Source organism: Bradyrhizobium sp. 153 (genome assembly GCF_023073835.1).
Classification (GTDB): Bacteria; Pseudomonadota; Alphaproteobacteria; order Rhizobiales; family Xanthobacteraceae; genus Bradyrhizobium.
Genome location: NZ_JADPKH010000009.1, coordinates 57,064 through 113,182 on the forward strand (window position 1 = coordinate 57,064; position 56,119 = coordinate 113,182).

Here is a 56,119-nt window from a genome sequence, read left to right on the forward strand (position 1 = left end):
GTTCGACAAGAGCAAGACCGTCATTCTCTACTGCGCGTCTGGCGGCAGATCGGCCCTGGCCGGGAAGCTGTTGAAGGATATGGGGTACGAGAAGGTCTACAACGTCGGCGGCTTCAAGGACTGGTCGGGGGCTGTCGAGAAGTAGCAATCACCGGCCGGCGCGCCGCGTGAGCGATCGGCCGTACAGACAATCAATGTCCGAATAGACTAACGCTGCCGCCCTGCGGGGCTCGCCGTTCACAGGTTCGGCGGGCTCCGAAATCGACGTCGTCCCGGCGGCAGGCGCTCAGGATGAGGTCTCGGTTGCGGCCAAATCTTGGGACCCGCATGGCAAGGAGCCGGCCCTCAGCGGGCGTCGCCAACCATGCAGGCCGAGCACGTTCCGTGCCTCGCAGCTGTCATATGCGATCGCGCTGTTCCCGGTGGGGAGAGATATTCCGAGGTCCCGGCTCGCATGGTTTCAGCCAATTGGCACTTCCTGCGGCAAGGCGCGTTGCAGTCCTTTCGAGGAGGTGCAGATGACCAAGGCGAAGGCTTTCGACGTGCAAAGCGCAAAGACGGAGACGCAGCCAACGCTCAATCCCGGTGACGAAGCCCCGCGGGGAACGACCGGGACCGGCGAAGATGTTTGTCCGGATTGTCACGGCAAGGGGCGCATTGACGGCGCTTCCTGCGCCACCTGCGGCGGGAGCGGGACCGTCATCCGGGCAGTTGGCGGCGCCTGACTTTGCTCCGTCAAAAGAGCCTTCTCTTCTTCATAGCAACGATCAGCCTTCACGCGTGTTTTCCGGACTCTGGACACAGCGAGGCGCGCCATGAGCAAGGAAGCCGGACTGACCCCTGACGACTTCCCGATCGAAGCCGACAAGGACAAATTGAAGACACACAAGGGCGACCCCGTCGCCTCGGCCGAGTCGGAGCAGATTGCGGACCAAATCGCCGACCGCCTGAACGAGCATGCTCACCAGGAAGAGCAGGATCGCTGGTCGGCCTAGCGGCATTGCTTCGCAGCCGACCGGGAATAGGAACGCCCGGCGTTCCCACGCATTGGCCTGCCGCCGGGGTTCCACAATTCCGGCAAATGGCGGCCTCGGCTCGACCCCCGCCCCCGGACCGCCGGGCCGGGGCTGCCTGGCTTTGCGCAAAGGAGCGGACATGAAAGCACTCGTCATCGCAGGGCTCATTGCGGCGCTCGCGTCTCAATCCATCGCGCTTGCGCAAGGCGGCGCGGGTGCGTCCAGGACCGGGTCGAGCATCGATTCGACCGGCACAGGCGGCACGACCGGAGCAGGCGCCTCGGGCCTCAATACGTCATCGGATAACAACAGCGGCGGCGCGAGCGCGCCGGCCAAGTCGTCAACGACCCGGCCAGGGGACAACGACCCCAGGCAAACCCAGGGCGGTCAGCAGGCCATGCCGAACTCCGGCTCGAACCGCAAATAGGCGCCGCTGGGTCGAATTCAGCCGGCGCCGTGCGCCGCTCACCCCTGATACGCAAACAGCTCGATCGGGTCGCTGAAGCCGCGCACCTCGTGCTGGCCGACATGCTCCAGCGCGAACTCCTTCTCCACCAGTTCGGCGAAGGCGCGCGACAGCAGCACCGTTCGTCCGAGCTGCTTCGTGAGCGCCTCCAAGCGCGAGGCCATGTTGACGGCGGGGCCGATCACGGTGAAATCGAGCCGGCTGGTTGAACCGATATTGCCGTACATGACGTCCCCGACATGGACGCCGATACCGTAATTGAGCGGCGCGCGGCTGGTCGCACTGTTCCGCTCGTTCAAGGCGGCCATGGCCTTGCGGGCTTCGGTCACGACATGGAGCAGGTTGGCGCAAGCGTCGGGCTGGCTGAGCGGGAAGATGGCGAGCAAGCCGTCGCCGATGAATTTGAGGATTTCGCCGCCATACCGTGCGATGGGTTCGGACATCGCGTCGAAATAGTCGTTGAGGAGATCGATGACGTCATCGCGCGGCCAATTGTCCGAGATCTTTGTGAAATCTCTGAGGTCGCAGATCATGATCGCGGCGCGCACCGTCGTGCCGGTACCGCGCCTGGTGGCGCCGGCCAGGATCAACTCGCCGGCATGGTGGCCGACATAGGTCTCGAGGAGCGTGCGCGCCAGGCGGTTCTTGACGCGGATCTCGCTGACCAGCGCCAACACCGGCAGCAGCTTCTTCAGGCCGGCGATATGCGTATCGTCGAACCCCCCGGGACGATCGGTGGCGAAGGTGACGAGGTGGCGCTTGCCGAGCGTGTGGTAGAGCGGCCAGGCCACATAATCGGTCAGGCCTCGCGCCCGCATCTCGTCGTAGAGCGCGTGCTTGCGGCCGAGCGAACGATCCTGCTCCAGCCGCTCGCGCACCTCGGCGGCGCCGTCAAGGATCTCATTGGCGGCGCTGCCGATGTATTCGGAGCGCTCACGAACGTCGTAGTCGACAAGTGCAATCTCCGCCTCGCGCATCCCGTCGGACCACATCATCCGCGCTCCCAGCCATTGCGGGTGATGGATCAGGATGTGAAGCGTCGACCGCTTGAGCGGGATGCCGGCCTGCTGGAGGCGGACGCACATCTGCGCAAAGATGTTATCGACGAAGCGCTCGTCGCGCGTGCCGTTGGTCAGCCAGTCGACGACTTTGTCGGCTTGCGTGGCGGGGGCGTGAATGTCTGGCGCGTCCATATCCTGCCCCTTTGAGCGGCGGTCTGCATCGGGCAGATATCGTGCTGCGGCGCGACGGCGTCAACCTGGCCAGTTGCCCGGTTTGTGCGCAGCCGCCGTTTGGGGAGGCGCCATCTCACCGACGATCCGGATCGACCCCAACACCGCCAGACCCGATGCGAGCGCGAGGCTCGACGGCTCGGTGAGTTCGACCTTCAGCGTGCCGCCATCGGGAATCGCGAAGCCCTCCCCGCCAAGACGGACGCTGCAATCGCCCCGAACCGCGTAAACCAGATGCGTGCCGGCAAACAACGACCGATCGCCGGGCGGCCCGAGCGCTTCGAGCTCGATCTCGACCGCACCACGCCGCGCCATCAGGTTCACGACCTCGACCGGACCGGCCTCAAGCTTCGTCACGATCTCGAGCTCCCCGGCGAACCGCACGGTCGTGAAAGGTTCTCGTTCATCGAATTCCTGCGCAGGCGACTTCAGCACCAGCCCGCGCCCGCCCACAACCATCTGGAGGCGGTCGATGCCGGGCATGTAGGAGAACGGACCGGGCGTAACGATTGGCGTACTGGCAAAGCGCCAGAGCAGGCTGTCCCAATCCTTCACCGGTGCATCACCGCGATGGGCATCCACGATGTCGGTGAAAACGCCGCCGCCGTTTTTCCACGGCGAGCGGGTGTAGTGTTCGGGCTTGAGCAGCGTGGTTTTCATATCCGCATCATGCCCGTGCTGGGCAGACTTTGCCAACCGGTTTGGCGGCGCGCGCTTCTGCGTCGTGCTATTTCGCGGTCAACGCTGCAACCGGACGGCATGAGACATCGGGCGCCGCGGCTGAATATTGCCGACAGCGGTCGCGCGCGGCTTCGCCGGTGAACTTGTTGGGACCAGGGCCGAGACGGCCAGGCGTGCTGACCGTTAGCCTGGCGATCGCCCGAAGCTGCCGTCCTGGATCGACGTTCATGGTGTTTCCCCTTCGGTCGGACACGGTTCCTGTCATTGCTCTTCGCTGGCTTCCGTCGTTCGTTACCTCTAGCCGGTCCAATCCGACGCGGCCAATGCTCTCCCGCTAATGTCTCAATAGCGCCAACGCATTGGATTTGAACGGCCGCCTGCCCGCTAATCCTGACCCAAGCGCGCCTTCGTGTGCCAGATCCAAGCGGTCTCACGGATTCGTGAGCAGCTTCTTAGTAACGCGGGCTGCGCGCGGAGCGAAGGAGATTATGCGCTTTCGCCTGCCAGGCGATGCCATTTCGAACAGGAGAAACTCCGATGTCTGCCAAGCACGTCGTCACGTCGATCGTTCTCGCCGGCGCGGCGTCAACCGCCCTCGCCACCCTCGCGGCCGCCGGTCCGCTGACCAAGGCGGAGGCCGATGCGGCCGTCGCCGCCAAAAAAGAAAAATGCTTCGGCGTCGCGCTCAAGGGCCAGAACGATTGCGCGGCGGGGCCGGGCACGACCTGCCAGGGCACATCCACCGTCGATTTCCAGGGCAACGCCTGGAAGTTCGTGCAGGGCGGCACCTGCACCAGCATCGAGCTGCCGAACGGCAAGAAGGGTTCGCTCAAGCCGGTCTAATGCACCGCGTCGCGCCCACGACAACAGTGAAGAGCGGAGGAGACCATGACGACGGCAATCGTGCCCGAGGCGTCTGCGGTGCCACTCCGCTACTCCGCTCCCATCGGCGGTGTTGCCGGGACGAGCTTCAAGCCCGAGCACCTCCAGGCCATCCTGAGCACGGGCCGGCAATGCGGCTTCTTCGAGGTGCATGCCGAAAACTATATGGGCGCGGGCGGCCCGCCGCATCGCGCGCTGGAGGCGATCCGCCGCGACCATCCGCTGTCGCTGCACGGCGTCTGCATGTCGATCGGCGGACCCCAGCCGCTCGATAAGGCGCATCTGGCCCGCTTCCGAGGTTTGGTAGCTCGCTACCAACCAGCGCTGGTCTCCGAACACCTTGCCTGGTCAACGCATGAGACCAGCTTCTTCAACGATCTTCTGCCGCTGCCCTACACCGAAGCGACGCTGGCTCGCGTCTGCGACCACATCGACCAGGTGCAGGACGCGATCCGCCGTCCGTTGCTATTGGAAAATCCGTCGACCTATGTCGCCTTTCGCGAATCGTCGATGAGCGAGACCGATTTCATCCGCGCCATTGCCGAACGCACCGGCTGCGGGCTGCTGCTCGACATCAACAACGTCTTCGTATCCGCGACCAATCACGGATTCTCCGCGCTTGAGTACCTCGCGGAATTTCCGCTGGCGCACGTCGGGGAGATCCACCTCGCCGGCCACGCAGAGCAGGCCGATGACGAAGGCGACCTGCTGCTGATCGACAGCCATGACGGCCCGGTCGCAGATGCCGTTTGGAAGCTATTCGAGATCGTCATCCGGCGCCGCGGTGGCGTGCCGACGCTGATCGAATGGGATAGCAAGATTCCGGACTGGCCGGTGCTGCAGGCGGAAGCCGCCGCCGCACAGGCAATCCTCGATCGCTGCAATCAGACTGCGACTGCGAGAGACCGTCATGCCACCTGAGCAGGACCTGTCCTTTGCCGCCGCCTTTACGCCGGGACTGCTGGACCCCACGCGGGCGGCGCCCGCGATCGTGGCGGGTCCGAACGGCAAGGCCGCCGGCAAGCGCTACGCCGTCTACCGCAACAATGTCACGGTGAGCCTGATCGATGCCCTCGCCGCGATCTATCCGGCGGTGCAGCGCATCACCGGTCCTGATTTCTTCCGTGCCATGGCGCGCTTCCACATCCGTAGCAGCCCGCCCACTTCCCCGCTGCTGTTCGAATATGGCCGCGAGTTTGCCGACTTCATCACACGTTATGAGTATGCGCAGACAATGCCCTGGCTTGCGGATGTTGCACGCATCGAGCGGGCGTGGCTCGATGCCTACCATGCGCAGGACGCCGCGCCGTTATCGGCCGCTGCGCTGGCGGCCTTCGCCTCGGAACGGTTGGCCGATCTCGTCTTCATCGCGCATCCGGCGCTGCGCATCGTGCGCTCGTCCTTCTCGGCAGTGACGATCTTTGCCGCCAACCGCGACGACGCACCGGTCGGGCGCATTGACGCGTCGACGCCGGAAGACGCGCTGATCACCCGGCCCGAATTCGACGTTATGGTGCGGCGCCTTCCGCCCGGCGGCGCAGTGTTTGCCGAACGTCTTGCGTCGGGCGAGCCACTTCGCGGGGCCGCCGCGTCGGCGCTGGATGCATGCCCCGATTTCGATCTCGCTTCCAACATCACCGGCCTGATCGAGGCTGGCGCATTCACTTCGCTTGCTCTCGGAGACGCATGATGATCACCGATCAACGCATGACTGCGGGAAGCGCCCTGCCATCACTTGGGTTGCTGCTCGACAAGGCCAACTCTCTGATACGGACGATTGCCGCGCCCTCGCTCGTTCAGCTCGTGCTGCGCGCGGCGCTCGCCGTTCCCTTCTGGAGCTCGGGCATTCTCAAGTGGGACGGCTTCCTCAGGCTCAACGACACCGCGGTGACGCTGTTCAGCGACGAGTTCATGCTGCACCTGCCCGGCGGGCCCTATCACTTTCCTGCGCCGGCGGTAATGGCCTTCCTGTCGGGATGTGGCGAGATCATGTTTCCAATCCTGCTGGTGCTGGGTCTCGGCACACGGTTCGCTGCGCTCGGATTATTGTGCATGACCGTCATCGTCGAGCTCACCGTGCCCGACGGCTGGCCGATTCACCTCACCTGGACGGCCATGGCACTCGCCCTCATGGCTTACGGGCCCGGTTACATCTCGCTCGATCATCTAATCTGTCGCGCGCGATCGTACGCACGATAGGACGCTGGGCGCCTTGCATCCCGCTCAACCCGCTATCGACCGCGGGCGTCTGCGCGGTGCGGCCCGCAGCGGCGGCGCGAAATCGTAGAACGGATGGCCGGCTTGGCCGACATCGCCTGGAGCGCGCCCGATGCGGAAACCGGCCTGGCTCGCATCTTTGCTGGCGCGGTGAGCTAGCGGTCCATGGTAGCTTGATCTCGCGTCTGAACCTTCAGCGAGGCAAGCATGACCGACACCGACAAGGTTTTCGCCGGCTCCGTCCCAAAACTCTACGACGAATATCTCGTCCCGATGATCTTCGCCGCCTATGCCGATGACATCGCAAGACGCGTCGCCGCGCTCTCGCCTTCCGTATTGCTCGAGATCGCGGCCGGTACCGGCGCGGTGACGCGCGCCGTGGCGGCGGCGCTGCCACGCAGCGTCCGCTATGTTGCGACCGATCTCAACGAGCCGATGCTCGCGGTTGCAGCGCAGCGTCAGGCAGACGATGCTCGCATTGTCTGGCGCCAGGCGGATGCGTTGGCTCTTGCGTTCGGCGACGCCGAATTCGACGTGGTCTGCTGCCAGTTCGGCGCCATGTTCTTTCCGGATCGCGTCAAGGGCTATTCCGAAGCAAAGCGCGTTTTGAAGCCGAGCGGCACGTTCCTCTTCAACGTCTGGGACCGCATCGAGGACAACGTGTTCGCCCACGATACAACGATCGCCTTGGCCAAGCTGTTTCCCGATGATCCGCCGCGTTTCATGGCCCGGACACCGCACGGCTATTTCGACCATGCGATCATCAGGGCCGATCTCGAACGGGCAGGTTTTGGCAGCGTCTCGATCGAAACGCGATCCGCAATCAGCCGCGCGCCAACGGCGGAATACGTGGCGATCGCCTACTGCCAGGGCACGCCGCTGCGCGGCGAGATCGAGGCAAGAAGCGGTGGCGACCTTCAAGCTGCGACTGACGCGGTCACTGAGGCGATCCGGATGCGCCATGGCTCCGGACCGGTCGAAGCCAAGATTCAGGCTCTGGTGATCACGGCGCGGCTGTAAGCCTGCGCCGCAGGCGATCTCGGCGTCCCTACCAAAAGCCTCGCTGCACCGGCTGCGTCGATTGGTAATACTGATACTGGCCTCTCCGGCGCGGATTGACCGGTTGCACGTACGGATCGCGCTGAAAGAAGAAGCCGAAGCCGTTGCCGCCATTGTCCCAGCCGTCATCGCTCGCGATCATGGCAGGCGCGGTCGGCTTGCGGGTGATGAAGCCGCCCTGCGGCTGATTGCTCAGCACCGCGACGAACTCGGTGCGATAGTTGGTCTCGCTGCTCAGCGGCTCGTCCGAGATGATGATCGAGGAGCGCGGCAACGCGGTCGGCGCGATACGATCGAGCACGTCCTGCGGGATGGTGATCCGGTCGAGCGCGGCCCTCGCCTCGTCGCCGTTTTCGATCGTGACCACGCTCCAGCGCAGGCCCGTATCGGTCCTCGCCATCGCCGTGAAGATATGCGTGCCGAGCGGCTGGTCTGGATTGCGGATCGTGACGGGGACCTCGATCCTGGTGTCGAATACCTCGCCGCCGCCATCGGGTGCCGGCTTGTGGGTGTTTCGCCGCACGTACAGCTTCTGCGTCGCACGACTGATGTAGACCGAGACCGGCTCGAGCGCGAGCTTTGCATCGGTCGCCGCCTTCACGGCGTCGGCTTTCCTGGCCGCCGCGACCTTGGCGGCCTCCTTGGTGGCGGCGACGGCCTCGCGCTTCGGCTGCGCCGCGGCCTTTGCGGCATCGAGCTGCGTCGCTGCATCCGCAGCCTTGGCGGCGGCCTTCTGCTTCAGCTCCTCGGCCTTGGTCCGGGCCTGATCGGTCTTTGCGTTCGCGAGCATCTTGTCGGCGAAAGCGAGCTCGGCGTCGGCGCGAGCCTTCTGCTGTTCCAGCTTGCGCAGCCCCGCCGGCAGCGAAGCGGCTTCTTTTGCGGCTGCCGATGCGGCCTTCTTGGCCTCGTCGGCGGCCCTGGTGGCCTCCTCCGCCTCGGCGGAGAGCTTGTCGGCACGGCTCGGCGCCGCCGCAATGGCCTCCCGCTTCGGCATGAAAAGCGAAGGGTGGGAGAACTGGGTCGGGACCGTATCGTCCGGCGAGATGATCACGCGCATCCCGATATACGTCTTGTCGAACAGATTCTCGGCAAAGCCGAACGGCATGCGCACGCAGCCATGTGAGGCGGCATAGCCGGGCAGCGGCCCGCCGTGCAGCGCGATGCCATTCCAGGTGATGCGCTGCATGTGCGGCATCCAGGCATCGTCATACATGGTCGAGCGGTGGTCCTTGTCCTTCTCGATGATGGCAAAGACGCCCGCCGGCGTCTCGCGTCCCGTGGTGCCGGTCGACACCGGCGCGCGCAGGATCCAGCCGTCGGAATCGTAGAAGGTGACCTGCTGGCTCTTGATCGACACGATCGCCATGATCGGCTCGCCGGCTACGCGCGGCGCCACCGCCTCGACCGGCTGACGGGCTTGCTTGGCAGCCGTCACCGGCGCCACCGCCGCAAACATGGCCAGCGTCGCAAGCGCAATGATCCCGGCAGGCCCCTGACGCCGCACCGCCCTGGTGGATTGCGCCGTCGTCGATCGGTTTTTCATGCCATCCTCGGTCGAACTGCCAGTCCGCTGGTGTCGGTCAAATGTCAAATTGCGATCTCTGGATTAAGAAATCGCATCCGCCTTACGTTCCGTCTGTGGCGAGATTCGGCACGTTCCCGCGACAAATCTCTCATATACGACGGTTCACATCGGCGGAAGGCGGCCTCCGGCCGAAGCTGGCCCGAAGCCGGCCCTCGATCGCTGCGGCAGAATGTCCGGCTAACATGGTTCAGCTGCACGGGACAATGCCGGGAGCGGTCAGGCTCGCCTTGGTCGCTAAACGCCCAGCGCCTTCCGGTTGAACGTTCGCAGGAGGCGCAGCGACAGCGTTCGCACGTTCGCGACGTTCATCAGCCACGCCGCGGCGGCGTAAGCGAAGCCACCGGCGAGGCTCACGACGATGAGCGACCCGAGACCAGTGCCGCCCGCTTGCGATCGCGCGATCAGGATCGCGGCCGCCATCGCCGCAGCGGAAGCTGCAACAGCGGCGAGGCGATTGAGGTCGAACGGGACCGGGTGGGCGCGATGCATCAAGAGGACAGCCACGAGGAAGCCGATCGCTTCGGTCGCGAAGGTCGCCAGCGCCGCACCGTAAAGGCCATAGCCGGCGACCAGCGCGAACATCAGGACCACACTGACGACCAGCGTGAGGAAGGACTGTGCCGCCAGCATGAAGGGGCGTTCGGCGAGTTGGAAGCTGATCTGGACATAGAACTGATTGGCGATCCCGAATAAGCGGGCGAGCACCAGGGTCGGCAGCAGCGCGGACACGCCCGCGCGGAAGTCGACGCCGACCAGCGTGCCGGCGACCTGGTCCGCCGCCAGCGCAAGCCAGACCGCGACGGGCGCAACGACGACGAGCAGCAGTTCGAGGCTTTCGGTCAGCCGCTCCCGCGTCGTGTCATTGTTTTTCTCCGACAACGACCGGAACACCAGCGGCACCGTCGCCGCGGCAACGCTGGAGGCGATCATGACCATGAACTGGCGCGGCAGGTCCGCAGCGACGCCAAAAATGCCGGCGGCATCCTTGCCGAGCAGATAGGCGACGATGAGCCGGTCGCAGGCCGAGTAGACCGCAACGGAAAGCCCGGCCAGCGTCAACGGAAGACCGTAGCGCGCCAGCTGCATGAACTGGCGGCGCTGGAAGCGTGCGATCTTGGTGCGGTCACCGACCAGATTCAGGATGATGCCGGCGAGCGAGCCGAGGCCGAATGCCGCGAGCAGCCCCAATCCACCCCAGCCGAGCCAGATCCCGGCGAGCCCAAAGCCGACGCTCGACACGCTGCGCACGATCGAGATCGCCGCGAAGCGGTAGGGCCGCAGCTTGGCGCGCTCGAACTCCTGGCCGACATCGACCGCATTGGCCATGATCGCGACGAACATGCTGGCGAGCAGCAGCTCGACGCTGACGTCGCTTCGGAACAGGAAGACCAGCGGAGTGGTCGCGCAGAGAACCGCCGCCGTGAGCGCAAAGGCGACCATCGCGGTGCCGCGAAAATCCACCTCCGCCGACATCGCCTGATAGCGGGATACCGACAGCTTGATCCAGGCGAAAAAGATCGCGCCCAGGATTCCCGCAAGGCTGATGCCGACCACATAGACGCCGTACTCCGCCGGCGTCAGCAGCCGTGTGTAGGCCGTAACCGCGAAGAACCCCACCGCCGCAGGCAGGATGTAGGCGACGAGATAAATGGAGAAATGGCGATTCAGCATGCGGACTTTGGACCGGTAGCGGCCGTGAGGATTAACGAAGCGTTAAAACGCTTGGACTTTGGTGGAGCAATCGGACGGCGCGCTGGCGCCGGCAGGATAGCCGCATAAGTCTGCAAATCGGACCGCGAATGGAGCAATCGCGCGGTTATCGCGCGTTAGCGTTAAATTTGCCCTGTCCTTGAAGGGGCCGGCGCGATCACAGAAAAGAAACAATGATATCGCAACGTCGCCCCGAATCCTCCGATGTGCTGATGTGACTGACATGGACGTTGCCGAACAAGCACGGGCGAAGCCGGCCTCTCGGCCGCATCGCGGCACCGACGCGCCGCTTGCGCCGGCAACCTCCGGCAATGCTGGCGGCGACAGGATGGTCCTCAACCTCTTCTTCGAAGAACGGGACGACCGCTGGTTTCCCGGTGACCGCCATCTCCGGCCGCTGCTGCGGCGCTTGCTGGTTGGCAAGTCCTATATCAGCGGCCAGCGGCGCGTGCTCCTCAATCTGTGCGCGGGCCTCGATCGGCTCGGCATCCGCTACCGCGTCAACGACTATCGCTACATCCAGAAGCACCCCGAGGAACTGGCCTGCATCATCGGCCGGCCGTTCGTGCTCGACTGGTTCAAGTGGAAAAACCCGCTACTGCTCGGCGTCGCCATGTACGACCACCCGATCGATGCGCCGGAGACTCTGAAGGATCTCGACGTGAAGCGCGTGCTGGTGCCATGCGCCTGGTACGCGGACATGTTCCGTCCGCACTGGCCCCATGTCGGCGCCTGGCCCGTCGGCATCGAGACCGATTTGTGGACACCAGCGCCAACCGAGCAGAAGAGCGTCGACGTGCTGCTCTACGACAAGATCCGCTGGGATTATGGGCGCTACGAGGCGGAGCTGATCGAGCCGATCCGCAGGCATCTCGAAGCAAGCGGCCGCACTGTCGAAGTGATCCGCTACGGCCATTACAAGGAACACGACTACAAGGCGGCGCTGGCGCGCTGCCGCAGCATGGTCTTCCTGTGCGAGCACGAGAGCCAGGGCATCGCCTGCCAGCAGGCGCTGTCGAGCGGCGTGCCCGTCTTTGCCTGGGATCGCGGCGGGCCGTGGCAGGATCCGAAGTATTTTCCGCACAAGGTGAGGTACGAGGGCGGCGTGTCCTCGGTCCCTTATTTCGACGCGCGCTGCGGCATGACCTTCACGGATGCGGATGGTTTCACATCCGGCTGGGCCGGCTTCTGGTCGCACGTCGCGGCGGGAGACTTCGCACCGCGCGACTATGTGTTGGACAATCTGACGCTCGAGAAAGGCGCGCTTCACTATTACGAGATCGCCGAAGCGGCGATGCAGCCTCACGCGTGACCAGGCTCGACCGACGCGAATTCTTGCTCGGCGGCGCCGCAACGCTCGCGGCGGCCGCATCGGCGTCCGCAGTGCCGGCGTCGAAACGTGCCCAGCGCCGTCGGGGCTTTGGCGCTGCGGCCACGCTCTGGGACCTGCAAGCTGATCCGCGGCTTGGCGACGCCATCAGCACCTATTGCACGCAGGTGGTGCCGGTGCTCGAGCTGAAATGGCCGATGCTGCGGCCGGATGCGCACACATTTGCTTTCGAGCGTGCCGACGCGATCCTGGATTTTGCGCAGGCGAACGATTTGACGATGCGCGGTCACGCGCTTGCCTGGTATCACGACATTCCCGACTGGACCAAGCAGATCAAGGACGGCAAGGGCGTCGAGCGCGCCTTCGTCGATCACATCGGCACCGTCGTGTCCTACTACAAGAACAAGCTGACGTCGTGGGACGTCGTCAACGAGCCGATCCCGGACAATCCGAAGAAGGTCACCGACCGGCGCGACACGTTCTGGACGCAGCATCTTGGTCACGGCTGGATTCCGCTGGCCTTCCGCACCGCCGCCGCGGCCGATCCCTTCGTCAAGCTCGCGATCAACGAATATGACATCGAATCGGCCAAGGACTCCTTCATCGCCAAGCGCGCGGCCTACCGCAACCTGATCATGGACCTGCTCGACCAGGGCGTTCCGCTTCACGCCGTCGGACTGCAATCGCATCTGCATGCCGAGCTCGAAATCGACACACACGGGCTCGCCGAGTTCGTCACCGAGCTGCGTTCCTGGGGGCTCGAGGTGCTCGTCACCGAGCTCGATGTCGACGATCAGAAGCTGGCGGGGAGCCCGGCGGAGCGCGACGCCATCGTCGCCAAGCGCGTCGACGATCTGCTGACGGCCATCTCAAGCAGCGGACCGGTGCGCTCGATCCTGACCTGGGGCATCTCGGATCGCTACAGCTGGATCAACGGCACCTTCGCCCGCAAGGACAAGCAGCCGAACCGTCCTCTGCCGCTCGACGGCGAGTTCAAGCCGAAGCCGTTCATGGACGTCATCAGCAAGTTCACGAAGGATGCTTGAGCGCGCTATCGTTTGAGCATGATCTTTGCGGAAAACCGCTGCACATTTTGCGCGAACGCCGCCCTTCGGGGTCGGATCATGTTCTAGCGCGTTTTCGGCACCTCGAATGCTGCAACCTCGCCCATAAGGTCGGGCGACAGGCTCGGCGCGCGCTGGTCGCGCGAATTCAACCGGAATACCTCGCGGATGTCGACGATCGAGGTCGACGAATAGGACTGGATGCAGAGCGCGACCTGTTCTGGCGAGGCCGCGCGCATCATCGCTTCGATGGCCGGACGGTCGAGACGCGTGTCGTCCCAGTGCGAGACCGCGATACTGTCTTCCGTGACCTGATGCGCAGCCAGGTGCGCGGGCGAGCTCGCGACGAAATGACCATAGAGCAGGTATTCGGAAAACTTCTTCTTGCGGCACAGCGCCAGGACCCAGTTCAGCCCTGTCGCAGCCTTGATGGCGCCGGTCATCGCCTGCGCGGTGTCCTTGTCCCAGACCAGCGCGTTGCCGACATAATCGTCTGCCGGAAACGAGCGCTTCTCGATACCCAGAAGCTGATCGACGGTACGGAGCCACAGGCCATGCAACGGGTGGTCGGCGCCGATCGCCTTTGGAGTAACGAAGAGCGGCGTCTTTTCGCCGCCGGCGTACTGGCCAACGTCGAACTCGCGGAAGAAGAGATTGTCCGAATCCAGGATGCAGACGCGCTGCTCCGGCGCGTTGAGAACGCCGGCGATCTTCAGGATCTGCTGGATGTGCCAGCCGTGCACCGGTGACGAGAGCAGCGAGAGCCAGACGCGCCGGCTGCTGATGAACTGGAGGGCCGGCGGGAGCGCGAGGAGCCATTTCGGCAAGTAACGCGAGGCCGGGACGATGACGCGCTTGTCGGAGGCAAACCGCTCGAACAGCGGCACGTCCTCATCGTTAACGAGAACATAATGCCGCGTGTATCCCGAGAGCCAGGTGTCGATGCTCTCGCTGAGCAGCGAAAAGCGCTCGATATCCTTGGCGTAGCTGGCGGTCAGCAGGGCAACGGAATGCATGGGCGCGCTCAAATGGGCCATCGGGCCGCAGTCATAGCCGCACTGGGAGACGCTGGAAACTCACAAACGGAATCAAGGTAAAATGAAACGAAGCATTCGCCATCCGCCTGGAACCCCGTTCAATGCCCCCGAAAGCGCAGCGGGTGCCAGTGCGGAAGCGCGCCCTGGCCCACCCCAACATTGCGATAGGCGCGAAGGTAACCCGCAGCGCGCTCGGCAAGCCGCTCCAATAGCGCGCACGCTCTGCGGCAAGATCGCTCAAGTCAGGGGGCGACCTGTTCACGAACGGGCGCGTCCGCACCGAGCTCGTTGATCAGCTGCATCGCCTGCTTCAGGTCCGGCGTGTAGATGCCCTCGCTGAACCTGCCGACGATGGGCACGAGCAGGAGACTTGCGTGCTCGCGCCTGCCGGCCTCGTGCCACAGCCGCGCCAGGCTGACGGCGGTGCGAAGCTCCCAGGACAATGCGCCCTGCTTACGCGCGGTTTCCAGCGACAGGCCGAACATATCCTCGGCCTCCCGCACCGATGCCGGGTCGCCGTCCGACAGCGTGATCTCGCCTTGCAGGCGATAGACTTCGGCGAGATAGGAGTGATCGCCGGTCCGTCTTGCGGTCGCGAGCGCGCCGTCCAGTGCCCGCAAGGCGGCGTCGCGCATCCCGACCTTGGCATAGGACTCCGCGAGCAGGCAGCGAAACCAACAGCCGGCGAGCCAGGAATCCATCGCCTCATACTCGTCGAGGCCGACGCGCATCTGGCTCAGGCCTTCGTCGGCTTCGCCGAGCTGAGCCAGCGCCCAGCCGCGCAGGATCGCCGCCTGCTGCTTCCAGTGCAGGAAATTGTGCTCGGTGGCGATGATCATCGCGCGATTGGCGTGGTCACGCGTGCCCTCGACATCGCGCAAATGCTGGCGGAGATAGGCGCCGAACACGAGAGCGAAGGCGAGCGTGAAGGGATGGCGGATCTTCTCGGCGTTCGCGATCGCCTGCTCGCTGTGCTGGCGCGCCGCGTCCGGACGGCCGAGGAACCACAGGAGATACCCGAGATAGGACAGCGAGACGACGCCGGGATCGATGCCGTGGCGCTCCATCAGACCGGAATGCAGATCGGGGCTGTAGAGGCTGATGCAGCGATGCAGATGATGCTGCGCGGCGGCAAAGCGGCCGCGATAGAGCATGGTCATCGCGATCGAGCGGTGCGCCTCGATCAGATAACCGGTCTGCTGCGCCGGCTGCGCCCGCTGGTGCAGCCGCTCGCGCTTGGCGAATCTCAACAGCTCGACGCTGAGATCGTGCGCGCGCGTGAGATCGGCGCGGATGAAATGGCACACCCAGAGCCCGCGCGTAGCGGCGAAGGCCTTTTCGTCGTCGCCGAGCTGCTGGCCGAGCTCGAGCGCGCGGATGTAGTTCTGCTCGACCTCCTGCACGGCATAGCCTTTGGCGGCGATCAGGGCGGTGCCGAGTGCGATCCGCAGCTCGAGCTCCATCTCGTCGGCGCCCTGCACGCGCGCATTGGCCTGCACGACGCTCAAGCCGCGGCGCAGATGACCGATCGCTTCCAGATTGGCGCCGCTCTTGGCCGCCTGCTTGCCGGCCTTGAGCCAAAAGCTGGCGGCACCTTCGCTCTGGCCGGATTCGGTCAGGTGATAAGCGAGCAGCTCCGGTTCGCGCTCGGTCTTCTCCGGATACATCTCGGCGAGCACCTGGGCGATCCGGGAGTGCAGCTTGCGGCGCTCGCTGTGCAAGAGGCTCGCATGCGCGGCGTTCTGGATCATCACGTGCTTGAAGGAGTAGAGCGCGTCCGGCGGATGGCCGCGGCGCATGATCAGGCCCGCCTGCTCCAGGTGATTGAGCGCGGCTTCGATCTGCTCGGCTGGCGTGTTGGCGACTGCGTGCAGCGTCTCATAGGAAAACTCGCGCCCGATCGTGGCGCCGATCTGGGCGACCCGCTTGAACGGTCCCATGCGGTCCAGTCGCGCCATCAGCGAGTCCGTCAGGGTCGCCGGGATCGCGAGCTGCCGCCACGGGCCCGACAGCACGTAGCGCCCGTGCCGCTCGGTCAGGAGGTTGGATTCCAGAACCGTCTTGGTCAGCTCTTCCAGGAACAGCGGCACGCCGTCGGTCTTGACGATGATCTCCTCGACGACCTCCTTGGGCAGCTCCCTGCCGGCAACGCGCTCGACCAGCGTCGTGCGCAGCGGCCGGCTCAGGCGGTTCAGCACCAGGGTCGTGATGTGCGAATGCGCGTTCCAACTCGGCTGGAATTCGGATCGCGCGGTGATGATGACCAGGATCGGCCGGTTCTGCACCCGGTCGACCAGCAGGTCGATCACCTCGCGTGAGGTCGGGTCGATCCAATGCAAATCCTCGAACGCGATCACCAACGGCATCTCGCGCGCAAGGCCCAGGAAGTGATTGACCAGCGCCGTGACGGTGGCATCCTTCTGCTGCTGCGGCGAAAGGTCGAGCCGCGGATAGCGGTCGCCGGTGGGTATCGACAGCAGCGCGGCAAACAGCGGCGCGACCTGCTCGATGTCGCCATGCGCCGTGGCGATCGCGGTCTCCAGGCTCGCCAGCGACAGCGCGGACGCATCCTCCCGATCGAGGCCGAGGGAGAATTTGAGCTGCTCGACGAACGGATGGAACGCCGTGGAGGTGTAGTAAGGCGAGCACTGGAGCGAGACCTGTCCATGGCGATCGCCGGATATCCGCTCGAAGATTTCCTGGATGATGCGCGACTTGCCGATACCGGGCTCGCCGAACTTGACGACGACCTGGCCGTCGCCGTCATTGGCCTGCTGCCAGCGTCCCATGAGCAGCGCGATCTCCTCCTCGCGGTTGACGAGCGGCGTCAGCCGCGTGCCCATGGCGGCGGCGAAGCGGGTCTCCATCCGCGAGGCGCGCACCACGTGCCAGGCCTGCGCTTTCTCGGAGATGCCCTTCAAGTCATGGACGCCGAGATTGCGGTAGTCGAACTTCCCCTTCAGCAGCGCTTGGGTCGATGCGGAGATCACGACTCCGTTGGGCGGCGCCAGGCCTTGCAGCCGCGCGGCGAGATTGACGGTTTCTCCGACCGCAGAATCGCGCTCTTCGGTGCCCTGCCCGACGAGATCGCCGACCACGACGAGGCCGGTCGCGATCCCGATGCGGACGGCGGGCGAGTGGCTGAGCGCACCGCGCGGCTCGATCGCGTGCGCGCTCGACAGCACCCGCACGATCTCGAGCCCGGCGCGCACCGCGCGCTCGGCATCGTCCTCATGAGCGGTCGGATAGCCGAAATAGATCAGGATACCGTCGCCGACGAAACGGGCGGCAAAGCCCTCGTAATGCTTGACCACGCGGACGCAGGTTTCGCGGAAGCTCGCAATCATGTCGCGCACGTCTTCCGGATCGAACTGAACCGATAGCGAGGTGGAATCCACCATGTCGCAGAACATGGTGGTGAGCTGACGCCGTTCCGCGCCGACCTCCGAGCGCGTTTGCGGCGGCGCCACTGCCGCCGACGGCTCCGCCGTTTCGGCCTGGAACAGCGCCGACATGGCTCGCTGAAGCCGCTTGCGATCACCGAGCGGCAATCCGAGCTCGACCAGATCGGATTCGGTCAGGTCCGCCACGACGTCGAGATCGAGACGGTGCTGCGCAAAGAGATCGGTGTAGTGGCCGAGACCGATGCCCTCGAGCCAGCGCTTCAGCCCGCCCTCCGTTCCCGTGCCCGGCTCGTTCTCCAGCATGGTGATTTCTGCCCGACCTATCGTTACGTCGAAGGGGCTTTGGGGTCCCCTCAATCACAGATTTGGGGCCCGACTTCACCTCAGACTGGACGCGTTCCCTAATCCTTGGGAAGAATAGCTCAATCAGATCAGAAGGGAATGGCGTTGTCGGATGTTATCCCGATCTGACCGCGGACGAACTGCAGCGCTATTGAAGCTGCGGCGCTCTCTCGTCGGCAGCTATGAGGAGCTCGGCGCAAGATCGAAGGATTGTACGGCGACGGGATTGACCACGATCATGCTCGACATGGTCGCGGACGAAGCCGAGATGCAGCACGTCTGCTAGGTGCTCGCGGCGAGCGAGATGCTTTCAAGCTCACCGCGCCTCTTCGAATCCTGCCAGCACTGAGGTGAGGTTCGCGCCCAAAATATCCGAGAGATAGCCACCCTCCTGCACGAACACGGTCGGCAGGCCCATCTTCGCGATGGCCTGGCCGATGCGGCGGAAGCCTGGTGTGGTGACGGCCAATCCCTTCAGCGGGTCGTGTTCGGAGGCATCGAGACCAAGCGCGACGACGAGCGCGCTCGGCGCAAACGATTCGATCGCCTTGCGCGCAACGTCCAGCGCCTGCATGTAGCCGTCATCGCCGGTGCCGATGGCGAGGGGAATGTTGAGGTTGGTGCCGAGACCCGGACCCTCGCCGTGCTCATGGGCATAGCCCCACACGAACGGATAATACGCAACCGGATCGGCATGGATCGAGATCGTGTAGACGTCAGGCCGCGCGTAGAAGATGCCCTGCGTGCCGTTGCCATGATGGACGTCGACGTCGAGGATGACGACACGCTCGTGCTTCTGCCGCAGATGCGCCGCCGCGATCGCACTGTTGTTGAGGAAGCAGAAACCGCCCGCCATGTCGCGATAGGCGTGATGGCCCGGTGGGCGGCAGAGCGCATAGGTCGCATCCTCGCCGTCCATCACCATCTGCGCCGCGGTGACCGCGACGTCGGTCGCGGCACAGGCGGCCGCCCACGTGCCCGGCCCGATTGGCGCCGCCGTGTCGGCGGTGTGCCAGCCGAGCTTGCCGACGATATGGGTGGGATAAGTCGCCGCGTGGCGCACCGGATGGATATTGCCGATCATCTCCGGGCCGGAATCGCCGAGCGCCGTCCAGGCCTCCCAGGCTTCGCTCAGGAACGACAGATATTCCGGACTGTGGATGCGCGCGCGGGGCCCTTGCCCGAATTTCGTCGGCTCGACCAGCTGATGCTTGCCGTCCCTCAATCCCTTGAGCAGGCGATCGACGCGCTCGGGCTGCTCGGTGGTGCGCTTGACGAGCCCGCGAACCAGGAAGAATTGCGGATCATGGCTGCGGTGCAGCTCAGTATGGACGGCTTTCACTCGAACACTCCGTGGGGCGCATGCTCTTTGATGTGCCGCAGAGTCTTGGTCCCCGCGGCGGCCAGATGCAAGCCTCCAGGCCGGGACGACGCTATGCTTCTTGTAATCGGCAATGAACATGGTGCCGTTCCGAAGCGGATGGCATTACCGACGCTGCCTTCGGAAGGACCCATGTCGCCCCTCGACTTTCGTCGGAGGTTGTTCCATGCCGCCCAAGCGCGGTCCAGCTGATCATCACCCGCCTGTGATTAAACCTGTAACGACCTTGCAGGCGACCAATCTCCGTAAATTCCCTTACCGGGTTCGACCCGAATGTTTCGCGAATGCCTCGGGTGGTATCAATTTGCCATCCCAATCGCTCCCTACAGGAGGCGTAGATGGTCCAGGTCTACTTTCACTGCTCCAATACCGAGGGCACCCTGATCGATCGCTACGGCGCCGCCGTCTCCAATCTCACCGAGGCCCGCGACCGCGCCGCCCAGATCATGCGATCGATGATTCTGACGCCGAGCAACGAGGACTGGCGCGACTGGGTGATCCACGTCAGCGATGACGACGGCGAGGAGATTTTCGATCTTCCCTTCACCGCCATGCTCGGCAAGCCGCATTGAGGTGATGCCGATGTTGCTCCCTTCACTGAGCCTCCTTCGCCAGCCCCTGAACTTCGTCGCCATGAAATGGCAGACCCTGATCCGGGTCGCCGGCGACCCGTACCGCCCCGAGCTTCACTACATGCGCGGGCCGGGCCCGAAATGGCGTGCCAAGTATCAGGCCAGCCGGTTGAACCGCTCGCTCTGAGCGGTCGCCGCGTCGTCCTTATTCGCTGTGTCTTTCATGGCCGGGCTCGTCCCGGCCATCGACGTTCTTGGGCCGCTTGCGGGAGACCTGGATGCCCGGGCCAAGCCCGGGCATGAGGGCTTGGTAGGCGGTCGCCACCCCGCACCATCCCGCGTCTGCCTCACACCAGCCATGTCGCTCCTCGCTTTGGATGTTCTCGTTGGCGGCAGTGTGCCATTGTCCGCGCGCCTAGCCAGCCAAGACAACCGAAGACAAAGACGACATCATGCCTCACCAGTTCAGCCGCGCCCAGCACATCCGCAAACCCGCAGTCAGAGCCAAGGGCGGCATCGTCGCCGCGCAATCGCGGCGGGCGGCCGAGGTCGGCGCAGAGGTGCTAGCGGCAGGCGGCGACTGTGTCGACGCCGTCGTCGCTACCACCTTCGCGCTGAACGTGCTGGAGCCCTGGATGAGCGGCATGGGCGGCGGCGGCGCGATGGTGCTCTACCGCGCCAAGGACAATCGCTACGAAGTGATCGACTACGGCATGTGCGCACCGCAGAGCCTGCGCGTCGCCGACTATCCGATTACGGGCGAAGGCGCGGCCTCCGACCTGTTCCCCTGGCCGCGGGTAGAGGACGATCGCAACATTCACGGGCCTGGCTCGATCGCGGTGCCCGGCGTCGTCGCCGGCATGGAGGAAGCGCATCGCCGCCACGCCAGGATGCCGTGGAAGGATCTGGTCGCGCCCGCTGCGACGATCGCCGGCGAAGGTCTGCTGGTCGACTGGTGGACGACGCTCATGATCGCGAGCTCCGCCGCTGAGCTCCGGCGCTATCCCGCCAGCGCGGACATCTTCCTGAGGGACGGCCTGCCGCCGAATGCGCCCTGGGGCATCAAGGCCGAGACGCGGCTGCCGCAGGACAAGCTGAAGGCGACGCTGGCCCATCTCGCAGCCGCTGGCCCCCGCGATTTTTACGAGGGTGACCTCGCAAGAAGCATTGCATCCGACATCAAGGCCGACGGCGGCTCGCTATCGACGGAGGATCTCGCCGCGTTCCGCAGCCACCTGCGCGAGCCGCTGGCGATCCCCTATCGCGGCGGCAAGGTGTTTGCGACGCCGGAGCTCACTGCCGGACCGACGATGGCGCATGCGCTACGCCTGTTGCAGCAGAATCTGAAGCCGGGCGGCACACCGGACGCGGCCGCCTACGCCGAATATGCGCTGGCGCTGCAATCGGCCTATCGCCAGCGGCTGGGCGACATGGGCGATGCCGATGGCAAGCGCTCGCTCGGCGCGGAATACCTGGCGCCGGCCTGCACCACCCACTTCTCCGTGGTCGACCGCCACGGCAACATGGCCGCGGTGACGCAGACGCTGCTGTCCACCTTCGGCTCGAAATATGTCACGCCGCACACCGGCATCCCCATGAACAACGGCATCATGTGGTTCGATCCGACACCTGGCACCACCAACTCGCTCGCACCTGGCAAGCGTTGTCTCACCAACTACACGCCCGTCATCGCCGAGACCCCGGATGGCAAGCGCCTCGCGGTCGGCGCCTCCGGCGGCCGCCGCATCCTGCCGGCGGTGATGCAACTCGTCTCCTTTGCGATGGATTTTGGTATGGACCTCGATGCCGCCATCCACCAGCCGCGCATCGACGCCAGCGAAGGCCCGGTCGTTATCGGTGATGCCCGCCTGCCGGCGGACGCGCGCAAGACGCTGGCGGCGCGATTCGACTATCAGGAGACCCAGGTGCAGGCGCTACCGATGAAGTTCGCCTGCCCGAGCGTGGTGATGCGCGAGGGCGAGACCAATTCGGGCGCGGTCGAGATTTTCCAACCGTGGGCCGAAGCGGTGGTGGAAGGCTGAGCGCACGGATGCAATGTGCTAACGCGGATCGAACTGGTGCGCGATTGCGCATCTGCGCGAGCGTCACGACTTCTCCACATTGGCAGGGAACTTACCTGCCCACCGTTCGTTCATTGAACGGACAAATGCGCTCGCCCCAGTGGAGGACATGATGAAGAAACTTGCGCTCGCCGCGTCGCTGATCGTTGCAGCCGGCCTCACATTTGCCGGCCCTGCCCTGGCCAAGGGCGGTCATGGACATGGTCATGGACACGGGCACGGTCATGGCCATGGTCACGCGATGGGCCATCATCACCATGGCACGCCGCCGGGATGGTACCACGGGCGCAAGGTCGGCTGGCGCGGCATGGGCTGCCCGCCCGGCCTGTGGAAACAGGGCCGCTGCTGAACATCGGATCGAGCAAGGCGCTGCCTCGGCGGCGCCTTCTCCAAATCCCTAACCGATCTATATGCCTAACCGATCTCTCATGCGGCCCGCGATGACGGCGCTCGTCACGCCGAGCGGCCAGAACGCGTGCATCGGGATCGGCTTGATGCCCGTGATGGGCATGTCGATCTCCACCTTTGGCCCGCCGATCAGCCTGCGCGCGAGCTGTGCGCCCATCGCGGTGGAGAGCGCAACGCCGCGGCCGTTGCAGCCGAGCGAGATCAGGATGTTCTCCGCGGGCTCATGCACATGCGGATAATGATCGCCGGTGATCGCGAGCCGGCTGTTCCAGCCATGCGTCCAGGCGACGCCCTTGAGCTGCGGCCATAGCCGCTCGGCGTAGCGCATGAGGTAGGCGACGTCGTTCGGCGACTTTATCCAACGCATCGGGCCGCGGCCGCCCATCAACAGGCGGTTCTGCTGATCGATGCGGTAATAGACCGTGATATAGCCGCTCTCGTAGAGCACGGGACGTGTCGGCATGATCGAGCGCGCGACAGCGTCCGAGAGCGGCGCAGTAGCGGCGATCGAGGAAAACACCGGCACGATGGTGCGTCGAAGTGCCGGCCAGAGATCGTCGGTGAAGCCGTTGGTGGCGAGCAGGACTTTTTCGGCATGCACGATCGCGCGCGGCGTCGCGATGCGCCAGCGCGTGCCGTCGCGGCGCAGCGACAGCGCCGGCGTCTCACCAAAAACCCTCGCGCCGGCCGAGATCGCCGCGCGCGCGAGGCCGCGAGCATAGCTGAGAGGATGCAGATCGCCGCCACGCGTGTCCAGCATCGCCCCGATATAGCGATCGGTGCCGGTCATCACGCGCAACTGCTCGCGATTCAGGAATGACACCGGCATGCCGCGGCGGATGCATTGCTGCGCGGTGTTCTCGATCGCGGCGGCGCTGGCCTCGTTATAGGCGGCGCGCAGCGTGCCGTTCTGCCGCGCCTCGCAGGGAATCTGGTAACGGCGGATCAATTCGTGGGTGAAGTTCGTGGTGCCGTAGGAGAAGTCGATCATGCGGCGGCCGAGATCTGCGCCGAAATCGGCCTCGATCTGATCGGGATCGTGCTTCAATCCGGGATTGGTGTGGCCGCCATTGTTGCCGGACGCGCCCCAGCCGGGCTCCTGCGCCTCCAGCACCAATGCCTCGACACCCTGCTCGGCCAGATGCAACGCCGTGGACAGGCCGGTATAGCCGCCGCCGACGATCGCGACGGAGGCGGTGTTGTCGACATCGAGCGGCGGCGTGGCGACGGGCGCGATGGCGGTGTCGGCATAGACAGAGGGCGGCAGAGGCAGGCGCGCGTTCATGGCGAACACCGATCAGAGCGGATGCAGCACACGGCGCAAAAAATCCTGCGTGCGCGGATGCTGGGGTTGGTTGAGCAGCGCCTTGGCCGGCCCCTGCTCGACGATGACGCCGCCGTCGATGAACAGCACGCGGTCGGCGACGTCGCGGGCAAAGCCCATCTCGTGGGTGACGACGACCATGGTCATGCCGTCGTCGGCGAGCTTGCGCATCACGCCGAGGACGTCGCCGACCAGTTCAGGGTCGAGGGCCGAGGTCGGCTCGTCGAACAGGATCGCCTTGGGCTGCATCGCCAGCGCCCGCGCGATCGCGACGCGCTGCTGCTGGCCGCCCGAGAGTTGCGGCGGATGCGCATCGGCCTTCTCGGCGAGCCCGACCTGGGCGAGCAGCGCGCGGCCGCGTTCCAACGCTTGCGCACGCGGCTCCTTCTTCACATACAGCGGCCCCTCGATCACGTTCTCCAGCGCCGTGCGGTGTGGAAACAGGTTGAAGCGCTGAAACACCATCGAGACCCGGGTACGGATGTTCACGATCGACGGCGCGTCGCGGTCGACCTTCAATCCCTCGACGCTGATCTCGCCGCGGTCGTAGCTTTCGAGGCCGTTGATACAGCGCAAAATGGTCGACTTGCCGGAGCCTGATGGCCCGATGATGCAGACCACCTCGCCCTTCTGAACGGAGGCCGTGATGCCCTTGAGCACCTCGACTTTGCCAAAGCTCTTGTGGACGTCATTCAGTTCGATCATCGCTTGCCGGCCCGCTTCTCGAAGTGACGGACCAGCAGGATCAAGGGAATGCTCATGGTGAGATACATCAGCGCAACAAGGGTGAACACGCTGGTGTTCTTGAACGTCGACGAGGCGATCAGCTTGCCTTGCAGGGCAAGCTCGGCGACGGTGATGGTGGAGGCCTGCGAGGAATCCTTCAGCATCATGATCATGACGTTGCCGTAGGGAGGCAGCACGATGCGGACCGCCTGCGGCAGCACAACGCGGCGCATCGTCAGCCACCAGCCCATGCCGATCGACTGCGCCGCTTCGATCTGCCCCTTGTCAATCGCCTCGATGCCGGCGCGGAAATTCTCGGCCTGATAGGCCGAATAGGCGATGCCGAGCCCGAGGATTGCGGCCTGCAAGGCCGACAACGTGACGCCGAGATCCGGCATCACGAAGTAAAGATAGAACAACAGCACGATGATCGGGATGCCGCGGATCACATTGATCAGGCTGGCGCTGAGCATCGACAGCACCTTGATACCCGAGACCCGCATCATCGCCCAGACGAGGCCGAGCACCGTCGAGAGCAGCAGGGAGCCGACCGTGACGATGATCGTCAGCGCGACGCCGTTCAACAGGATCGGGAAGAACTCGACGGCGTCGCGCCAGAAGCCTTTCATCGGCCAGCCTTCATCGATCAACCTTGCGCCTTCAGACCCCATTTATCCAGGATCTTGGCAATGGTTCCGTTGGCCTTGAGCTTCGCGAGCGAGGCGTTGATCTTGCCGAGCAGCGCGGTCTCGCCCTTGCGCACGCCAATGCCGACCGAGCCGACCGTGACGGGCTTGTAGCCGTCGACCAGGCGCACCTCGGGGAAGCCGCCCTGTTTCAGATTGTAGGCGAGGATCGGATAGTCGGCATAGCCGGCCTTGAGGCGGCCCGTGTTCACGTCGCGCAGGATGTCGGGAATGGTGTCGTAGGCTTTGACCTCGGCGAACAGGCCGGACTTCTTCAGCGCGTCAACGAAGGCGGTGCCGACCTGGGCGCCCACGGTCTCACCCTTCAGATCTTCCTGAGACGCATAGGCCTTGGTGTCGCTCTTCGGCACGACGAGGCCCTCGCCGTAAGTGTAGATCGGGTCGGAGAAGTCGACGACCTCCTTGCGCGGGGGCGTGATGAACATCGCAGCGGCGATAATGTCGATCTTGCTCGAGGTCAGCGACGGAATCAGCGCCGAGAACTGCATCGGCTCGATCTGCACGTTGAAACCGGCATCCTTGCCGATCTCGGTGACGAGATCGACCATGATGCCTTGAATGGTATTGGTCTTGGTGTCGAGGAAGGTGAAGGGAATGCCTGTCGGCGTCGAGCCGACTTTCAGCACCTGCTGGGCCGAGGCCGGAGCTGCGGCTGCAATTGCCAATGCCGCGATCGCGGCCAGACCAAAACGCTTCATCGCATCCCCCTTTGGGCCTAGCCGATGGCGGCGCTCGCGAATGTCGCCATCACACGTTGCAGGAGACGTTGCGGGCTACGCCGTTTCGGCCTATTTTCACCGATATGAAAATTTGGTCACACTTTCGCGGCTCGCGCAAGCGGTTTTCATGCACATGAAGGAAGCGGTCTGACGTGAGCGGTGGCAAAAGAATGCGCAAACCGGCCGCGAGGGCGGCGAAGAAGCTAACGGCCAAAGCCAGCACCAAGGCTGCCATGAAACCGGCCGAGCCCGCGATGGACGTCGCGGTTGGCCGCCGCATCAGGGATCTCCGGCACGTCAGGCAGTTTTCGTTGGAAACGGTCGCGGCGCGCACCTCACTTTCGATCGGCTTCCTCAGCCAGATCGAGCGCGGCATGTCGTCACCCTCGCTGCGCGTGCTGGCGACGCTCGCAGACGTGTTCGGCGTCGGCATCGCCGCACTGTTCGGCGCGAGCCCGAGCGCCGACGGCGGATCGGACCAGGTGGTGACGCGCGGGCTTCAGCGGCCCGAGCTGAAGCTCTGGCGCAGCGGCGTCTCAAAGCAATTGCTGAGTCCGGCGAGTGCCGACAACAAGCTCAATCTGTTCCTGGTGCATCTGGAGCCCGGCGGCTCGACGGGCGACGAACTCTACACCCATGATGGCGAGGAGGCCGGGCTCGTGCTCGAAGGTGAGATGATGCTGACGGTAGACAGCGAGACGTGGTCGCTGAAGACCGGCGACAGCTTTCGCTTCGCGAGCCGCCGGCCGCACCGGTTTTCCAATCCTGCGCAGGATGCCAAGGCCGTGGTGCTGTGGGTGAATTGCGTGACGGGGGCGGGGTAAGCCCCGTGTTTCGCCTCTCTCGCCGCACTCGGCGTTGAGAGAAATGAGCCGCGCCGCCTCCACATCGTCATTGCGAGGAGCCCTTGCGACGAAGTAATCCAGAGTGTCGCCACGGAAAGATACTGGATTGCTTCGCTGCGCTCGCAATGACGAGCGGATGGAGCTTCACCCAAACCGATGCGCGTACCGGTCCACCGTCAGCGCGCTGACGTCGATGTCCGGCTTCCGGCCCGACAGCATGTCGGCGAGCACGCGCCCCGAGCCGCAGGCCATGGTCCAGCCGAGCGTGCCGTGGCCGGTGTTGAGGTGGAGGTTGGCGTATTGCGTTGGGCCGATCACGGGCGGGCCGTCCGGCGTCATCGGGCGCAGGCCGCTCCAGAAGGTCGCCTTGGCGAGATCGCCGCCGCGTGGAAACAGGTCGGTCAGCGAATGATCGAGCGTGGCGCGGCGTGCATCGTAGAGCTTGCTCGAATAGCCGGAGATTTCGGCGGTGCCGCCGACGCGGATGCGATTGCCGAGGCGGGTGATCGCGACCTTGTAGCTCTCGTCCATCACGGTGGATTCCGGCGCGCCGGAGGCGTCCTTGATCGGCACCGTGATCGAATAGCCCTTCACCGGATAGACCGGGAGCGAAATGCCGAGCGGAGCCAGGAGCCGCGACGACCAGCTTCCGAGCGCGAGGACGTAAGCGTCTGCCTGCAACAGGCCGGCACTGGTCGCGACACTGCTGACCCGCGCGCCGTCGGTGACGATGCGATCGATGCTCGTGTTGAACATGAAGCGAACGCCGAGCGCCTCGGCATGCTTGGCCAGCGCCTGCGTGAACATGTGGCAGTCGCCGGTCTCATCCTGGGGCAAGCGAAGCCCGCCGACGAACTTCTCCTTCACGCCGCCGAGCGCCGGCTCGACCGCGATGCAGCCCTCGCGGCTCAGCAACTCGAAAGGCACGCCGTACTGCTTGAGCACGGCGATGTCCTCAGCCGTGCCATCGAGCTGCGCCTGATAGCGGAACAGCTGCAGCGTTCCCTGCGAGCGTTCGTCATACTGAATACCGATGTCGCGGCGCAGATCGCGCAAGGAATCGCGGCTGTATTCCGCGATCGGGATCATCCGGCTCTTGTTGACCGCATAGCGCGCGCTGGTGCAGTTGCGCAGCAGCTTGAGCAGCCAGACCCACATGACAGGATCAAGCTTCGGCCGGATCACCAGCGGGCCGTGCTTCATCAACAACCACTTGACGGCCTTCACCGGCACGCCTGGGCCGGCCCAGGGCGAGGAATAGCCGGGCGACACCTCGCCGGCATTGGCGAAAGAGGTCTCCAGCGCCGGCTCCGGCTGGCGGTCGACGACCGTCACCTCATGACCAGCACGCGCAAGATAATAGGCAGAGGTGACACCGATGACACCGCTGCCGAGGATCAAGACTTTCACGCTTCGTCAAACTCCCGCGGCATCACGCGCGCCGCTGCAAGAAGAAACTCCGTGAACCGCGGGAGCAATTATCAGGCCACCTTCTTGATGGCATCGCCGAGGATCGAGACCATCTGGTCGATGTGGCTCTTCTCGACGATGAGCGGCGGCGACATCGCGAAGCTGTCGCCGCTCATGCGCAGGTAAAGCCCGGTGTTGAAGCAGTCGACCATCACGTCATAGCCGCGCGCGCCGATGACGCCGTCGCGCGGCGCGAGCTCGACCGCGCCCATCAGGCCGCAATTGCGGATGTCGACGACGTTCGGCAGCCCCTTCAGCGAATGCAGCGCATCGCGCCAATATTCGGCGATCGACGCGCCGCGCGTGAGCAGGCCTTCATCCTTGTAGATGTCGAGCGTCGCGATGCCGGCGGCGCAGGCGGTCGGATGCGCGGAATAAGTGTAGCCGTGGAACAGCTCCATCTGGTTCTCGGGGCCGACCATCAGGCCGTCATGTACCTTGCGGCTCGCGAACACCGCGCCGCAGGGAATGGTGCCGTTGGTGATGCCCTTGGCCGTCGTCATCAGGTCCGGCGTGACGCCGAAGAAGTTGGCGGCAAACGGCGTGCCCAGCCGGCCGAAGCCGGTGATGACCTCGTCGAAGATCAGGAGAATGCCGTGCTTGTCGCAAATCTCGCGCAGGCGCTGGAGATAGCCCTTCGGCGGCGGCAGCACCGCAGTCGAACCCGGCACCGGCTCGACGATGACGGCGGCGATCGTCTCGCCACCGTGCAGGCCGACAAGGCGCTCGAGATCGTCGGCAAGCTCGGCGCCGTGCTCAGGCTGATCCTTGGCGAAGGCGTTGCGGGTGAGATCGTGGGTGTGACGGATATGGTCGACGCCCGGCAGCAGGGTGGCGAAGGCGCGGCGATTGGCGACCATGCCGCCAACCGAGGTGCCGCCGAAGCCGACGCCGTGATAGCCGCGCTCGCGGCCGATCAGGCGGGTGCGGCTCGCCTGACCGTTGGCGCGGTGATAGGCCAGCGCGATCTTCAGCGCGGTGTCGACCGACTCGGAGCCGGAGTTGGTGAAGAAGACCCGATCGAGGCCCTTCGGCGCGATCTCGGCGAGACGCTCGGCGAAATCGAACGCCAGCGGATGGCCCATCTGGAACGACGGCGCGAAGTCCAGCGTCATGAGCTGGCGCTCGACCGCAGCCGCAATCTGCTTGCGGCCATGGCCAGCATTGACGCACCACAGGCCGGCGGAGCCATCGATCACCTTGCGGCCATCGACGGTGGTGTAGTGCATGCCCTCGGCCGAGGAGAACAGGCGGGGCGCCTTCTTGAACTGACGGTTGGCCGTGAACGGCATCCAGAACGAGTCGGTCTTGATAGTGTTCGGAATCTGATGAAGGGTCACGGCCGCGCTCCTTTGCTGACCTGCCAGCAGAGCCACGGCTTGCAAAGCGCAACAAGTCCTTTTCTGATCAGCTGCAAGCCATTGATTTAATTGGAGCTGCCGGTCCATATTTGCGCGATCCGCAACACTTGCAACACGGACCAAGGCAAGGACCAAGGCATGAGCGTCGACATCGGTGGACGGCTGCGATTCATCCGGGCGCGCAACAAGCTGTCGCAGCGTGAGCTGGCAAAACGTGCCGGCGTCACCAATTCGACGATCTCGCTGATCGAATCCAACCAGATGAACCCCTCGGTCGGCGCGCTCAAGCGCATCCTTGACGGCATCCCGATGGGGCTCGCCGAGTTCTTCGCGCTGGAGCCGGAGTCGAGGCGCAAGATCTTCTACCGCGCGGAGGAACTGACCGAGGTCGGCAAGAAGCCGATCTCCTACCGGCAAGTCGGCGACAATCTGTTCGGCCGCAGCCTCCAGATCCTGAAGGAGCGCTACGAGCCCGGCAGCGACACCGGGCGCGTCCACCTCGTCCATGACGGCGAGGAAGGCGGCATCGTGATCTCCGGAAAGCTCGAAGTCACCGTGGAGGACGAGCGGCGCATCCTCAACCCGGGCGATGCCTATTATTTCGAGAGCCGCCGCCCGCATCGCTTCCGCTGCGTCGGCGGCAAGCCGTGCGAAGTGATCTCGGCCTGCACGCCACCGACGTTCTGATACGGGCGGTTCGCCCCCTCTCCCGTTTGCGGGAGAGGGTTGGTGAGAGGGTGTCTCCGCCGAAAGATTCTCTCTGCGGAGAAAGCCCTCACCCGGCGCTTCGCGCCGACCTCTCCCGCAAGCGGGAGAGGTCAAGAAGAAGCCTCAACGCTGCGTCAGCAACTCCTCGATCCGGATCGGGAAGCGGCGGACACGCACGCCGGTCGCATGCCAGACCGCGTTGGCGACCGCGCCGGCGCTGCCGGTGATGCCGATCTCGCCGACACCCTTGATGCCCAGCGCATTGACGTGGGGGTCATGCTCCTCGACCGTGATCACGTCGAGCGGCGGCACGTCGGCATTCACGGGGATGTGGTACTCGCCGAGATTGGCGTTCATGATGCGGCCGGTACGGCGGTCGGTGATGGCCTCCTCGTGCAGCGCGAAGGACAGACCCCAGATCATGCCGCCGAACAGCTGGCTCTGCACCATCCGCGGATTGACGATGCGTCCCGCCGCGAAGGCGCCAACCATGCGGGTGACCCGGACCTGACCCAGCTCGGGATCGACCTTCACCTCAGCGAACACCGCGCCGTGGGCATGCATGGCGAATTCCTCCAGCGCCGCAGGGTTCGGCGCGCCGGTGCCGCGCGCCTCGACCTCGGAGATGCCAGCGCGGGCCAGGATCTCGGCATAGCTCTCGCCACGGCTTTCGTCGTCGCGTCGAAACAGCTTTCCGTCGCGCGCAACTACGCCGGCATTGCCGGCGCCGAACAGCGGCGAGCGCTCGTCATTGGTGGCGAGATCGGCGAGCTTTGCAATCACGGCCGCCCCGGCGCTATGGATCGCCGCACCCGCGGTCGCCGTGTGCGCCGAGCCACCAGCGATGCCCGCGTCGGGCAGGTCCGAGCTACCGGCCTTGAATTCCACGCGGTCGATGTCGAGCCCGAGTTCGTCGGCCGCGATCTGGGCCAGCGCGGTCCAGGCGCCCTGCCCCATGTCATGCGCGCCGATCTCCATGGCGCCGGAGCCATCACGGCGGATCACCGCGCGCGCTTCGGCCTGGAACATCAGCGCCGGGAAGGTCGCGGTGCCCATGCCCCAGCCGACCAGCAGGCCGGCACCGTCGCGCATCTGCCGTGGCGGCAGCGGACGCTTCGCCCAGCCAAACCGCGCCGCGCCCTGCTCGTAGCAGGCGCGCAGCGCCTTGGACGAGAACGGTTTTCCGGTGATCGGCTCGACCTCGGCATAGTTCCTCAGGCGGAAAGCGAGCGGATCCATGCTGCAGGCCCAGGCCATCTCGTCGATCGCACTTTCGAGCGCGATCGATCCCGTCGCCTCGCCAGGCGCGCGCATGAACAACGGCGTGCCGGTGTTGACGCGGACCGCGTCATGTGTGGTGCGGATTGCAGGCGCCGCATAGAGCGTGTGCGAGGCATCGGCCGCGGGCTCGTAAAAATCATCGAACGTGCTCGATACGGTTCTGGCGTGATGATCGAGCGCGGTCAGGCGCCCCTCGCCGTTCGCGCCGATGCGCAGCCGCTGGCGCGTCGGCGCACGGTGACCGACCGGGCCATACATTTGCTCACGGCGCAGCACGAGCTTGACCGGCCTGCCGACCAGCTTCGCCGCCATCAAGCCGAGGATCTGCGGACCGGTCAAGAATCCCTTCGACCCGAAGCCGCCACCGAGAAAGGGGCTGCGGATGTGAATCTTCTCGGGCGCGAGGCCGAACAGCTCGGCGACGCGCGCGCGGGCCATCACCATGGCCTGGCTCGGCGTGTCAATGGAGAGTGTATCGCCGTCCCAATGCGCCACGATCGCGTGCGGCTCCATCGCGTTGTGATATTGCGGCCTCGTCTCGTAAACCGCGTCGATCTGCTTCTCGGCAGAGGCAAGGCCCGCCTCGACATCGCCGTGGTGATGCGCCGCGGGGTTGCCGACGCCGACCACCGGCGGCACGAAGCTTTCGCCGGCGTCGAGGCCGACAAGCGGGGGCAGCGTCTCGTATCGCGGCGCCAGCAGCGCCGCGCCTTCCGTTGCGGCCTCCAGCGTCTCCGCGATCACGACGGCGATCGGCTGGTTGGCGTAGCGGACCTCATTGCTCTGCAACACCTCCATCCGAAACACGAACGGGTTGGTCTTGATGTCCGGGTCGATCGCGAGCGCTGGCTTGTGGTCGGGGGTCATGACGTCCACGACGCCGGGATGGCGCTTGGCGGCGGCGACGTCGAGCGAGATCACGTGACCCCGCGCGATACTGGCCACGGCCATCACCGCAAACAGCATACCGGGCGGATGATTGTCGGCGGCATAGGTCGCTCGCCCCGTGACCTTGAGGACGCCGTCACGGCGCGTCAGCGGTTGGCCGATATTCGAGCCGTGGCGCAGATGGGCGGGCGCACTCGTGAGATTGAGCTCAGGCATGGACGGCTCCGGAAGTCGAAGCAAAGGGAGAGGCCGGCAGCGCCGGCAGGCGCGCGGGCGTGCCCGCCGCGGCCAGGGTCAACGCGCGCACGAGAATACGGCGCGCGAGCTCGATCTTGTAAGCATTGTCACCGGACGGCTTTGCATCAGCGAGCGCGCGCCAGGCGGCGTCCCGGAAGGCGTCGGCCGTGGGCGCGACACTCCTGAGAACGTCCTCCGCGGCGCGGGCACGCCAGGGCTTTGCCGCGACGCCGCCAAGCGCAAGCCGCGCCTCGGCGATCTTGCCGTTCTCGATCCGCAACGCGGCCGCAGCCGATACCACGGCAAAGGCATAAGACGTACGCTCACGAACCTTGAGATAGCGCGCATGCGCGGCAAAGCTGCGCGCCGCAGGCGGCAGGCGCAGCGCAATGATGAGGTCGCCGGGTTCGAGCGCCGTATCGCGCTCCGGGGTGTTGCCGGGCAGGCGGTGCAGTTCGTCGAGCGCGATCTCGCGCCGGCCGGTCCTGCCCTCGATCTCGACAACGGCGTCGAGTGCGACCAGCGGGACGCAGAAATCGGACGGATGCGTGGCAATGCAGCTCTCGCTCCAGCCGAGCACGGCGTGACTGCGGTTCTCGCCGTCGCGGGCGTCGCAGCCGCGGCCGGCCTCGCGCTTGTTGCAACGGCTCGCCGTGTCATAGAAATACGTGCAGCGCGTCCGTTGCAAGAGATTGCCGCCGACCGTGGCTGCGTTGCGCAACTGCGCGGATGCACCGGAGAGGAGCGCTTCGGCGACCGCGGGATACGATCTCGCGAATTCGGAATCATGCGCGAGATCGGCGTTGCTGACGAGCGCGCCGACGCGCAACGACCCGTCGGCGAGACGTTCGATCCGATCGAGTCCATCAAGATGCGTGACGTCGACGAGACGATTCGGACGGCTGACGCCGCCCTTCATCAGATCGAGCAGATTGGTGCCGGCGGCGAGATAGACGGCGCCCGGCTGGGCCGCGGCGGCAATGGCCTCGGCAACCGTGCCGGGCCTGACATAATCGAACGGCTTCATGCGGAGCGCCTCTGATTGGATTCGTCCATGCGTGCTTGTGCGTCAAGCACGGCATCGACGATGCCGGCATAGGCGCCGCAGCGGCACAGATTGCCGCTCATGCATTCGCGGATGCGCTCGGGATCGTTGCCGGCCTGCGCTTCACTCATCATGCCGATGGCGCTCATGATCTGGCCGGGCGTGCAGAAGCCGCACTGGAAGCCGTCGTGGGCGATGAAGGCGGCCTGCACGGGATGAAGCTGGTCGCCGCGCGCAACGCCTTCAATGGTGAGAATGTCGGCGCCATCATGACTGATGGCGAGCGCGAGGCAGGAATTGATGCGCTTGCCGTCGACGAGAATGGTGCAGGCGCCGCACTGGCCGCGGTCGCATCCCTTCTTGGTTCCGGTCAGATGGAGGCGCTCACGCAGAAGATCGAGCAGCGTGACGCGCGGGTCGTCGAGGTCGAAGTCGCGCCGCACACCGTTCACGGTGAGGCTGATGGAGTGGTTCATACAAGGCTCCGATCAGATTTGGTCATGAGTCATCGCGCAGCGTGCCACCGCCGTGGCCGCGGCCGATACACATCGGCCAGGCGGGAGCCGGGCCAACACTCGAGGGAAGATACGGAGGCACCCTCCGCTTAACAAGGGCCGTCGCGAAAATATTGGAATTCGTCAAAGCCCGTGCGCAAACAAGGCGATGCAGCTAGCCAGGGTTCAATCTAACCAATTCGTGATCTACACTGCCGGCATGGACGACCAGACCGACCAGACCCGGAAGCCCCGCGCCGATGCCGTGCGCAATCGCGAGCGCGTGCTCGAAGCCGCGAAAGCCGTGTTCAGCGCGGGCGGCCCGGAGGCGAGCCTCGAAGCTGTGGCAAAGCGTGCCGGCGTCGGCATCGGCACGCTCTACCGGCATTTCCCGACACGCGAGGATTTGTTCGAGGCGGTCTACCGCCGCGAGGTCGAGCAGCTCAGCGAGCTCGCCGAGCATCTGCGAAGCGCCAACGATCCGGTCGACGCGCTGCGACGGTGGCTGCGCTCAGCCGTCGAATTCGTTGCCACGAAGAAAGGCATGTCGGCCGCGCTAGCGCTGACCTATCAGAGCTCGTCGGAGCTCGCCGCCTTCTCGATGGAGCGGCTGACCAAGGCGATCGGCTCATTGCTCGACCGCGCCGTCGCAGCCGGTCAGATGCGCGGCGATGTCAGCCCGGAGGACCTGCTCAGGGCCCTGATCGGCATGTGCTACATGCACGACCAGCCCGGCTGGCAGTCCTCGGTGCTGCGCATGCTCGATGTGTTCGTGGACGGGCTGCGGGTGCAGCCCCGCACCAAGGCCAGGACGCGCGCCGCCGCCAAACCCGCGAAGCCGGGCGCAAAGCGCAAGCGATAGCCGACAGCGGCTACAAGATCACCGGAGGCTCGCTGCTGAAAGCTGGACAGGAGGCCTAAGTCGCAAAGCCCGGGCCAGCCTTTGTCGCGTTCATCCGCGAGCGGATCAGCAGCAACACGACGATGCCGATGTTCAGCGCGTTCCACGCCACGCCGTTCGCAAACGCCGCGGCATACGAGCCGGTGGCATCGAAGATGACGCCGGACACCCAGCCGCCGAAGGACATGCCAAACACGGACGCAAAGATCACGATGCCGACGCGCGTCGCGGCTTCGCTCGCCGGCATCGCCTCGCGCACGATGATGGCATAGCTCGGCACGATACCACCCTGGAACAGGCCGAACATCGCGGAGATGAGATAAAGCGAGGTGAGGCTGTCGAAAAACAAATAGAACACCAGCGCAAAGCCTTGCGCCAGCGATCCCACCAGCAGCGTGCGGATACCGCCGATCTTGTCGGCGAGATAGCCCGAGCCGATCCGGCTGACGATGCCGCAGCCCATCATCAGCGACAGCATCTCGGCGCCGCGCGCGACGCCATAGCCGAGATCGCCGCAATAGGCGACGATATGCACCTGCGGCATCGCCATGGCGACGCAGCAGGAGATGCTGGCAATCGAGAGCAGCACCGTCAGTGTGTTGGTCGACAGCTTCAGATCGACTTGGGGCGGCGGTGCATTGGCGTGATCGCGGATATGATCGTCGCCCATCTGCGCGCGGAGGACGAGGACGAGAAGTGCCATCGTGCTCGCGCAGACGATGCCGATGCCGATATGGGTATAGCGCCAGCCGGCGGTCTGTGTGCCCCAGCTCACGATCGGCGGCCACATCGTGCCGGCGACATAATTGCCACTGGCGACGATGGTCACGGCTAGCCCCCGATAGCGCTCGAACCAATGCGAGGCTTCCGCCATCAGCGGCGCGAAGGTCGCGGAGGTGCCAAGGCCGATCAGGAAATACGCCGCCACGAACTGCCAGAGCTGAGTTGATAAGCCCGCGAGCACATTGGCGACGCCGAGGAAGGCGATGCTGATTGCCATCGCGGGCACGATGCCGAACCGGTCGGTGATCTTGCCGGCGATCACGCCGCCCAGCCCGAAACCGAACATCATGAGCGTGAAGGCCAGCGACACCGCGCCGCGTGTGGCACCGAATTCCGCCTGCACCACGGGAATCACGACCACGACCGCCCACATGCCGACGGCGCCGATCGAGCCCATCACAAGCGCAATCGCGAGCCGCACCCAGGCCTGACGGGAATCAGGCGTGAAGGAGGCCGGTCTCTGTCCTGGGTGATTTGGCGCAAGCACGGTCGGGACCATGTTCGCTGGACGCTTTATGGTCAAGCATCGTGGCGCGATATTGGGCATGCGCGGTGCACTGCGGTAAGAAGGAGCTTGGCGAAGGCGCGTTTTGTCATTAATTTGCAATCAGCGTGTGCAACACCGCCGCGCGGGGAACTTAACGACGCAATATGTTGCTGCGATTGACACGATCGATGCGGATCAAGCTGGGGCGCTTCGTTGCCTTGGCCTATCTGTTCTGCGTGGTCGCGCCGGCAGCAGGCCTCGCCTGGAGCAATGGCCCGGCGCCCTGCCTGGATGAGGCCGTGCTGGCTGACCTCGTGCCGGCGCATCATCAGATGGCGGCCAGCCACGCCCATGACGGCACCTCGCATCACCACGCCGGATCACATACGCATCACCAGACCGCCGAACAGGACGCGCCAGCCTCGCATCATCATGGCGGCAAGGGAACAGTCGGCCCCTGCTGCGCGATGATGTGCGTGAGCGCGCTGCCGGCCGATCTGCCCAGCGTGGCCAAGCCGCTTCTGCCTGTCTCCGCCTGTGCACCCGAGATCGTGGCGATCCTGCACAGCGCAGCGCCGCCCCTGCACTACCGTCCTCCCATCGCCTGATCTGACGCGACGGCATCAGGTCGAGCGCATCCGCGCGCGCGCCTGTGGTCTTACGACAGATCAGGGATGAATCATGCTTACGCTTTCCGGGGCGAAGTCCGCGGCAGCACTCGCTGCGCGTGGACGACACTTTCGACACGATTGGCCGCTGCTGGCCTTGGCGCTGGTCTTGGCCGCATTGGCGTTGTCCGGCTGCATGCCGGCAACGATACCCGTCGCCAGTGCGGACCCTGCCGATCCCGCGGCCAAGGTCGCGTCTGTCGGCTATCGGTCGACGATTGCGCCCTACACGAGCCTGCGGCCTGCGGCGCCGGCCCCATGGCGCGGCCGCAACGACGCGGTCACACCGCAGCCAAAACAAGAACAGTAGGAGCGCGCCATGATACATCATCTCGCGCGCCCCCTGCTCGCTCTCGCCGCGCTCGGCCTTTGCGCGGCCGGTCTTGCCGGCTGTGCTGCGTTCTCGCCCGACAGCGGCATGACGACAGTCTCGGAGCTGACGAATCAGAGCATCAACAAGGACGTCGCCTTCGTGCGAACAACCGAGGGCGCCGGCGCGGTTGACGGGCGCGTGCGCCAATTGCTGTCGCGGACATTGACCGCAGATGCTGCCGTGCAGATTGCGCTGCTCAACAACAAGGGATTGCAAGCGGCCTATAACGAGCTGGCGCTCGCCGAGACCGATCTGGTCGAGCAGAGCCTGCCGCCCAATCCCGTGTTTTCGATCTCGCGGATCTCAGGCAATGGCGCCAGCGAGATCGAGCGCCAGGTAGTCGGCGATATCCTTGCGCTCGCCACCCTGCCGTTCCGCTCCGACATCGCGCGCGACCGCTTTCGCCAGGCCCAGTTGCGCGCCGCACTGGCAACGCTGCGGCTCGCCGCCGACGTCCGCAGCGCTTATTGGCGCGCCGTTGCCGGCAACGAGATGGTGGTGCTGCTGACCGACGCGAAAGCGACGGCGGAATCGACCGCACAGCTCGCGGTCAAGCTCGGTGAGACCGGCTCACTCAACAAGCTCGACCAAGCACGCGAGCAGGTGTTTTACGCCGAGACCACCGCCGACCTCGCCACTGCACGGCAAACGACGGCAAGCGCCCGCGAAAGGCTCGCGCGCCTGATGGGGCTGTGGGACGGCGGCCTCGACTTCCGCCTGCCCAACCAATTACCGCCGCTGCCGCGACGCCCGCACGCGTTGCCCACGATCGAAGCCGACGCGGTCGCACATCGCATCGACTTACAGATCGCGCGGCTGGAGCTGACAGCGCTGGCGAAGTCGCTGAACCTCACCGAGGCGACGCGCTTCGTCACCCTGCTCGATCTCGCCGGCATCTCCCGCCGCACCCGGGATCCGGAAGGCCCCCCGTTTCGCGAGCGCGGCTTCGACGTGCAGTTCCAGATTCCGCTCTTCGACGGCGGCGAGGTGCGCGTGCGGCAGGCGGCGGAGATCTACAACTTCGCCTTCAACCGCCTCACCGAGCGCGCCGTCAATGTGCGTTCGGAAGCACGCGACGCTTATCGCATCTATCGTTCCAGCTACGACATCGCCAGCCACTACCAGCGCGAGATCGTCCCTTTGCGAAAAATCATCACCGAGGAGATGCAGCTGCGCTTCTCCAGTATGCAGGTCGACATATTTGCGCTGCTCACCGAGGCACGGCAGCGCCTCGCGTCGCTGCGCGGCGCCATCGACGCCAAGCAACGATTCTTCCTCGCGCAGTCCGGCTTGCAGACCGCCGTCAATGGCGGCGGCTCCCCTGCAGCCGGCAGCGACAATCCAACCACCATCGCCGCGGCAGCGCCTGCCGATGGCGGCCACTGAGATGGAGGCCAGCATGTTTTCCCGCCGAGGATTTTTGGGCACTGCCGCGCTCGTCAGCGCCTCCGCGATTCAGGGCCGCGTCCAGGCCGCTTCGATTCCGGAGGCTGCGCATATGGACAAGGTGGTGATGCAGCCGCCGCTGCATCCGATCAGCGGCCCGGACTATCGTCCCGTGGTCACGCTGAACGGCTGGTCGCTGCCGTTCCGCATGAACGGCGATTGGAAGGAATTCCATCTCGTCGCCGAGCCCGTGGTGCGCGAATTCGCCGAAGGCATGAAGGTGAATTTGTGGGGCTATAACGGCCAGTCGCCGGGCCCGACCATCGAGGCCGTCGAGGGCGACAAGCTCCGCATCTTCGTCACCAACAAGCTGCCCGAATACACCACGGTGCACTGGCACGGCATGATCATTCCCAGCGGCATGGATGGTGTCGGCGGGCTGAACCAGCCGCATATCCAGCCGGGAAAAACCTTCGTCTATGAGTTCGAGATGAAGAAGAGCGGAACCTTCATGTATCACCCGCATTCCGACGAAATGGTGCAGATGGCGATGGGCATGATGGGCATGGTCGTCGTGCATCCGCGCGATTCGAGCTTCCGGCCCGTGGACCGCGATTTCGTCTTCGTGATGAGCACCTATCGCGTCGATCCCGGCACCTACCTGCCGCAGGTCAACGAGATGACCGACTTCAACATGTGGACCTGGAACGCGCGGGTGTTTCCCGGCATTGATCCGCTGCCGGTCAGGCTCGGCGACAAGGTGCGCGTGCGCATCGGCAATCTCAGCATGACCAATCATCCGATCCATCTGCACGGCCACAGCTTTGCCGTGACCTGCACCGACGGCGGCTGGATTCCCGAGAGCGCGCAATATCCGGAGACGACGACGGACGTACCGGTCGGCGCGGTGCGCGTGTTCGACGTGCTCGCGGACAATCCCGGCGATTGGGCGTTCCATTGCCACAAGTCGCACCACACCATGAATGCGATGGGCCATGACGTGCGCAACCTGATCGGCGTATCGCGCAAGGATCTCGCCAAGGCCGTCGGCAAGCTCGCGCCCGACAGCATGGCGATGGGCTCGACCGGCATGGCGATGGGCAACATGGAGATGCCCGCGCCCGACAACACGCTGCCGATGATGACCGGTACCGGCCAGTTCGGGCCGATTGAGATGGGCGGAATGTTCACGGTGATGAAGATTCGCGAGGAGCTCGCACGCGACGACTATCGCGATCCCGGCCCCTACCAATTCCCGAAAGGTACCGTCGCCTATGAGGTCACGCCGCCGGCCGCAGAGCCGGCACGACAAAAATCAGGCAGTCCGCCAATGAAGCACAAGATGTGAGCGTTCGATGAATCACCAACTGGAGACGACGATGAAGAAAACGATCAGGCTCGCCCTGGCGCTGACCGCGCTCTCGGCCGCGCCGGCTCTTGCCCACGACAAGCACGGGCACGGGGCCTTTTCGGCCGGCGAGCCCGGCAATCCCAACAAGCCCGCGCGCACCATCGAGATTCTGATGAACGAGATGGACTACACACCCGCCAGGATCGAGGTCAAACGGGGCGAGCAGATTCGCTTCGTCCTGCGCAACGTCGGCAAGGAGGACCATGAATTCCTGCTCGCGACCACCAAGGAGAATCTCGCCCATGCGGTGGAGATGAAGAAGCATCCGCACATGCAGCACGACGATCCGAACGGGGTGCGTCTCGCCCCGAACAAGACGGCCGAGATCCTCTGGAAGTTCAGCAAGGCCGGCACGTTCGAATTTTCCTGTCTGATTCCCGACCACCGCGACTACGGCATGGTCGGCCACGTCACCGTGAAGTAACGAAAAGGGAGACTGCCATGAACCGCATCATCCGTATCACTGCTGCGCTGGCGCTGACGTTAGGCGGTGCCACTGGAGCCCTGGCGGCCGGCGCTTCGATCAGCGGCGAGGTCAAGAAGATCGACGAGGGCGCCGGCAAGATCACGCTCAAGCACGGCCCCGCGAAAAGCCTCGGCATGGAGGAACCCATGACCATGGTCTACCGCGTCAAAGATCCCGCGATGCTGAAGCAGGTGAAGGTCGGCGACAAGGTGACCTTCGAGGCCGAGGAGGCCGCCTCGGGTTACTCGGTGACCAAGATGGAGAAGTGGAAGTAGGGGCGGCTTTCTCTCTGCGTCATTCCGGGAGCGGCTCGAAGAGCCGAACCCGGAATCCCGAGAATTCCGGGTTCGATGCTCCGCATCGCCCCGCAAATGACTCCCAAAAACCCCTCGCCTCGCTCTTCCGCACCCTCCGTTAACACTTTGCTAACCATACACCGGGCAAAAATTGCCGGGTGAAGTCGAGTGTCGTCAGCCGCGTAGAACGGGAGCCCCCGTGGACGCCAGTGCGGTGCCTCACTTTCGGAACGGCGGCCCCTCGGCCGCTGCGCAGACGTTTGGGGCGCGCGGACGGCAGTCGCGCGGGGAGGCAGCTACCATGGTCGATGTCACCGCGGGACAAGGCGTAGGCGGGGCAAGGCCCGGGATCCCCTCCGTCTCCGAAATCGTCAACGTCCTCAAGCGCGGCGATATCGCGCTGGCGCTCGGCATCCTCACCATCCTGGTGGTGCTGATCCTCCCCCTGCCCGCGATCGTGCTGGACCTGTTCCTGGCGATCTCGATCACGCTCTCGATCCTGATCCTGATGACGTCGCTGTTCATCCAGGCGCCGCTGGAATTCTCCGCCTTCCCGACCATCCTGCTGATCTCGACCATGCTGCGCCTGTCGCTCAACATGGCCTCGACCCGGCTGATCCTGTCGCACGGGCACGAGGGCACGGCTGCCGCCGGTCACGTCATCGAGGCCTTCGGCAGCTTCGTGATGGGCGGCAATTTCGTCATCGGCATCATCGTCTTCGCCATCCTGATCATCGTCAACTTCGTCGTCATCACCAAGGGTTCGGGCCGCATCGCGGAGGTCGCCGCCCGCTTCCACCTCGACGCCATGCCCGGCAAGCAGATGGCGATCGACGCCGACCTCTCCGCCGGCCTGATCGACGAGAAGGTCGCCAAGGAGCGACGCAAGGAACTGGAGGATGAGAGCGGCTTCTTCGGTGCCATGGACGGCGCCTCCAAGTTCGTGCGCGGCGATGCCATCGCCGGCCTGCTGATCGTCTTCATCAACGTGGTCGGCGGCATGATCATCGGCGTGGCGCAGCAGGGCATGTCATTCGCCGACGCCGGCCGCAGCTACACGCTCCTGACCGTTGGTGACGGCCTCGTCACCCAGGTGCCGGCGCTGATCGTCTCGACCGCGGCCGGCCTGCTTGTCTCCAAGGCCGGCGTCTCCGGCGCCGCCGACAAGGCGTTGATGAAGCAGTTCTCCGGCTATCCGCAGGCGCTGGCCATGTCCTCGGCGGTGATGCTGGTGCTAGCCGCGCTGCCGGGCATTCCGACCCTCCCCTTCCTCGCGCTCGGCGCCGGCGCCGGCGCGCTCGCCTGGCAGGCGCGCACCAACAAGAGGATCAGCATCAAGGCCGAGGAAGCCGCCAAGGCCGCGCCTGCTCCGGGCACGCCGGGTGCGCCGGGCGCGGCTGCGGCCGAAGAGCCGATCTCGGCTGCGCTCAAGATCGACGACCTCAAGATCGAGCTCGGCTATGCCCTGCTGCCGCTGGTCAACGGCCCCGATGGCACCGACCGCCTCACCGAGCAGATTAAGGCGCTGCGCCGCTCGCTCGCGGTCGAGATGGGTTTCGTGATGCCGGCGGTGCGCATCCTCGACAACGTCCAGCTCGAGGCCAACACTTACATCATCAAGATCAAGGAGGTCGACGCCGGCACCGGCAAGATCTGGCCGAACCAGTTCATGGTCATGGACCCCGGCGGCAGCCAGGTGCAGGTACCCGGCATTCACACCACCGAGCCGACCTTCGGCCTGCCTGCGACCTGGGTGGACGCCAGCTTCAAGGAAGAGGCCTCGCTGAAGGGCTATACCGTGGTCGACGCCGCAACCGTGCTCTCGACCCACCTCACCGAGCTGCTCAAGGCCAACATGTCGGACCTGCTCTCTTATGGCGAGGTGCAGAAGCTGCTCAAGGAGCTGCCGAAGGAGCAGAGCGAGCTGGTCAAGGACATCGTGCCGGGACAGGTCACGGTCTCTGGCATCCAGCGCGTGCTGCAACTCCTGCTGGCCGAGCGCATCTCGATCCGCGATCTCTCGACCATCCTCGAAGGCATCGCCGACTCGCTCGCCTTCTCACGCAATCCCGCGACCATGGTCGAGCATGTCCGCGCCCGGCTGGCGCGGCAGATCTGCGCGCAGAACACCTCCTACAACGGCTATTTGCCGCTGATCGCGCTGTCGGCACGCTGGGAACAGGCATTTGCCGAGTCGATCATCGGCCAGGGCGAAGAGCGCAGCCTTGCGATGCAGCCCTCGAAACTGTCGGAGTTCATGACCGCCGTGCGCGAGGCGTTCGAGCGCGCCGCCCGCGAAGGCGAGGCGCCGGTGCTGGTCACCTCTGCCGCAATTCGTCCCTTCGTCCGCTCCCTGGTGGAACGGTTCCGGGCACAGACGACCGTGCTGTCGCAGGCCGAAATCCACCCTAGAGCGAGGTTGAAAACAGTCGGAAGCATCTGATTTGGCTCAAGAAGCCGCGTGTTTTTTGGCCACATGCAAATGGTTTTTGAGTTCTTGGCTGCTTGTGGCCCAAAAGCCGAAAAGGCGCCTCACAGGTAATTACATCGTTGAAATAATTATATAATCGCATGACCAACGATCGCTTTTGATCGCGACCTTTCACGTCCTGTCACGCTCTTGTGATGGCCTCTTGGGAACGAATCCTCCCAATACTAGGTTGTTGGGCACCGGAAGCATGAACCTGCCTGAATGGGCTGGCGACTACTTCGGGTAGATGGCGGCAGGAGGCTTCCATGAACCACTCGATCTACAGCGCAGACCGCGCGACCCATCTGAAGATTGTGGTCGTGGCCCTCGTCGCAGGGATCGTGGTGGCCGGCCTCGGCATCACGGCACGCACGGGTTCGGATGAAGGCCTGACCCAGAGCGCCCGCGTCATCAAGGCCGGCCAGCCGGTCGTGATTACCAGTTCGAACGCGTCCCTCGTTCGCTAAGGAGACCTGACGAGTTTTGTGAATTCACGCGGCTCTTTACCAGCCCCCCAAAGTCGCCACGTGGATATGTAGACGACCCCAACCCCAAGTCGACTACAGAAAGCGCCCGCCCCCCACGGGCGCTTTCTCATGTCTGAGGTATGTTGCGGAAAATGAATTCGGCGCGGATGTAGCCAGCGATACCACGACGGTCACAATTGCGATTCCCCGCAAAGGCGGACAATCCAGTGCGCCGCGGACGGCTCGTTTTCCATTCCTTTTGGAATACTGGATCACCCCTTCGCGGACGATGACAGTGCGCTTGCGGCTACCGCGCCCGGTACGTCGGCGGCGGCGTCTGCACCGTCGGCGCCGCGGCAGCGAAGAGCTCGTCCCTGCTGCCCGTGAGCGGCGGATAGATGCGCCTGCGGTTGATCGTCTCCTTGGTCACTTTCGCGGCCGCGCCGGTGGCGCGCACCTCACGATTCCAGCCTTCCGTGTAGAGCGCGCCCCAGGTGCCGAGATCGAGCACGGTCACGTACCAGTCGATCCGCAACGGCAGCATCGGCAGACCGGCGAGATCAGCCACCACGTTGTGACCGGCGAAGCGGCCCATGGGGCGCGCGAACTGGCAGGACATCACGGTCGGATGCAGCCCGTCGATCACGCTCGAGGCAACGTCGCCGGCCGCGAACACACCGCCGACATCCGCAACCCGCATGAAAGGATCGACCAGGATGCGCCCGAGGCGATCGCGCGCGTCCGGAAAGCTCGCCGCCAAGGGGCTTGCACGGAGCCCGGCACACCAGATCACCGTCTGCGCCGAAATGAACTCGCCCGAACTCAGGCGCATGCCGGCAGCCTCGACCGAGACGACGCGCACACCAAGCCGCATCTCGACATCGAGCGAGGCCAAGGCCGTCTCGATCACGGGACGCGCCTGCGCGCCGATGGTGGCGCCGACCGCTGGATTGGGATCGACGAGGACGATGCGGCGGCTGCCGCTGATGCCCGCACGCGTCAGCCTCGCGGGCATCTCGGCCGCGACCTCGATGCCGGTGAAGCCGGCGCCGACCACTACCACCGTCGAACGCCCCGGCGCCGGCACGCTGCGTCCAAGCGAGACGAGATGATCCTCGAGGCGGAGCGCCGCGGCATAGGTATCGACGTCGAAAGGGTGCTCGGCAAGGCCTGGAATGTCGGGACGCATCACCTCGCTGCCGAGCGCCAGCACGAGGCGGTCATAGTCCAACCTCTCCTCACCGCCGCTCGTGACCAGCGAGATTTCACGTCGTGTCGGATCGATGGCTTCAACTTCGCCGATGCCGTGGCTGACGCCGATCGGATCGAGCAGTTGCGGCAGCGGTAGCGCGACCTCGCCGAGGTCGGCCTCGTAATTGCGGACGCGGATGTTGTGATAGGGATTGCGGTCGACGAGACGGATATCGATGTCGCTGTTCGCGCCGATCTCGTCGCGCTTGCGCGCAGCGCCGATGGCCGCCCACAGGCCTGCAAACCCGGCGCCGAGCACGACGATACGCGCCATGTCCGCCTACTGCGCTTTCCCAACGGCCGATACGAGCGACCGACATGCGGATCGAGCGATCCGCCGCAGCCAGATATAGCGCATTCGGCCGCCTTGACCAACTGCGGCAGCATTGACGCGCCGGACAAGATTAGACCGGCCGGATCACGCCTCGCGCAGTTCCGACGGCGTCGCGCCGAAGCGCTTGCGGAAGGCGCGATTGAAATAGGACAGATCGGAAAAGCCTGAGGAATGCGCGATGTCGCTGATCTTGCGCGTCCTGGCGCGGGGATCGCAGAGCAGTTTGCGCGCCTGGAGCAGGCGCTGCTCCAGCACGAATTCGGTGAAGGTCGTGCCGGCCTGCTCGAACAGGCGCTGCGCCTGGCGCGGGCTGAGGCCCGAGCGCGTCGCGATCTCGGACAGGCAGAGATCGTTGCGGCCGAGCGCCGCCATCACGTCGGCGCGCATGAGATCGAGACGGGCCGCCGCATGCCCGCGTCCGCGCGCAAGGCTGGCATGCTCGGCGTCGGTCCCGAGCAGAAGACCGACGAGATCAATCATGTGCTGCGCGGTCAGACGCTGCCCGACCGCATCGAGATGCGGCGCCTGATTGGCGGCGAGCGCATGGTAGCGGAAGATGGTCTCGGCGACCGCGCCGTCGGAGAGCACCTGCGACAGCTTCTCCTCTGCGCGCGGATTGATGTCGAGCAGCGCGCGGCGCGGCATGCGGATGGTAGTGAAGCGCTCCTCGTCGGTGTGGCCGACAGTGCCGGTGATGCTCATGTCGGCGAGCACCATCTGCGCCGGCGCGAGTTCGACGGTGTGACCGTTCTGCCCGACGCGGACGCGGCCCGCATGTCCGGCAATCAGGACGACATCGTCGCGGCCGTCGGCAAGGTGGCTCTGCGTGCGTGAATATTGTGCGGAAGCGCCTTCGGGAATGGCGAGCGCGATGTTGTCGACGACGCTGACCTGGAGCCGGCAGTCGATGCTGTCGCCCCGGCTCGGCGCGATATCGAGGCCGCAGGACCCGAAGACCCGCTCGCGCCAGTGCTCGAACTCCGGACCGTGCGGCAGCCCCGCATATTGGTGAATGAAGATGCCGGGAGCCTTCACTGCATCCATCTGATTTTCTCACCCTCTCCGGCATCGCGCTCAGCGGCGCCGCCTTCAAATTCTGGGCATTTGACGCCGCCAAGTGCAGCCAGGTTCAAATCGGGCGCGGGAATCGGCGGGACTTGTCGGATTACGACGACAGGATGGACCGTGGCGACAGTTTCTGCTGGTAGCTCGGAGCAGAGCGGAATGCCGGACAGTGGTCGTCCGGATTGCGCTCCATCCGGGCCACGACGCTCTTCGCCAGGACGATGAAATGTTGGGCTACTTCGCCGGCTGCGCCGGCGGCACGGTTTCGATCAGCTTGCCGGAAAACACCGGCGCCGAGGTCGGCTGGCCATTGGGCGAACCGCCGGCCTGCTCGACCGTGACGGCGTAAGTCGCGCCGTTGACGACGTCGAAATCGTAGGAAGCCAGCAGCGGACGCGCGGTGAAATCGCTAGCACCGATCACGCCGAGCGAACGCGGGCGCGGCAGCTTGTCGGAGATCAGCCAGAGCTCGAAGCTCTTGCCGGGCTCCGGGGTCGCGCCGACCTTGCGGACCGTGAAATTCCGCGTCGCGCCGTCGATGGTGAGAATGAAGGCGGGGCCGCCGCCCTGGCCCTGCAGCAGCGCGACATATTGCGCGGAGGGGGCGAGCGGCGCGGCCGGTGTCTTCACTTCCACAGTCTGGATGCGCGGCGCGGGACGCAAGGCACCCGGCAACGCATCAGGGAGGGATATCTGAAGCGACAGCGCCACGAGCAGCGCGGCCGCAAGCGCGCCGACGGCGGATGCGATGTTGCGCCAGCGCTTCACGCGCCCCTCGATACGGATCACATTGCCGTCCTCGACGGCCGGCGCCTGCGGCGCGCGGCCGACGTTGAGATCCGGAGCATGGACCTGCGGCATGAACTGCGGCGCGATGTCCGGAATAGCGTCGGGCTCGGCACGCGATGTCTGCGGCTGCTCCGCTTCGGGATGCTGCGGCTCCGGGGACTGCACGCCGGCCGTCGACGATTCCGAAGAGGCAATGTCCAGCGAAGGCAATTCCGGTATGGGTGGCGGTGCAGCCTCGACATGCGGCTCCTGCGCAAGGGTCGTGCGCGCGATCTCGGACCTGATGTTCTCCCACACGATCGGGCGCGGCTCGACCAAGCCGACCATCTGGTTGAGCGCGCCGAGCCGGAAGGCCCAGGCCTGCACGATATCGGCGAACGCCTTGTCCACCGCCATCATGGTCTCGACCTGCACGCGCTCGTCGGCGTCGAGCGTACCGAGCGCATATTCCGCGGCGAGCGCGATATGGTCCTCCGTGTAGGCCATCACTGTCCTTCATCTCTCCCCATTGGGGAGAGGTGGACAGTCGTTGCCGCGCTGGTACCTGCCACTCTCATCATCCACTAAAGCCCGAGGCACTCCCGGATATCCAGCATGCTGCGCCGCAGCCACGTCTTCACCGTGTTGACAGGCGCAACGAATTTCTCCGCCAATTGCTCACGGCTCCAACCGTTGTAATAGGCGAGAAGCACGAGCCGCTGGCGGTCCGGCTCGAGCCGGCCGATACATTCCAGGAGCCGTTTCAACTCCTCGGTCATCTCCCTCCGCGCCAGCGGATCAGGACTATCGGCCGCCACCTCCATCGCCTGAGGCTCTTCCTCGATGGAGACTTCCGACTTCTTGCGCACAACGTCGATCGCGCGGTTGCGGGCGATCGACGCCATCCACGTGATCGGCGAGGACATGGCCGGATTGAACTGGCCGGCGCTGTTCCAGATCTTGACGTAGGTCTCCTGAATGACCTCCTCTGCGAGATCCTGCCGGCGCAAGATACGGAGCACGACGCCGTAAAGTTTCGCGCGCGTGGCGACGTAGAGCCGCTCGAATGCGGCCTGATCGCCCTTCGCCACCGCCTCAATCAGCCCGACCAGCTCTGCTGGCGTCAGCATTCAGCCCCCCACCGCCCGTCGCTTTCCGCGCAAGCCCAGGCACGTCGCTACCATAGCGCGCGACAAACCTGACCACCAAGAGGCGCCGCGCCTCCACTGTGGACAGCAAATATGAAAACCCGGACCTTGCGGTCCGGGTTTGGCAGATTTCTCGGCGGTCGGGCTGCTGGCGCCGTTAGGCGACGGCGCCGATGCGGGCGCGCATCAGGCCGATGCTGTCGAGGTCGGCCTGCTCGCGGGCGTTCTCTTCGGCGCGCTCGCGGGCCTGGTCACGCTCGTCGAGGAGCTCGACCTTCTTCAACTCCTCGAAGGCTTCGGCCAATGCGGCCTTGGCTTCGTCGAGTTGGCCCTTGAGCTCGTCGGCCGAGCGGGTCAGGTTCTCGCGGCGCTGGATCGCAGCCTTGGCATAGGTCGGGTAGGCGAAGTGCGAGGGATCGTTGATCCCGGCGCGCTCCTGCTCGGTTTGGATCTCGCGCTCGAGATCAACCGACATCCGCTGGAAGTCGGCGATCATGGTCTCGATCTGGGTGACCCGGCGGCGCTTCTCGTCGACCTGAAATTTCTTCAGGCGAATGAGGGTATCACGTGACTTCATCGACTCGTACTCCCCAGAAGTCCCCTCGCTGCACGTGGGACGGCACCGGTCTCCCCACAGGCCCGATTGCGGCCAAGACCGGCTCTGCTACTCTGTGGGATCGGATGATGACCTGACAAAGTTAGCGTTCCGTTTCCAAATCACCCAGGATTTGCGCCAACTGGCGATAGCCGTCCGCGAGTGATGCATTTTCGTCCTTGCGCTGGCGGAGGAAGGCCTCGAGCGGCTCGTGCAGGCGGATCGCTTCGTCGACCTCGGGGCTGGAGCCGGCCCGGTAGGCGCCAAGCCGGATCAATTCCTCCATGTCGGCATAGGTCGCCATCACCTGTCGTGCCCGCTGGATGGTTGGCCAGAATTGCGGATCGGCCGATTTCGGCATGGTGCGGGAGACGGATTTGAGGATGTTGATGGCGGGGTAGCGACCGCGCTCGGCGATCGAGCGCTGCATCACGATATGGCCGTCGAGGATACCGCGGACGGCGTCCGCAATTGGCTCATTATGATCGTCGCCGTCGACCAGCACCGTGAAGATCGCGGTGATGGCGCCCTCTCCCAGTCCGGGTCCGGCGCGCTCCAGGAGTTTGGGCAATTCGGTGAACACGGTCGGCGTGTAGCCCTTGGCAGTCGGCGGCTCGCCGGCGGATAGACCAATCTCGCGCTGGGCCATGGCAAAGCGCGTCACCGAGTCCATCAGGCAGAGCACGTCCTTGTCCTCGTCGCGAAAATACTCAGCGACCGCGAGCGTCAGATACGCCGCCTGGCGGCGCATAAGCGCCGGCTCGTCCGAGGTCGCCACCACCACGACGGAGCGCGCAAGGCCCTCCTCGCCGAGATCGTCCTGCAAGAATTCCTGCACCTCGCGGCCGCGTTCGCCGATCAGCCCGATGACGCTGACCGCCGCATCGACGTTGCGCGCCAGCATCGACAGCAGCACCGACTTGCCGACTCCGGAGCCCGCGAAGATTCCCATGCGCTGGCCCCGGCAGCAGGTGAGAAAGGTGTTCATCGCGCGCACGCCGAGGTCGAGCGGGGCGCCGACGCGCTTGCGCGAATGCGCGGGCGGCGGCGTATTGCGGAACGGCATCGGCGAGGAACCTTGCGGCAGGGGCCCCTTGCCGTCGATCGGCTCGCCCAGCGCATTGACGACGCGGCCGAGCCAGGCCGCTGACGGCCGCACTTGATTGGCGGCATTGGCGATGACCGCCTTGCAGCCGCGGCGCACGCCGTCGAGGCCGGCGAACGGCATCACCACGGCATTGTTGCCGGAGAAGCCGATCACCTCGCAGGGGATCGAGCGGTTGGCACCGGTCTCGATCACCAGCCGCGCACCCACCGACATTGCGTGAATGGGACCAGCCACCTCGACCATGAGGCCGCGCACGCCGACTACACGGCCGTAGATGTTGACGCCGTCGATGTCGCCGATCTGTTCGGCCAAAGCCTTCATAGGTGGGCCTTCATGAGGTGCGCGCCTTCGTCGTCCGGGGCTTCAAGGTGAAAACCTTAAGTTTCGCCATATTTCTGAACGGCGCTTAACTTCGTGTTTACCCGCATCATTAATCATTGCGTCACTGTCTTTGAGACTGAGCGTGACTTCCCTTCAGAAGAAGGCTGAGTCGCGGGAGTCGGTTAGGCCCGTCTCTTAAAGTGGAGCTTGAACGGAATCGGGTGACGAAAGCTGCTTCGCACGCAAGACCTTAGGGCGATTCGACAAAAATTGCACCGGGGGGACTTGCGTTCCAGAATCAGAGTTTGTTAACCATCTGTTGTCAGGATCCGAATCAGTTGTTCAAAGGCGTTTTGTTGAGTGCCGCGAATGCGGCCGACCTGACGCCCAGGAGCGGCGACTATGGGGAACTGGCATGCGCGTTTTGCTGATTGAAGATGACAGCGCCGTCGCGCAGTCGATCGAGCTGATGTTGAAGTCGGAGAGCTTCAACGTCTACACGACCGATTTGGGGGAAGAAGGCGTCGATCTCGGTAAACTATACGATTACGACATTATTCTCCTCGACCTCAATCTGCCCGACATGTCCGGCTACGACGTGCTCAAGCAGCTCCGGGTCTCCAAGATCAAGACACCCATTCTGATCCTCTCCGGCCTCGCCGGCATTGAGGACAAGGTCAAGGGTCTCGGCGTCGGCGCCGACGACTACATGACCAAGCCCTTCCACAAGGACGAGCTGGTGGCCCGCATCCACGCGATCGTGCGCCGCTCCAAGGGCCATGCCCAGTCGGTCATCCAGACCGGCGACCTCGTCGTCAACCTCGACACCAAGACGGTGGAAGTCGGCGGCCAACGCGTGCATCTGACCGGCAAGGAATATCAGATGCTGGAGCTCCTCAGCTTGCGCAAGGGCACGACCCTCACCAAGGAAATGTTCCTCAACCATCTCTATGGCGGCATGGACGAGCCGGAGCTGAAGATCATCGACGTCTTCATCTGCAAGCTCCGCAAGAAGCTCGCCAACGCCTCCGAGGGACGCAACTTCATCGAGACCGTGTGGGGCCGCGGCTACGTGCTGCGCGAGCCGCACGAGGCCGACGAGCGCATCCCGGCCTGATCCTGGTTTACGTCGCGAACCCTCGGGCTCGCTCCTCCCAGCCTGAACCCCGCCGCAAATGGCGGGGTTTTGTTTTTTGGGGACGCCAAGGCGCCTCATCGTCCTCCCGACATTGAACCGCTATCCTTTCTCCGCCGACGAATGGTCGCTGCACGATGGGGGAACGATGATCCTGCAATCACTCGCCGGCCTGCCCGCCTTCCTGGTCTATTTCTGCACCGGGCTGATCGCCATCGTGGCCTATCTGTTCGTCTACACGCGCATCACTGCGCATAACGAATTCCAGCTCATCCGCGACAACGAGCCGGCCGCGGCGATTGCGCTCGGCCTCAGCCTGCTCGGCTTCGTGGCACCGCTGGTCAGCGCCATCGCCCATTCGGCCAATGTGCTCGATTGCCTGATCTGGGCGACGATCGCACTGGTCGTGCAGGTCATCGTGTTCTTCCTCGTGAAGGTCCCGGTGCCGAACCTGTCGGCGCGGATCTCTGCCGGCGAGCTTGCCCCGGCGATCTGGCTTGGCCTGTCCTCGCTCGCCGCGGGCCTGCTGAACGCCGCCTGCATGATCTACTGACATGGCCGACAAACCCTCCAAAAAGGAGTTCGGCAAGCGCCGGCAAGTGGCCGAGCTACCGCCTCGGAGGCCGCCGGTGAAGCGCTCCGGCCATGTTGCACTGCTGGTGATGGGCACGATCGCGGTCGGCACCACCGCCTACACGATGATGCCGCAGACCTGCGAGCCGCCTCCGCCCGGAACGGAAGCGCCAGCTCAGGCGAGCACCCCGTGCAGCAGCCGAAGCAGTTCCTCGAGCGGTGGCAGCAGCTCGCGTTGGTCGTCGCGATCGAGCTTCTTCAGCAGCGATTCCTCGAGCCATTCCTCGTCGGGAACGTCGTCCGAGTCGGGCTCCGGCAGCGTGAGCCGCGGCGGCTTCGGCTCGTTTGGCCATGGCTTTTCAAGCGGCGGCTGATCCATGCAACGCATCGTCTGTCTCGAGCGCAACGACTGGCGAGAAACCGCAGCGCAATGCGGTTTCGTCTTCCACACCATCGACGGCGAACGCTATTGGGACGAGCGCGCTTATTACAGCTTCACCCTCGACGAGATCGAGCGCGACATCGAGACGCCGACCGGCGAGATCGAGGCGATGTGTCTGGAGCTTGCCGGCCGCGTCATCGGCGACGAGCGCTACCTGCGCAGCCTGAAGATTCCGCGAGCATTTTGGACCTTGATTGCCGAGAGCTGGGAGCGCGACGACCGCAGCCTCTATGGCCGGCTCGATCTCAAGTTCGACGGCGAAGGTCCGGCAAAGCTGCTCGAATACAATGCGGATACGCCGACTTCGATCTTCGAAGCCGCGGTATTTCAATGGACATGGCTCGAGCAGGCGATCGAACGGCGCATCATTCCGTCGCGTGCCGACCAGTTCAACTCCATCCACGAGCGGCTGATCGCCGCGTGGAAGGAGATCGCCGCCGGCCGCCACGTCCATCTCACCGGCATTACCGGCAATGAGGAAGACGCCGGCACGCTGGCTTATCTCGAAGACACCGCGCGCCAGGCGGGGCTCTCGACCAGGCTGCTCGACATCGAGGCGGTCGGCTGGCGCGATGATGGTGGCGGCTTCGTCGATCTCGACGATTGCGATATCGGGCTGGCCTTCAAGCTCTATCCCTGGGAGTGGATGTTCCACGACGCCTTCGGCGCCAAGCTCAAGGACGCACCGACGCGCTGGATCGAACCGCCGTGGAAGGCCGTGCTCTCCAACAAGGGAATCCTGCCGCTGCTGTGGGAGATGTTTCCGAACCATCCCAATTTGCTGCCGGCCTTCTTCGAGGATGATCCTCGCGCTGCTGAACTCGGAACGTCCTATGTGCGCAAGCCGCTGCTGTCGCGTGAAGGCGCCAATGTCACGCTTGTATCTGGCGGCATGCCGCTCGACGCGCAGGCGGGCCCTTACGGCGCCGAAGGTTTCGTGCGGCAGGCGCTATCACCGCTGCCGAACTTTTCAGGCTTCTATCCTGTGATTGGAAGCTGGCTGGTGAACCACGAGCCGTGTGGCCTCTCGATCCGCGAAGACGAGAGCCCGATCACGGGCAACCGCTCGCGGTTTCTGCCACATGCGATATTGTGAGGCGTATGACAGATGAGATCACCGCGCCGCAGCCACCTTCAACGACGGCGGCATCAAACCGCCCATAGGGCGGCCGGAGCGCAAGGGGTTGAGCTGGTAGAGACCGCGGCGATCGGCGATGGGGCGGAACGCATCGGAGATGCCGATGACGGATTCGGCGGCGCCAAGCAGCAGCGTGCCGTCGGCCGCCATGCCCTTCGCCATCCGCTCGAAGATCACCGCCTTGGTGTCCTGGTCGAAATAGATCAGCACGTTACGGCAGAAGATCACGTCGAACGTGCCGAGATGGGAGAAGTCCTGCAACAGATTGAGCTGGCGGAACTGCACCATCGATCGAATGTCGGGATTGAGCTGCCAGACGTCCCCGACTTGCGTGAAGTGTTTCACGAGGAGCTGAATCGGCAGGCCGCGCTGCACCTCGAACTGGCTGTAGATGCCGGCTTTGGATTTCTCCAGCACCTCCTGCGACAGATCGGTGGCGACGATCTCGATACGCCAGCCGGCGAGCGCAGCACCCATCTCCTTCAGGCACATCGCGATCGAATAGGGCTCCTGCCCCGTCGACGATGCCGCTGACCAGATCCGGAGTGACCTGCGCGCCGCGCGCGCCTGGACCAGACCTGGAATGATCGTCTCGCGCAAATGGTCGAACGGGATCTTGTCGCGGAAGAAGAAGGTCTCGTTGGTGGTCATGGCTTCGACCACGTCGGTCGCGAGCCGGCCGTCACCATTCCTGATCTTCAACACGAGATCGGGAATGCCCGATAGGCTCGCCTTGCGGGCCAGCGGCAGCAGCCGGCTCTCGACCAGATATTGCTTGTCGGCCGACAGGTCGAGACCGGAGCGCTCCTTCAGGAACTTGCGCAAATATTCGTAGTCAACCGGCGTCACGAGCGGTCCCCCGCGAACAGACGATTGACCTTGGCGCCGATCTGGTTGAGCGGCAGGATCGCCGCGCAGATGCCGGCATTGGCGGCCGCGCCCGGCATGCCCCAGACGACGCTGGAAGCCTCATCCTGCGCGATGACACTGCCGCCGGCAGCGACGATGTCCTTGCCGCCGCGCATGCCGTCGGAGCCCATACCCGTCAGGATCACGGAGAGGATGCCGCCGTGCCAGATGTCGATGGCGGAGGTGAAGAGCGGGTCGACCGCAGGCTTGCAGAAATTGACGGCGGGGCCGTCGTCGAGCGCGATCACAGTGTCGGTGCCGCTGCGCACGACGCGCATGTGCTTGCCGCCGGGCGCCAGGTAAATCCGTCCCCGCTTCACCGGCTCGCCGTCGATCGCCTCGGCCGCCGGCTTGCGGCTCGAACGCGCCAGATGCTCGGCAAGAATGGTGGTGAAGGTCGGCGGCATGTGCTGGGTGATCAGCACCGGGACGCGATCGATCACCGGGCCGAGTTCGGTGACGAGCGCCATCAGCGCCTGCGGACCGCCGGTTGAGGAGCCGATCAGCAGCGCCTTTGGCGCCTGGGTCGAGAACGGGCGCGTGGCCGGCGCTGCCGCCGACGGCGCGGCCGAAGCCGGCGCGGCGGACCGCGCGACGGCCGGTGCACGTACAACCGGCGCGGGGCTCGCGGGCGCCAGCGGCGGACTCGCAACCGTGGACCTCCTGCGCAGGCGCGCGCCGAGGTGGCGGATCTTCTGGACCAAATCGTGGTGGAAGATGTCCGCGGCCGACGCCTCGCGCGTCGATTCCGGCTTCGGAATGTAGTCGGCCGCGCCGAGCGACAACGCCTTGAAGCTGATCTCCGCGTTACGGCGGGTCAGCGTCGAGGCCATGATGATGACCAGATCGCGCTTCTTCGCCAGCAGTTGCGGCAGCGCCGAGAGGCCGTCGAGCTCGGGCATTTCGATGTCGAGCACGGCGACATCGGGGTTGATGCGTTCGATCTGGTTGACCGCCTCGAGCCCGGTGCGCAGCGAGGCCGCAACCTCCATGTCGTGCTCGGCACCGACCCAGCGCGAGATCAGACCGCGAATAACGACGGAATCGTCGACGATCATCACCCGCAACGGCCCCGCCTCGCGCGACGAGCCCGTGGTCGAATTACCTGCGAACGCAACACTCATTACTCACCAACTCAGACTGAAACGGTTCAGTTGAAAACAAGCGCCGAAGGATCCGTTCAGCCTCCGGGCGATCGCTCAGATAAGGCCGACTTCCTGGAATTTCGCCGTCACGATGTCCTTGTCGAAGGGCTTCATGATGTACTCGTTGGCACCGGCGTGCAGCGCGCGCGCGATGTGCGCGACGTCGTTCTCGGTGGTGCAGAACACCACCTTGGGCTGGTCGCCTCC

The 56,119-nt window shown here is 64.9% G+C and carries 57 protein-coding genes and 1 pseudogene (2 of these 58 running past the window's edge); 31 read left to right on the forward strand and 27 right to left on the reverse strand.

Annotated elements, in window-relative coordinates:
• The 4 genes from IVA91_RS02105 to IVA91_RS02120 all read left to right on the forward strand — a co-directional run.
• A protein-coding gene (locus IVA91_RS02105; protein WP_247280808.1) for a rhodanese-like domain-containing protein crosses the window boundary here: on the forward strand, positions 1–145 show its final stretch. It extends 224 nt beyond the left edge of the window; 145 of the gene's 369 nt are visible here — the last part of the coding sequence; the start codon falls outside the window, past its left edge; the stop codon is at positions 143–145.
• Positions 146–518: 373 nt separating this feature from the next.
• Positions 519–725, forward strand: a complete 207-nt coding sequence (locus IVA91_RS02110; protein ID WP_247280809.1) for a hypothetical protein — start codon at positions 519–521, stop codon at positions 723–725.
• Between the two features lie 90 nt (positions 726–815).
• Positions 816–995, forward strand: coding sequence for a hypothetical protein (locus IVA91_RS02115; RefSeq protein ID WP_247280810.1), 180 nt, complete (start codon positions 816–818; stop codon positions 993–995).
• Positions 996–1,155: 160 nt separating this feature from the next.
• Positions 1,156–1,443, forward strand: a complete 288-nt coding sequence (locus IVA91_RS02120; protein ID WP_247280811.1) for a hypothetical protein — start codon at positions 1,156–1,158, stop codon at positions 1,441–1,443.
• Between the two features lie 38 nt (positions 1,444–1,481).
• Here IVA91_RS02120 and IVA91_RS02125 read toward each other — a convergent pair whose 3' ends face one another.
• From IVA91_RS02125 to IVA91_RS02135, 3 genes are all read right to left on the reverse strand, one after another.
• Complete coding sequence (locus tag IVA91_RS02125; RefSeq protein WP_247280812.1) at positions 1,482–2,675, reverse strand: adenylate/guanylate cyclase domain-containing protein; 1,194 nt, start codon at positions 2,673–2,675, stop codon at positions 1,482–1,484.
• 60 nt (positions 2,676–2,735) lie between these two features.
• Positions 2,736–3,374, reverse strand: a complete 639-nt coding sequence (locus tag IVA91_RS02130; RefSeq protein WP_247280813.1) for a HutD family protein — start codon at positions 3,372–3,374, stop codon at positions 2,736–2,738.
• A gap of 67 nt (positions 3,375–3,441) precedes the next feature.
• A complete protein-coding gene (locus IVA91_RS02135; RefSeq protein ID WP_247416072.1) occupies positions 3,442–3,624 on the reverse strand; it encodes a hypothetical protein in 183 nt (60 codons plus the stop codon).
• A 308-nt stretch (positions 3,625–3,932) separates the two neighbouring features.
• On the opposite strand from IVA91_RS02135, the gene IVA91_RS02140 reads away from it, so the two are divergent.
• The 5 genes from IVA91_RS02140 to IVA91_RS02160 all read left to right on the forward strand — a co-directional run bounded on the left by IVA91_RS02140 (position 3,933) and on the right by IVA91_RS02160 (position 7,514).
• Complete coding sequence (locus tag IVA91_RS02140; RefSeq protein ID WP_247280814.1) at positions 3,933–4,238, forward strand: DUF2282 domain-containing protein; 306 nt, start codon at positions 3,933–3,935, stop codon at positions 4,236–4,238.
• Between the two features lie 45 nt (positions 4,239–4,283).
• On the forward strand, positions 4,284–5,198 hold the full coding sequence (locus tag IVA91_RS02145) for a DUF692 domain-containing protein (protein ID WP_247458303.1): 915 nt from the start codon (positions 4,284–4,286) through the stop codon (positions 5,196–5,198).
• Complete coding sequence (locus IVA91_RS02150) at positions 5,188–5,967, forward strand: DNA-binding domain-containing protein (protein WP_247280816.1); 780 nt, start codon at positions 5,188–5,190, stop codon at positions 5,965–5,967. Before IVA91_RS02145 ends, IVA91_RS02150 begins: the two co-directional genes overlap by 11 nt.
• A complete protein-coding gene (locus tag IVA91_RS02155) occupies positions 5,967–6,476 on the forward strand; it encodes a DoxX family protein (protein WP_247458309.1) in 510 nt (169 codons plus the stop codon). Before IVA91_RS02150 ends, IVA91_RS02155 begins: the two co-directional genes overlap by 1 nt.
• Positions 6,477–6,701: 225 nt before the next feature.
• Positions 6,702–7,514 (forward strand): class I SAM-dependent methyltransferase, encoded by an 813-nt coding sequence (locus IVA91_RS02160; RefSeq protein ID WP_247280817.1) that lies wholly within the window; start codon positions 6,702–6,704, stop codon positions 7,512–7,514.
• A gap of 28 nt (positions 7,515–7,542) precedes the next feature.
• On the opposite strand, the gene IVA91_RS02165 is transcribed toward IVA91_RS02160, so the two are convergent.
• The gene (locus IVA91_RS02165; protein ID WP_247280818.1) at positions 7,543–9,096 is read right to left on the reverse strand and encodes a L,D-transpeptidase; all 1,554 of its coding nucleotides are present in this window, start codon (positions 9,094–9,096) and stop codon (positions 7,543–7,545) included.
• Positions 9,097–9,372: 276 nt separating this feature from the next.
• Complete coding sequence (locus tag IVA91_RS02170) at positions 9,373–10,809, reverse strand: oligosaccharide flippase family protein (RefSeq protein ID WP_247280819.1); 1,437 nt, start codon at positions 10,807–10,809, stop codon at positions 9,373–9,375.
• 262 nt (positions 10,810–11,071) lie between these two features.
• Here IVA91_RS02170 and IVA91_RS02175 point away from each other — a divergent pair, with 262 nt between their 5' ends.
• Positions 11,072–12,160: a glycosyltransferase family 1 protein gene (locus tag IVA91_RS02175; protein WP_247280820.1), complete on the forward strand. Its 1,089-nt coding sequence runs from the start codon at positions 11,072–11,074 to the stop codon at positions 12,158–12,160.
• Positions 12,157–13,224, forward strand: coding sequence for an endo-1,4-beta-xylanase (locus tag IVA91_RS02180; protein WP_247280821.1), 1,068 nt, complete (start codon positions 12,157–12,159; stop codon positions 13,222–13,224). Before IVA91_RS02175 ends, IVA91_RS02180 begins: the two co-directional genes overlap by 4 nt.
• A gap of 83 nt (positions 13,225–13,307) precedes the next feature.
• Here the strand turns inward: IVA91_RS02180 and IVA91_RS02185 are convergent, their stop codons facing one another.
• Positions 13,308–14,258, reverse strand: a complete 951-nt coding sequence (locus tag IVA91_RS02185; RefSeq protein ID WP_247280822.1) for a DUF6492 family protein — start codon at positions 14,256–14,258, stop codon at positions 13,308–13,310.
• Positions 14,259–14,521: 263 nt separating this feature from the next.
• Positions 14,522–17,986, reverse strand: a complete 3,465-nt coding sequence (locus IVA91_RS02190; RefSeq protein WP_247280823.1) for an AAA family ATPase — start codon at positions 17,984–17,986, stop codon at positions 14,522–14,524.
• 208 nt (positions 17,987–18,194) lie between these two features.
• Between IVA91_RS02190 and IVA91_RS02195 the strand changes: the two are divergent.
• A pseudogene (locus tag IVA91_RS02195) lies at positions 18,195–18,311 on the forward strand (LLM class flavin-dependent oxidoreductase); the annotation flags it as partial.
• Positions 18,312–18,341: 30 nt separating this feature from the next.
• On the opposite strand, the gene IVA91_RS02200 reads toward IVA91_RS02195, so the two are convergent.
• Complete coding sequence (locus IVA91_RS02200) at positions 18,342–19,367, reverse strand: histone deacetylase family protein (RefSeq protein WP_247280824.1); 1,026 nt, start codon at positions 19,365–19,367, stop codon at positions 18,342–18,344.
• A gap of 377 nt (positions 19,368–19,744) precedes the next feature.
• On the opposite strand from IVA91_RS02200, the gene IVA91_RS02205 reads away from it, so the two are divergent.
• From IVA91_RS02205 to IVA91_RS02220, 4 genes are all read left to right on the forward strand, one after another.
• Positions 19,745–19,978, forward strand: a complete 234-nt coding sequence (locus IVA91_RS02205) for a hypothetical protein (RefSeq protein ID WP_091884042.1) — start codon at positions 19,745–19,747, stop codon at positions 19,976–19,978.
• A 10-nt stretch (positions 19,979–19,988) separates the two neighbouring features.
• Positions 19,989–20,165: a hypothetical protein gene (locus IVA91_RS02210; RefSeq protein WP_247280825.1), complete on the forward strand. Its 177-nt coding sequence runs from the start codon at positions 19,989–19,991 to the stop codon at positions 20,163–20,165.
• Between the two features lie 265 nt (positions 20,166–20,430).
• Complete coding sequence (locus IVA91_RS02215) at positions 20,431–22,020, forward strand: gamma-glutamyltransferase (RefSeq protein ID WP_247280826.1); 1,590 nt, start codon at positions 20,431–20,433, stop codon at positions 22,018–22,020.
• Between the two features lie 148 nt (positions 22,021–22,168).
• Entirely contained in the window at positions 22,169–22,408 is a 240-nt protein-coding gene (locus tag IVA91_RS02220) for a hypothetical protein (protein ID WP_247280827.1), read from the forward strand.
• Positions 22,409–22,465: 57 nt separating this feature from the next.
• Here the strand turns inward: IVA91_RS02220 and IVA91_RS02225 are convergent, their stop codons facing one another.
• The 4 genes from IVA91_RS02225 to IVA91_RS02240 are packed head-to-tail and all read right to left on the reverse strand — an operon-like array spanning position 22,466 to position 25,922.
• Positions 22,466–23,752: an FAD-binding oxidoreductase gene (locus IVA91_RS02225; protein ID WP_247416105.1), complete on the reverse strand. Its 1,287-nt coding sequence runs from the start codon at positions 23,750–23,752 to the stop codon at positions 22,466–22,468.
• A gap of 12 nt (positions 23,753–23,764) precedes the next feature.
• Positions 23,765–24,496, reverse strand: a complete 732-nt coding sequence (locus IVA91_RS02230) for an amino acid ABC transporter ATP-binding protein (protein WP_247280829.1) — start codon at positions 24,494–24,496, stop codon at positions 23,765–23,767.
• Positions 24,493–25,146, reverse strand: a complete 654-nt coding sequence (locus IVA91_RS02235) for an amino acid ABC transporter permease (protein WP_247280830.1) — start codon at positions 25,144–25,146, stop codon at positions 24,493–24,495. Before IVA91_RS02235 ends, IVA91_RS02230 begins: the two co-directional genes overlap by 4 nt.
• Positions 25,147–25,163: 17 nt before the next feature.
• Positions 25,164–25,922, reverse strand: coding sequence for an ABC transporter substrate-binding protein (locus tag IVA91_RS02240; RefSeq protein ID WP_247280831.1), 759 nt, complete (start codon positions 25,920–25,922; stop codon positions 25,164–25,166).
• 191 nt (positions 25,923–26,113) lie between these two features.
• Here IVA91_RS02240 and IVA91_RS02245 point away from each other — a divergent pair, with 191 nt between their 5' ends.
• Positions 26,114–26,767 (forward strand): cupin domain-containing protein, encoded by a 654-nt coding sequence (locus tag IVA91_RS02245; protein WP_247449016.1) that lies wholly within the window; start codon positions 26,114–26,116, stop codon positions 26,765–26,767.
• A gap of 165 nt (positions 26,768–26,932) precedes the next feature.
• Here IVA91_RS02245 and IVA91_RS02250 read toward each other — a convergent pair whose 3' ends face one another.
• Together IVA91_RS02250 and IVA91_RS02255 are read right to left on the reverse strand one after the other, a co-directional pair.
• Entirely contained in the window at positions 26,933–28,198 is a 1,266-nt protein-coding gene (locus tag IVA91_RS02250) for a D-amino acid dehydrogenase (RefSeq protein WP_247280833.1), read from the reverse strand.
• A 71-nt stretch (positions 28,199–28,269) separates the two neighbouring features.
• Positions 28,270–29,598, reverse strand: a complete 1,329-nt coding sequence (locus IVA91_RS02255; protein WP_247280834.1) for an aspartate aminotransferase family protein — start codon at positions 29,596–29,598, stop codon at positions 28,270–28,272.
• A gap of 159 nt (positions 29,599–29,757) precedes the next feature.
• Here IVA91_RS02255 and IVA91_RS02260 point away from each other — a divergent pair, with 159 nt between their 5' ends.
• A complete protein-coding gene (locus tag IVA91_RS02260) occupies positions 29,758–30,306 on the forward strand; it encodes a cupin domain-containing protein (protein WP_247280835.1) in 549 nt (182 codons plus the stop codon).
• A gap of 144 nt (positions 30,307–30,450) precedes the next feature.
• Here the strand turns inward: IVA91_RS02260 and IVA91_RS02265 are convergent, their stop codons facing one another.
• The 3 genes from IVA91_RS02265 to IVA91_RS02275 are packed head-to-tail and all read right to left on the reverse strand — an operon-like array spanning position 30,451 to position 34,254.
• Complete coding sequence (locus IVA91_RS02265; protein ID WP_247280836.1) at positions 30,451–32,712, reverse strand: xanthine dehydrogenase family protein molybdopterin-binding subunit; 2,262 nt, start codon at positions 32,710–32,712, stop codon at positions 30,451–30,453.
• Positions 32,705–33,760 (reverse strand): xanthine dehydrogenase family protein subunit M, encoded by a 1,056-nt coding sequence (locus IVA91_RS02270; protein WP_247280837.1) that lies wholly within the window; start codon positions 33,758–33,760, stop codon positions 32,705–32,707. The genes IVA91_RS02265 and IVA91_RS02270 overlap by 8 nt, the downstream gene beginning before the upstream one ends.
• A complete protein-coding gene (locus IVA91_RS02275; protein ID WP_247280838.1) occupies positions 33,757–34,254 on the reverse strand; it encodes a 2Fe-2S iron-sulfur cluster-binding protein in 498 nt (165 codons plus the stop codon). Before IVA91_RS02275 ends, IVA91_RS02270 begins: the two co-directional genes overlap by 4 nt.
• A 238-nt stretch (positions 34,255–34,492) precedes the next feature.
• On the opposite strand from IVA91_RS02275, the gene IVA91_RS02280 reads away from it, so the two are divergent.
• Entirely contained in the window at positions 34,493–35,134 is a 642-nt protein-coding gene (locus tag IVA91_RS02280) for a TetR/AcrR family transcriptional regulator (protein WP_247280861.1), read from the forward strand.
• Positions 35,135–35,189: 55 nt separating this feature from the next.
• Here the strand turns inward: IVA91_RS02280 and IVA91_RS02285 are convergent, their stop codons facing one another.
• The gene (locus tag IVA91_RS02285) at positions 35,190–36,455 is read right to left on the reverse strand and encodes an MFS transporter (protein WP_247280839.1); all 1,266 of its coding nucleotides are present in this window, start codon (positions 36,453–36,455) and stop codon (positions 35,190–35,192) included.
• 176 nt (positions 36,456–36,631) lie between these two features.
• Between IVA91_RS02285 and IVA91_RS02290 the strand changes: the two genes are divergently transcribed.
• From IVA91_RS02290 to IVA91_RS02325, 8 genes are all read left to right on the forward strand, one after another.
• Positions 36,632–37,051, forward strand: a complete 420-nt coding sequence (locus IVA91_RS02290) for a hypothetical protein (protein ID WP_247280840.1) — start codon at positions 36,632–36,634, stop codon at positions 37,049–37,051.
• 73 nt (positions 37,052–37,124) lie between these two features.
• Positions 37,125–37,421, forward strand: coding sequence for a hypothetical protein (locus IVA91_RS02295; protein WP_247280841.1), 297 nt, complete (start codon positions 37,125–37,127; stop codon positions 37,419–37,421).
• A gap of 9 nt (positions 37,422–37,430) precedes the next feature.
• A complete protein-coding gene (locus IVA91_RS02300) occupies positions 37,431–38,870 on the forward strand; it encodes a TolC family protein (RefSeq protein WP_247280842.1) in 1,440 nt (479 codons plus the stop codon).
• A 13-nt stretch (positions 38,871–38,883) separates the two neighbouring features.
• Positions 38,884–40,218 (forward strand): copper oxidase, encoded by a 1,335-nt coding sequence (locus tag IVA91_RS02305; protein ID WP_247280843.1) that lies wholly within the window; start codon positions 38,884–38,886, stop codon positions 40,216–40,218.
• A gap of 31 nt (positions 40,219–40,249) precedes the next feature.
• Complete coding sequence (locus tag IVA91_RS02310) at positions 40,250–40,705, forward strand: cupredoxin family protein (RefSeq protein WP_247280844.1); 456 nt, start codon at positions 40,250–40,252, stop codon at positions 40,703–40,705.
• 17 nt (positions 40,706–40,722) lie between these two features.
• A complete protein-coding gene (locus tag IVA91_RS02315; protein WP_247280845.1) occupies positions 40,723–41,022 on the forward strand; it encodes a copper-binding protein in 300 nt (99 codons plus the stop codon).
• 322 nt (positions 41,023–41,344) lie between these two features.
• Positions 41,345–43,486 carry a flagellar biosynthesis protein FlhA gene (gene flhA / locus IVA91_RS02320; RefSeq protein WP_247280846.1) on the forward strand — a complete coding sequence of 714 codons (2,142 nt, stop codon included), beginning with the start codon at positions 41,345–41,347 and terminating at the stop codon, positions 43,484–43,486.
• A 293-nt stretch (positions 43,487–43,779) separates the two neighbouring features.
• On the forward strand, positions 43,780–43,980 hold the full coding sequence (locus IVA91_RS02325) for a hypothetical protein (protein ID WP_247280847.1): 201 nt from the start codon (positions 43,780–43,782) through the stop codon (positions 43,978–43,980).
• Between the two features lie 307 nt (positions 43,981–44,287).
• Here the strand turns inward: IVA91_RS02325 and IVA91_RS02330 are convergent, their stop codons facing one another.
• From IVA91_RS02330 to fliI, 6 genes are all read right to left on the reverse strand, one after another.
• Positions 44,288–45,505 carry an NAD(P)/FAD-dependent oxidoreductase gene (locus tag IVA91_RS02330; RefSeq protein WP_247280848.1) on the reverse strand — a complete coding sequence of 406 codons (1,218 nt, stop codon included), beginning with the start codon at positions 45,503–45,505 and terminating at the stop codon, positions 44,288–44,290.
• A 144-nt stretch (positions 45,506–45,649) separates the two neighbouring features.
• Positions 45,650–46,609, reverse strand: coding sequence for an AraC family transcriptional regulator (locus tag IVA91_RS02335; RefSeq protein ID WP_247280849.1), 960 nt, complete (start codon positions 46,607–46,609; stop codon positions 45,650–45,652).
• 255 nt (positions 46,610–46,864) lie between these two features.
• Entirely contained in the window at positions 46,865–47,905 is a 1,041-nt protein-coding gene (locus tag IVA91_RS02340) for an anti-sigma factor (RefSeq protein WP_247458305.1), read from the reverse strand.
• A 77-nt stretch (positions 47,906–47,982) separates the two neighbouring features.
• Positions 47,983–48,528: a sigma-70 family RNA polymerase sigma factor gene (locus IVA91_RS02345; protein WP_247280851.1), complete on the reverse strand. Its 546-nt coding sequence runs from the start codon at positions 48,526–48,528 to the stop codon at positions 47,983–47,985.
• Positions 48,529–48,703: 175 nt separating this feature from the next.
• A complete protein-coding gene (fliJ, locus tag IVA91_RS02350; protein ID WP_011084990.1) occupies positions 48,704–49,123 on the reverse strand; it encodes a flagellar export protein FliJ in 420 nt (139 codons plus the stop codon).
• Between the two features lie 121 nt (positions 49,124–49,244).
• Positions 49,245–50,570: a flagellar protein export ATPase FliI gene (gene fliI / locus IVA91_RS02355; protein ID WP_247280852.1), complete on the reverse strand. Its 1,326-nt coding sequence runs from the start codon at positions 50,568–50,570 to the stop codon at positions 49,245–49,247.
• Positions 50,571–50,985: 415 nt separating this feature from the next.
• Between fliI and IVA91_RS02360 the strand changes: the two genes are divergently transcribed.
• The 4 genes from IVA91_RS02360 (at position 50,986) to IVA91_RS02375 (ending at position 53,816) form a co-directional block, all read left to right on the forward strand.
• The gene (locus IVA91_RS02360) at positions 50,986–51,687 is read left to right on the forward strand and encodes a response regulator transcription factor (protein WP_016848562.1); all 702 of its coding nucleotides are present in this window, start codon (positions 50,986–50,988) and stop codon (positions 51,685–51,687) included.
• A gap of 166 nt (positions 51,688–51,853) precedes the next feature.
• Complete coding sequence (locus IVA91_RS02365) at positions 51,854–52,258, forward strand: DUF350 domain-containing protein (RefSeq protein WP_100181150.1); 405 nt, start codon at positions 51,854–51,856, stop codon at positions 52,256–52,258.
• A 1-nt stretch (position 52,259) separates the two neighbouring features.
• Complete coding sequence (locus IVA91_RS02370; protein WP_247280853.1) at positions 52,260–52,652, forward strand: hypothetical protein; 393 nt, start codon at positions 52,260–52,262, stop codon at positions 52,650–52,652.
• A gap of 3 nt (positions 52,653–52,655) precedes the next feature.
• Positions 52,656–53,816, forward strand: a complete 1,161-nt coding sequence (locus IVA91_RS02375) for a glutathionylspermidine synthase family protein (RefSeq protein ID WP_247280854.1) — start codon at positions 52,656–52,658, stop codon at positions 53,814–53,816.
• Between the two features lie 18 nt (positions 53,817–53,834).
• On the opposite strand, the gene IVA91_RS02380 is transcribed toward IVA91_RS02375, so the two are convergent.
• The 3 genes from IVA91_RS02380 to IVA91_RS02390 all read right to left on the reverse strand — a co-directional run.
• A complete protein-coding gene (locus tag IVA91_RS02380; RefSeq protein ID WP_247280855.1) occupies positions 53,835–54,707 on the reverse strand; it encodes a protein-glutamate O-methyltransferase CheR in 873 nt (290 codons plus the stop codon).
• A complete protein-coding gene (locus IVA91_RS02385; protein ID WP_247458307.1) occupies positions 54,704–55,891 on the reverse strand; it encodes a chemotaxis response regulator protein-glutamate methylesterase in 1,188 nt (395 codons plus the stop codon). The genes IVA91_RS02380 and IVA91_RS02385 overlap by 4 nt, the downstream gene beginning before the upstream one ends.
• Before the next feature lie 75 nt (positions 55,892–55,966).
• Positions 55,967–56,119 carry the final stretch of a response regulator gene (locus IVA91_RS02390; protein WP_007600538.1) on the reverse strand. Its footprint extends 213 nt past the window's final position, so 153 of the gene's 366 nt are visible here — the last part of the coding sequence; the start codon falls outside the window, past its right edge; the stop codon is at positions 55,967–55,969.

Coding starts and splice junctions, on each gene's coding strand:
- IVA91_RS02110 (WP_247280809.1), top strand. CDS start 519: ATGACCAAGGCGAAGGCTTTCGACGTGCAAAGCGCAAAGACGGAGACG.
- IVA91_RS02115 (WP_247280810.1), top strand. CDS start 816: ATGAGCAAGGAAGCCGGACTGACCCCTGACGACTTCCCGATCGAAGCC.
- IVA91_RS02120 (WP_247280811.1), top strand. CDS start 1,156: ATGAAAGCACTCGTCATCGCAGGGCTCATTGCGGCGCTCGCGTCTCAA.
- IVA91_RS02125 (WP_247280812.1), bottom strand. CDS start 2,675: ATGGACGCGCCAGACATTCACGCCCCCGCCACGCAAGCCGACAAAGTC.
- IVA91_RS02130 (WP_247280813.1), bottom strand. CDS start 3,374: ATGAAAACCACGCTGCTCAAGCCCGAACACTACACCCGCTCGCCGTGG.
- IVA91_RS02135 (WP_247416072.1), bottom strand. CDS start 3,624: ATGAACGTCGATCCAGGACGGCAGCTTCGGGCGATCGCCAGGCTAACG.
- IVA91_RS02140 (WP_247280814.1), top strand. CDS start 3,933: ATGTCTGCCAAGCACGTCGTCACGTCGATCGTTCTCGCCGGCGCGGCG.
- IVA91_RS02145 (WP_247458303.1), top strand. CDS start 4,284: ATGACGACGGCAATCGTGCCCGAGGCGTCTGCGGTGCCACTCCGCTAC.
- IVA91_RS02150 (WP_247280816.1), top strand. CDS start 5,188: ATGCCACCTGAGCAGGACCTGTCCTTTGCCGCCGCCTTTACGCCGGGA.
- IVA91_RS02155 (WP_247458309.1), top strand. CDS start 5,967: ATGATCACCGATCAACGCATGACTGCGGGAAGCGCCCTGCCATCACTT.
- IVA91_RS02160 (WP_247280817.1), top strand. CDS start 6,702: ATGACCGACACCGACAAGGTTTTCGCCGGCTCCGTCCCAAAACTCTAC.
- IVA91_RS02165 (WP_247280818.1), bottom strand. CDS start 9,096: ATGAAAAACCGATCGACGACGGCGCAATCCACCAGGGCGGTGCGGCGT.
- IVA91_RS02170 (WP_247280819.1), bottom strand. CDS start 10,809: ATGCTGAATCGCCATTTCTCCATTTATCTCGTCGCCTACATCCTGCCT.
- IVA91_RS02175 (WP_247280820.1), top strand. CDS start 11,072: ATGGACGTTGCCGAACAAGCACGGGCGAAGCCGGCCTCTCGGCCGCAT.
- IVA91_RS02185 (WP_247280822.1), bottom strand. CDS start 14,258: ATGCATTCCGTTGCCCTGCTGACCGCCAGCTACGCCAAGGATATCGAG.
- IVA91_RS02190 (WP_247280823.1), bottom strand. CDS start 17,986: ATGCTGGAGAACGAGCCGGGCACGGGAACGGAGGGCGGGCTGAAGCGC.
- IVA91_RS02205 (WP_091884042.1), top strand. CDS start 19,745: ATGGTCCAGGTCTACTTTCACTGCTCCAATACCGAGGGCACCCTGATC.
- IVA91_RS02210 (WP_247280825.1), top strand. CDS start 19,989: ATGTTGCTCCCTTCACTGAGCCTCCTTCGCCAGCCCCTGAACTTCGTC.
- IVA91_RS02215 (WP_247280826.1), top strand. CDS start 20,431: ATGCCTCACCAGTTCAGCCGCGCCCAGCACATCCGCAAACCCGCAGTC.
- IVA91_RS02220 (WP_247280827.1), top strand. CDS start 22,169: ATGATGAAGAAACTTGCGCTCGCCGCGTCGCTGATCGTTGCAGCCGGC.
- IVA91_RS02225 (WP_247416105.1), bottom strand. CDS start 23,752: ATGAACGCGCGCCTGCCTCTGCCGCCCTCTGTCTATGCCGACACCGCC.
- IVA91_RS02230 (WP_247280829.1), bottom strand. CDS start 24,496: ATGATCGAACTGAATGACGTCCACAAGAGCTTTGGCAAAGTCGAGGTG.
- IVA91_RS02235 (WP_247280830.1), bottom strand. CDS start 25,146: ATGAAAGGCTTCTGGCGCGACGCCGTCGAGTTCTTCCCGATCCTGTTG.
- IVA91_RS02240 (WP_247280831.1), bottom strand. CDS start 25,922: ATGAAGCGTTTTGGTCTGGCCGCGATCGCGGCATTGGCAATTGCAGCC.
- IVA91_RS02245 (WP_247449016.1), top strand. CDS start 26,114: ATGCGCAAACCGGCCGCGAGGGCGGCGAAGAAGCTAACGGCCAAAGCC.
- IVA91_RS02260 (WP_247280835.1), top strand. CDS start 29,758: ATGAGCGTCGACATCGGTGGACGGCTGCGATTCATCCGGGCGCGCAAC.
- IVA91_RS02265 (WP_247280836.1), bottom strand. CDS start 32,712: ATGCCTGAGCTCAATCTCACGAGTGCGCCCGCCCATCTGCGCCACGGC.
- IVA91_RS02270 (WP_247280837.1), bottom strand. CDS start 33,760: ATGAAGCCGTTCGATTATGTCAGGCCCGGCACGGTTGCCGAGGCCATT.
- IVA91_RS02275 (WP_247280838.1), bottom strand. CDS start 34,254: ATGAACCACTCCATCAGCCTCACCGTGAACGGTGTGCGGCGCGACTTC.
- IVA91_RS02280 (WP_247280861.1), top strand. CDS start 34,493: ATGGACGACCAGACCGACCAGACCCGGAAGCCCCGCGCCGATGCCGTG.
- IVA91_RS02285 (WP_247280839.1), bottom strand. CDS start 36,455: ATGGTCCCGACCGTGCTTGCGCCAAATCACCCAGGACAGAGACCGGCC.
- IVA91_RS02290 (WP_247280840.1), top strand. CDS start 36,632: ATGCGGATCAAGCTGGGGCGCTTCGTTGCCTTGGCCTATCTGTTCTGC.
- IVA91_RS02295 (WP_247280841.1), top strand. CDS start 37,125: ATGCTTACGCTTTCCGGGGCGAAGTCCGCGGCAGCACTCGCTGCGCGT.
- IVA91_RS02300 (WP_247280842.1), top strand. CDS start 37,431: ATGATACATCATCTCGCGCGCCCCCTGCTCGCTCTCGCCGCGCTCGGC.
- IVA91_RS02305 (WP_247280843.1), top strand. CDS start 38,884: ATGTTTTCCCGCCGAGGATTTTTGGGCACTGCCGCGCTCGTCAGCGCC.
- IVA91_RS02310 (WP_247280844.1), top strand. CDS start 40,250: ATGAAGAAAACGATCAGGCTCGCCCTGGCGCTGACCGCGCTCTCGGCC.
- IVA91_RS02315 (WP_247280845.1), top strand. CDS start 40,723: ATGAACCGCATCATCCGTATCACTGCTGCGCTGGCGCTGACGTTAGGC.
- flhA (WP_247280846.1), top strand. CDS start 41,345: ATGGTCGATGTCACCGCGGGACAAGGCGTAGGCGGGGCAAGGCCCGGG.
- IVA91_RS02325 (WP_247280847.1), top strand. CDS start 43,780: ATGAACCACTCGATCTACAGCGCAGACCGCGCGACCCATCTGAAGATT.
- IVA91_RS02330 (WP_247280848.1), bottom strand. CDS start 45,505: ATGGCGCGTATCGTCGTGCTCGGCGCCGGGTTTGCAGGCCTGTGGGCG.
- IVA91_RS02335 (WP_247280849.1), bottom strand. CDS start 46,609: ATGGATGCAGTGAAGGCTCCCGGCATCTTCATTCACCAATATGCGGGG.
- IVA91_RS02340 (WP_247458305.1), bottom strand. CDS start 47,905: ATGGCCTACACGGAGGACCATATCGCGCTCGCCGCGGAATATGCGCTC.
- IVA91_RS02345 (WP_247280851.1), bottom strand. CDS start 48,528: ATGCTGACGCCAGCAGAGCTGGTCGGGCTGATTGAGGCGGTGGCGAAG.
- fliJ (WP_011084990.1), bottom strand. CDS start 49,123: ATGAAGTCACGTGATACCCTCATTCGCCTGAAGAAATTTCAGGTCGAC.
- fliI (WP_247280852.1), bottom strand. CDS start 50,570: ATGAAGGCTTTGGCCGAACAGATCGGCGACATCGACGGCGTCAACATC.
- IVA91_RS02360 (WP_016848562.1), top strand. CDS start 50,986: ATGCGCGTTTTGCTGATTGAAGATGACAGCGCCGTCGCGCAGTCGATC.
- IVA91_RS02365 (WP_100181150.1), top strand. CDS start 51,854: ATGATCCTGCAATCACTCGCCGGCCTGCCCGCCTTCCTGGTCTATTTC.
- IVA91_RS02370 (WP_247280853.1), top strand. CDS start 52,260: ATGGCCGACAAACCCTCCAAAAAGGAGTTCGGCAAGCGCCGGCAAGTG.
- IVA91_RS02375 (WP_247280854.1), top strand. CDS start 52,656: ATGCAACGCATCGTCTGTCTCGAGCGCAACGACTGGCGAGAAACCGCA.
- IVA91_RS02385 (WP_247458307.1), bottom strand. CDS start 55,891: ATGAGTGTTGCGTTCGCAGGTAATTCGACCACGGGCTCGTCGCGCGAG.